The sequence below is a fragment of the Pseudomonas sp. genome, from assembly GCF_017744435.1.
In the GTDB taxonomy this organism is placed as follows: domain Bacteria; phylum Pseudomonadota; class Gammaproteobacteria; order Pseudomonadales; family Pseudomonadaceae; genus Aquipseudomonas.
The window spans coordinates 1-55386 of record NZ_JAGIBG010000014.1 but is presented as its reverse complement, the minus strand read 5'-3'; the positions used below and the strand labels follow the sequence as shown (position 1 = coordinate 55386).

Annotated in this window: 55 protein-coding genes, 1 pseudogene and 1 riboswitch (1 of these 57 only partly in view); of the genes and pseudogenes, 24 read left to right on the top strand and 32 right to left on the bottom strand. The window is 64.1% G+C overall.

From position 1 onward, the window contains the following. Together J7573_RS11830 and gspG are read right to left on the bottom strand one after the other, a co-directional pair. A protein-coding gene (locus J7573_RS11830) for a type II secretion system F family protein (RefSeq protein WP_294334880.1) crosses the window boundary here: on the bottom strand, positions 1–705 show its 5' portion. It extends 486 nt beyond the left edge of the window; only the first 705 of its 1191 coding nucleotides appear in the window; the start codon lies at positions 703–705; its stop codon lies off the left edge, out of view. An 11-nt stretch (positions 706–716) separates the two neighbouring features. Beyond that, entirely contained in the window at positions 717–1142 is a 426-nt protein-coding gene (gene gspG, locus J7573_RS11825; RefSeq protein ID WP_294334879.1) for a type II secretion system major pseudopilin GspG, read from the bottom strand. Between the two features lie 184 nt (positions 1143–1326). On the opposite strand from gspG, the gene J7573_RS11820 reads away from it, so the two are divergent. The 4 genes from J7573_RS11820 to J7573_RS11805 all read left to right on the top strand — a co-directional run bounded on the left by J7573_RS11820 (position 1327) and on the right by J7573_RS11805 (position 6680). Beyond that, on the top strand, positions 1327–1920 hold the full coding sequence (locus tag J7573_RS11820; RefSeq protein ID WP_294334878.1) for a transglycosylase SLT domain-containing protein: 594 nt from the start codon (positions 1327–1329) through the stop codon (positions 1918–1920). A gap of 106 nt (positions 1921–2026) precedes the next feature. Further along, entirely contained in the window at positions 2027–3484 is a 1458-nt protein-coding gene (locus tag J7573_RS11815) for a HAMP domain-containing sensor histidine kinase (RefSeq protein ID WP_294334877.1), read from the top strand. A 303-nt stretch (positions 3485–3787) separates the two neighbouring features. Beyond that, positions 3788–5278, top strand: a complete 1491-nt coding sequence (locus J7573_RS11810) for an ATP-binding protein (protein ID WP_294334876.1) — start codon at positions 3788–3790, stop codon at positions 5276–5278. After that, positions 5253–6680, top strand: a complete 1428-nt coding sequence (locus J7573_RS11805) for a sigma-54 dependent transcriptional regulator (RefSeq protein ID WP_294334875.1) — start codon at positions 5253–5255, stop codon at positions 6678–6680. Before J7573_RS11810 ends, J7573_RS11805 begins: the two co-directional genes overlap by 26 nt. A gap of 29 nt (positions 6681–6709) precedes the next feature. Here the strand turns inward: J7573_RS11805 and J7573_RS11800 are convergent, their stop codons facing one another. From J7573_RS11800 to J7573_RS11790, 3 genes are all read right to left on the bottom strand, one after another. Then, complete coding sequence (locus tag J7573_RS11800) at positions 6710–7012, bottom strand: hypothetical protein (RefSeq protein WP_294334873.1); 303 nt, start codon at positions 7010–7012, stop codon at positions 6710–6712. 83 nt (positions 7013–7095) lie between these two features. Further along, entirely contained in the window at positions 7096–8448 is a 1353-nt protein-coding gene (locus J7573_RS11795) for a GntP family permease (RefSeq protein ID WP_103447493.1), read from the bottom strand. Between the two features lie 111 nt (positions 8449–8559). Continuing rightward, positions 8560–9099, bottom strand: a complete 540-nt coding sequence (locus J7573_RS11790) for a gluconokinase (RefSeq protein WP_294334868.1) — start codon at positions 9097–9099, stop codon at positions 8560–8562. A 206-nt stretch (positions 9100–9305) separates the two neighbouring features. On the opposite strand from J7573_RS11790, the gene J7573_RS11785 reads away from it, so the two are divergent. Both J7573_RS11785 and J7573_RS11780 read left to right on the top strand, forming a co-directional pair. Beyond that, a complete protein-coding gene (locus J7573_RS11785) occupies positions 9306–10325 on the top strand; it encodes a LacI family DNA-binding transcriptional regulator (protein ID WP_294334865.1) in 1020 nt (339 codons plus the stop codon). A 114-nt stretch (positions 10326–10439) separates the two neighbouring features. Further along, a complete protein-coding gene (locus J7573_RS11780) occupies positions 10440–11759 on the top strand; it encodes a PAS domain-containing methyl-accepting chemotaxis protein (protein ID WP_294334864.1) in 1320 nt (439 codons plus the stop codon). On the opposite strand, the gene J7573_RS11775 is transcribed toward J7573_RS11780, so the two are convergent. The 7 genes from J7573_RS11775 to J7573_RS11745 all read right to left on the bottom strand — a co-directional run bounded on the left by J7573_RS11775 (position 11734) and on the right by J7573_RS11745 (position 18235). Beyond that, the gene (locus J7573_RS11775) at positions 11734–15009 is read right to left on the bottom strand and encodes a transporter substrate-binding domain-containing protein (protein ID WP_294334862.1); all 3276 of its coding nucleotides are present in this window, start codon (positions 15007–15009) and stop codon (positions 11734–11736) included. The two genes, J7573_RS11780 and J7573_RS11775, sit on opposite strands and share 26 nt — an antisense overlap. Positions 15010–15022: 13 nt before the next feature. Then, positions 15023–15637, bottom strand: coding sequence for a response regulator transcription factor (locus tag J7573_RS11770; protein WP_294334860.1), 615 nt, complete (start codon positions 15635–15637; stop codon positions 15023–15025). A 215-nt stretch (positions 15638–15852) separates the two neighbouring features. Then, positions 15853–16095: a DUF1272 domain-containing protein gene (locus J7573_RS11765; RefSeq protein ID WP_294334859.1), complete on the bottom strand. Its 243-nt coding sequence runs from the start codon at positions 16093–16095 to the stop codon at positions 15853–15855. 61 nt (positions 16096–16156) lie between these two features. Further along, entirely contained in the window at positions 16157–16909 is a 753-nt protein-coding gene (gene cobM, locus J7573_RS11760; RefSeq protein WP_294334857.1) for a precorrin-4 C(11)-methyltransferase, read from the bottom strand. Positions 16910–16939: 30 nt separating this feature from the next. Further along, positions 16940–17332 (bottom strand): cobalamin biosynthesis protein, encoded by a 393-nt coding sequence (locus J7573_RS11755; RefSeq protein WP_294334989.1) that lies wholly within the window; start codon positions 17330–17332, stop codon positions 16940–16942. 17 nt (positions 17333–17349) lie between these two features. Next, complete coding sequence (locus J7573_RS11750; protein WP_294334855.1) at positions 17350–18042, bottom strand: CbtA family protein; 693 nt, start codon at positions 18040–18042, stop codon at positions 17350–17352. Between the two features lie 7 nt (positions 18043–18049). Beyond that, complete coding sequence (locus tag J7573_RS11745) at positions 18050–18235, bottom strand: CbtB domain-containing protein (RefSeq protein WP_294334853.1); 186 nt, start codon at positions 18233–18235, stop codon at positions 18050–18052. Positions 18236–18342: 107 nt separating this feature from the next. After that, positions 18343–18567: riboswitch (cobalamin riboswitch) on the bottom strand. A gap of 450 nt (positions 18568–19017) precedes the next feature. On the opposite strand from J7573_RS11745, the gene J7573_RS11740 reads away from it, so the two are divergent. Continuing rightward, positions 19018–19179, top strand: a complete 162-nt coding sequence (locus J7573_RS11740) for a hypothetical protein (RefSeq protein WP_178120111.1) — start codon at positions 19018–19020, stop codon at positions 19177–19179. Between the two features lie 62 nt (positions 19180–19241). Here the strand turns inward: J7573_RS11740 and J7573_RS11735 are convergent, their stop codons facing one another. Then, positions 19242–19556, bottom strand: coding sequence for a hypothetical protein (locus tag J7573_RS11735; protein WP_294334849.1), 315 nt, complete (start codon positions 19554–19556; stop codon positions 19242–19244). A gap of 248 nt (positions 19557–19804) precedes the next feature. Here J7573_RS11735 and J7573_RS11730 point away from each other — a divergent pair, with 248 nt between their 5' ends. Next, positions 19805–20173, top strand: a complete 369-nt coding sequence (locus tag J7573_RS11730; RefSeq protein ID WP_294334847.1) for a hypothetical protein — start codon at positions 19805–19807, stop codon at positions 20171–20173. A 219-nt stretch (positions 20174–20392) separates the two neighbouring features. After that, the gene (locus J7573_RS11725; RefSeq protein ID WP_294334846.1) at positions 20393–20722 is read left to right on the top strand and encodes a hypothetical protein; all 330 of its coding nucleotides are present in this window, start codon (positions 20393–20395) and stop codon (positions 20720–20722) included. A 16-nt stretch (positions 20723–20738) separates the two neighbouring features. Here J7573_RS11725 and osmE read toward each other — a convergent pair whose 3' ends face one another. Together osmE and J7573_RS11715 are read right to left on the bottom strand one after the other, a co-directional pair. Continuing rightward, positions 20739–21104: an osmotically-inducible lipoprotein OsmE gene (gene osmE / locus J7573_RS11720; RefSeq protein WP_294334845.1), complete on the bottom strand. Its 366-nt coding sequence runs from the start codon at positions 21102–21104 to the stop codon at positions 20739–20741. 39 nt (positions 21105–21143) lie between these two features. Beyond that, a complete protein-coding gene (locus J7573_RS11715; protein WP_294334843.1) occupies positions 21144–22379 on the bottom strand; it encodes an NADH:flavin oxidoreductase/NADH oxidase family protein in 1236 nt (411 codons plus the stop codon). 100 nt (positions 22380–22479) lie between these two features. Between J7573_RS11715 and J7573_RS11710 the strand changes: the two genes are divergently transcribed. After that, on the top strand, positions 22480–22905 hold the full coding sequence (locus J7573_RS11710; protein ID WP_294334842.1) for a MerR family transcriptional regulator: 426 nt from the start codon (positions 22480–22482) through the stop codon (positions 22903–22905). 62 nt (positions 22906–22967) lie between these two features. Here the strand turns inward: J7573_RS11710 and J7573_RS11705 are convergent, their stop codons facing one another. Continuing rightward, the gene (locus J7573_RS11705; protein ID WP_294334840.1) at positions 22968–23174 is read right to left on the bottom strand and encodes a hypothetical protein; all 207 of its coding nucleotides are present in this window, start codon (positions 23172–23174) and stop codon (positions 22968–22970) included. A gap of 219 nt (positions 23175–23393) precedes the next feature. Between J7573_RS11705 and J7573_RS11700 the strand changes: the two genes are divergently transcribed. The 6 genes from J7573_RS11700 (at position 23394) to J7573_RS11675 (ending at position 30174) form a co-directional block, all read left to right on the top strand. Further along, positions 23394–24374: a quinone oxidoreductase gene (locus J7573_RS11700; RefSeq protein WP_294334838.1), complete on the top strand. Its 981-nt coding sequence runs from the start codon at positions 23394–23396 to the stop codon at positions 24372–24374. Positions 24375–24387: 13 nt separating this feature from the next. Then, entirely contained in the window at positions 24388–25236 is an 849-nt protein-coding gene (locus tag J7573_RS11695) for a TauD/TfdA family dioxygenase (protein ID WP_294334836.1), read from the top strand. 55 nt (positions 25237–25291) lie between these two features. Next, complete coding sequence (locus J7573_RS11690; RefSeq protein ID WP_294334835.1) at positions 25292–26344, top strand: 3-keto-5-aminohexanoate cleavage protein; 1053 nt, start codon at positions 25292–25294, stop codon at positions 26342–26344. A 121-nt stretch (positions 26345–26465) separates the two neighbouring features. Beyond that, positions 26466–27785, top strand: coding sequence for an MFS transporter (locus J7573_RS11685; protein WP_294334833.1), 1320 nt, complete (start codon positions 26466–26468; stop codon positions 27783–27785). A gap of 19 nt (positions 27786–27804) precedes the next feature. Continuing rightward, positions 27805–29574 (top strand): acyl-CoA dehydrogenase C-terminal domain-containing protein, encoded by a 1770-nt coding sequence (locus J7573_RS11680; RefSeq protein ID WP_294334831.1) that lies wholly within the window; start codon positions 27805–27807, stop codon positions 29572–29574. 99 nt (positions 29575–29673) lie between these two features. Next, positions 29674–30174 (top strand): methylated-DNA--[protein]-cysteine S-methyltransferase, encoded by a 501-nt coding sequence (locus J7573_RS11675; protein WP_294334830.1) that lies wholly within the window; start codon positions 29674–29676, stop codon positions 30172–30174. Between the two features lie 119 nt (positions 30175–30293). Here J7573_RS11675 and J7573_RS11670 read toward each other — a convergent pair whose 3' ends face one another. Together J7573_RS11670 and J7573_RS11665 are read right to left on the bottom strand one after the other, a co-directional pair. Then, positions 30294–31037, bottom strand: a complete 744-nt coding sequence (locus J7573_RS11670) for a carbon-nitrogen hydrolase family protein (protein WP_294334828.1) — start codon at positions 31035–31037, stop codon at positions 30294–30296. Between the two features lie 78 nt (positions 31038–31115). Then, entirely contained in the window at positions 31116–31631 is a 516-nt protein-coding gene (locus J7573_RS11665) for a DUF3016 domain-containing protein (protein ID WP_294334826.1), read from the bottom strand. Between the two features lie 74 nt (positions 31632–31705). Here J7573_RS11665 and J7573_RS11660 point away from each other — a divergent pair, with 74 nt between their 5' ends. Continuing rightward, positions 31706–32431, top strand: a complete 726-nt coding sequence (locus J7573_RS11660; RefSeq protein ID WP_294334825.1) for a metallophosphoesterase — start codon at positions 31706–31708, stop codon at positions 32429–32431. On the opposite strand, the gene J7573_RS11655 is transcribed toward J7573_RS11660, so the two are convergent. Next, on the bottom strand, positions 32379–32993 hold the full coding sequence (locus J7573_RS11655) for a LysE family translocator (protein WP_294334823.1): 615 nt from the start codon (positions 32991–32993) through the stop codon (positions 32379–32381). The two genes, J7573_RS11660 and J7573_RS11655, sit on opposite strands and share 53 nt — an antisense overlap. Before the next feature lie 61 nt (positions 32994–33054). Continuing rightward, on the bottom strand, positions 33055–33873 hold the full coding sequence (locus J7573_RS11650; RefSeq protein WP_294334821.1) for an AraC family transcriptional regulator: 819 nt from the start codon (positions 33871–33873) through the stop codon (positions 33055–33057). Between the two features lie 131 nt (positions 33874–34004). On the opposite strand from J7573_RS11650, the gene J7573_RS11645 reads away from it, so the two are divergent. After that, positions 34005–34628: a LysE family translocator gene (locus J7573_RS11645; RefSeq protein ID WP_103447468.1), complete on the top strand. Its 624-nt coding sequence runs from the start codon at positions 34005–34007 to the stop codon at positions 34626–34628. Here the strand turns inward: J7573_RS11645 and J7573_RS11640 are convergent. The 12 genes from J7573_RS11640 to J7573_RS11585 form a co-directional block, all read right to left on the bottom strand. Then, positions 34625–36958 (bottom strand): autotransporter outer membrane beta-barrel domain-containing protein, encoded by a 2334-nt coding sequence (locus tag J7573_RS11640; RefSeq protein ID WP_294334820.1) that lies wholly within the window; start codon positions 36956–36958, stop codon positions 34625–34627. The genes J7573_RS11645 and J7573_RS11640 overlap by 4 nt on opposite strands. A 133-nt stretch (positions 36959–37091) precedes the next feature. Next, entirely contained in the window at positions 37092–37367 is a 276-nt protein-coding gene (locus J7573_RS11635) for a peptidylprolyl isomerase (protein WP_008095636.1), read from the bottom strand. A gap of 36 nt (positions 37368–37403) precedes the next feature. After that, a complete protein-coding gene (locus tag J7573_RS11630; RefSeq protein ID WP_294334805.1) occupies positions 37404–39362 on the bottom strand; it encodes an acetoacetate--CoA ligase in 1959 nt (652 codons plus the stop codon). Positions 39363–39419: 57 nt separating this feature from the next. Further along, the gene (gene eco / locus J7573_RS11625) at positions 39420–39899 is read right to left on the bottom strand and encodes a serine protease inhibitor ecotin (RefSeq protein ID WP_294334803.1); all 480 of its coding nucleotides are present in this window, start codon (positions 39897–39899) and stop codon (positions 39420–39422) included. A gap of 55 nt (positions 39900–39954) precedes the next feature. Beyond that, positions 39955–40725, bottom strand: coding sequence for a 3-hydroxybutyrate dehydrogenase (hbdH, locus tag J7573_RS11620; RefSeq protein WP_294334802.1), 771 nt, complete (start codon positions 40723–40725; stop codon positions 39955–39957). A gap of 11 nt (positions 40726–40736) precedes the next feature. Next, positions 40737–42128 carry a GntP family permease gene (locus tag J7573_RS11615; RefSeq protein WP_294334800.1) on the bottom strand — a complete coding sequence of 464 codons (1392 nt, stop codon included), beginning with the start codon at positions 42126–42128 and terminating at the stop codon, positions 40737–40739. Positions 42129–42398: 270 nt separating this feature from the next. Continuing rightward, positions 42399–43781: a sigma 54-interacting transcriptional regulator gene (locus J7573_RS11610; RefSeq protein WP_294334798.1), complete on the bottom strand. Its 1383-nt coding sequence runs from the start codon at positions 43779–43781 to the stop codon at positions 42399–42401. A 132-nt stretch (positions 43782–43913) separates the two neighbouring features. Then, positions 43914–44930 (bottom strand): ABC transporter permease, encoded by a 1017-nt coding sequence (locus J7573_RS11605; protein ID WP_294334796.1) that lies wholly within the window; start codon positions 44928–44930, stop codon positions 43914–43916. Beyond that, positions 44930–45988, bottom strand: coding sequence for a microcin C ABC transporter permease YejB (locus J7573_RS11600; protein ID WP_294334794.1), 1059 nt, complete (start codon positions 45986–45988; stop codon positions 44930–44932). The genes J7573_RS11605 and J7573_RS11600 overlap by 1 nt, the downstream gene beginning before the upstream one ends. Then, entirely contained in the window at positions 45985–47913 is a 1929-nt protein-coding gene (locus tag J7573_RS11595; RefSeq protein WP_294334987.1) for an extracellular solute-binding protein, read from the bottom strand. The genes J7573_RS11600 and J7573_RS11595 overlap by 4 nt, the downstream gene beginning before the upstream one ends. Before the next feature lie 7 nt (positions 47914–47920). Beyond that, positions 47921–48202 (bottom strand): peptidylprolyl isomerase, encoded by a 282-nt coding sequence (locus J7573_RS11590; protein ID WP_054884552.1) that lies wholly within the window; start codon positions 48200–48202, stop codon positions 47921–47923. A gap of 82 nt (positions 48203–48284) precedes the next feature. Then, positions 48285–49346, bottom strand: coding sequence for a 3-deoxy-7-phosphoheptulonate synthase (locus J7573_RS11585; RefSeq protein ID WP_294334788.1), 1062 nt, complete (start codon positions 49344–49346; stop codon positions 48285–48287). Positions 49347–49978: 632 nt separating this feature from the next. Between J7573_RS11585 and benA the strand changes: the two genes are divergently transcribed. From benA to J7573_RS11555, 6 genes and pseudogenes are all read left to right on the top strand, one after another. Next, positions 49979–51337: a benzoate 1,2-dioxygenase large subunit gene (gene benA / locus J7573_RS11580; RefSeq protein ID WP_294334786.1), complete on the top strand. Its 1359-nt coding sequence runs from the start codon at positions 49979–49981 to the stop codon at positions 51335–51337. Next, the gene (gene benB, locus J7573_RS11575) at positions 51334–51819 is read left to right on the top strand and encodes a benzoate 1,2-dioxygenase small subunit (RefSeq protein ID WP_294334784.1); all 486 of its coding nucleotides are present in this window, start codon (positions 51334–51336) and stop codon (positions 51817–51819) included. Before benA ends, benB begins: the two co-directional genes overlap by 4 nt. A gap of 70 nt (positions 51820–51889) precedes the next feature. Then, complete coding sequence (gene benC / locus J7573_RS11570) at positions 51890–52903, top strand: benzoate 1,2-dioxygenase electron transfer component BenC (RefSeq protein WP_294334783.1); 1014 nt, start codon at positions 51890–51892, stop codon at positions 52901–52903. A 186-nt stretch (positions 52904–53089) separates the two neighbouring features. Continuing rightward, positions 53090–53851 carry a 1,6-dihydroxycyclohexa-2,4-diene-1-carboxylate dehydrogenase gene (locus J7573_RS11565; RefSeq protein WP_294334781.1) on the top strand — a complete coding sequence of 254 codons (762 nt, stop codon included), beginning with the start codon at positions 53090–53092 and terminating at the stop codon, positions 53849–53851. A gap of 49 nt (positions 53852–53900) precedes the next feature. Further along, positions 53901–55223 carry an aromatic acid/H+ symport family MFS transporter gene (locus J7573_RS11560; RefSeq protein WP_294334780.1) on the top strand — a complete coding sequence of 441 codons (1323 nt, stop codon included), beginning with the start codon at positions 53901–53903 and terminating at the stop codon, positions 55221–55223. Positions 55224–55252: 29 nt separating this feature from the next. Continuing rightward, positions 55253–55386: pseudogene (locus tag J7573_RS11555) on the top strand (muconate cycloisomerase); the annotation flags it as partial.

The window sequence follows — 55386 nt, the reverse complement described above, 5'->3', positions numbered from 1 at the left end:
GCGCATTACCACCAGCGTACCGATGCCGCCCGCAACGGCCAGTGCCAGCGGCAACTGCTGGGCATGCAGGAACAGGCCGATGTCCATCAGCACCCGGGACATCCAGGGCAGTTCGCTACCCATGCCCTCGAACACCAGGCTGAAGCGCGGCACCACATAGCCCAGCAGGAACAGCACCACGCCGCCGCCGACCAGCAACAGCAGCAACGGGTAGACCGAAGCGCCCACCAGTTTCTGCCGGACCAGGTCCAGGCGTTGGCGATAACCGATGTAGCGGGCCAGGGCATCGCCCAGGGTGCCGGTGCGCTCGCTGGACTGCACCAGCGCCACGTACAGCGGCGGGAACACCCGTGGCTGCTGCGCCAACGATTGGGAAAGCGAGTGGCCTTCGTAGAGCTGGCGCACTAGCTCGGTCAGGACTTTGCGCGAGGCACCGACGGGGGACTTTTCCGCCAGGCTTTCCAGGGCGTCGATCAGCGGCAGGCCGGCGTGCAGCAGGGTGGTCAGTTCCTGGCTGAACAGCACCAGGTCGAAGGTCGCCGCGCGGCGCCAGGCCAGGCCGCCCAGGGCTTTACCCTGGCCGCGCACGCTGACCACCCGCAGCCCCTGGTTCTCGGCCTGGCGACGCGCGTGTTCGGCATCCTCGGCGTCGATCTGCAACTGCACGATGCCCTGTCTGCCGAGGGCCTTGAGGCTATAGCGCATGGTCGTTCTCCTCATTGCCAGCTGGTGATTTCAGCGTTCTCGCCATCGCCGCCGGGCTGGCCGTCCTTGCCCATCGACAGTAGGTCGTACTCACCGCCGTTTTCGCCGGGCTGGCGGTAGATGTAAGCGCGGCCCCATGGGTCCTGCGGCACGGCCTTCTGCAGGTAGGGCCCCGACCAGTGCGACTCGCCACTGGGGGCGGTGACCAGTGCCTGCAGGCCCTGTTCGCTGGTGGGGTAATGGCCCACCTCCAGGCGGTACAGGTCCAGGGCCTTGCCCAGGCCTTCGATCTGTGCCTTCGCCACCTTGGCTTCCGAGCGACCGAGCTGGCTGAAGTACTTAGGCGCGACGATACCGGCCAACAAACCGAGCACCACCAGGACCACCAGGAGTTCAAGCAGGGTGAAGCCACGTTGGGGGTTGGATTTGCGCTGCATGGTGAAGCCCTCCGCTGCATGGGGACACGCGTTTTCAAGCCACATGCAACAGCCGTGCACGTCTGCCTCGGGGCCTTGTGCCATGCGCCATGGCAAGCGGCACGGTGCTTGCGTCGAAGCAGAAAAGCCCGGGTTTTCCGGGGCATTTCCCCCATATCGGGGGCACGGCGGGGAGGCGACCGACATGCGCGTGATGATCCTGGTAGTGACCTGGCTGGTGGCGGCAAGCGCCCAGGCCGACATGTACATTTCCATCGATGCCAAGGGTGGTTATGTACTGAGCAACGTCCACCGGCCAGGACGCCATTACGAACGGGTGATCAGCGAACCACTTGCCCAGGCGGGCCCGGCCGACGCGCAGATGATCACCGGGCGGCCCTATGCCGAACTGGTGGCGGCGGCGGCCCGTGATTACGACGTGCCGCTGGCGTTGCTGCATGCACTGATCAAGACCGAGTCAGGTTACAACCCGAAGGCCCGTTCGGCGGCCGGGGCGGTGGGGTTGATGCAATTGATGCCGGACACGGCCAAGGAGATGGGCGTGGAAGACATCCTTGACCCCGAAGACAACGTGCAGGGCGGGGCGCGCTACCTCAAACGCATGCTGACCCTGTTCGACAATGACATCACCCTGGCCGTGGCCGCTTACAACGCTGGCCCCGATGCCGTGCGGCGGCGTGGCGCGGTTCCGCAGTTTGCCGAGACCCGCCGCTATGTGCCAAACGTGTTGCGCGAGTACCGCAAGCTGCAGGGGCTGACCGACGACTCGCCACTCTGAACGGGCCTTGCGTCGCCAAAGTGGCGAAAATCGTCCCCAATCAATGCCATGGTTACCCAACTCTGGGCTATAACCTTTCAAAAGGTGCCCTGCAGTGGAGTCCGTCATGGACATCGCCCCCCGTTCCGAAGCACCCGAGGCGCCTGCGGGCAGCGAAGCCGCTACCCCGCGCAGGCCGTTCAACCTGCTGCGCTGGTACGCCTGGGTGAGCCTGGCGATCATCCTTTCGGTTGCCGCAGGGCTGGGGCTGATTTCCAGTCGTTTCATCATCGATGAGAGCATCGAGCGCGACGCCTTGCTCACCGCGCAGTTCATCACCTCGATTGCCGACGCCGAAGTGCGCCACGTGTCGATCCCCAATGTACGCACCATGGGCGAACTGCTCGACCCTCGCACCGATCTTACGGCCATGCCCGATGTCGACCCGGAAGCGCGGCGCAAGGCTCGCGGTGAATTCCTCGACCATATCGCCCACCTGCCGGACATGCTGCTGGCCAACATCTATGCCCCGGACCGCACGGTGATCTGGTCGACCAACCCCGCACTGGTGGGCAAACTGATCGATGGTGATGACGACCTGGATCGGGCTTTCGAGTACAAGATGCGGGTCTCTGCCAGCTATCACAATTTCGAGCAGGCACGCATCGAACAGAAGTTCGTGACCCCGCCGGAACAGCTGTTCATCGAAAACTACATCCCCTTGTTCGATGCCGATGGCGATAGCGTCACGGCGATGGTGGAAATCTACAAGGAGCCCCACGACCTGATCGTGCGCATCGAGCACGGGCTTATCCTGATCTGGCTGGCCATCACCGTCGGTGCTGCGCTGGTCTATATCGGGCTGTACGGCATCATGCGCCGCGCCGCGCGGGTGATGGCGGTGCAGCAGAAACGGCTGATCAACAGCGAGACCTACGTGGCCCTTGGCGAGGTGTCCTCGGCGGTGGCCCACAGCCTGCGCAACCCGCTGGCCAGCATCCGCTCCAGCGCCGAACTGGCCCAGGCCTTCGATGAAGGCCCGGCGCAACGCAACATCAATGACATCATCAGCCAGGTCGACCGCATGTCGCAGTGGATTCGCCAGCTGCTGCAGTCGCTGAGGCCGCTGAATGACGAAGCGGTGCCGGTCGACCTGCCCCAGGTCCTGCAGGAGAGCCTGCAGAGTTTCGCCGTGCCGCTGGCCCGCAGTGGGGTAACCCTGGACCTGCGACCGTTACCGCCGGTTCAGGTGCTCGGCCACCCGGCGCTGCTCGGGCAGATCTTCAACAGCCTGATCGCCAATGCCCTGGAAGCAATGGAGCAGGGTGGGCGCTTGCGTATCGAGGTGGTGAAGCGCGACCGGCGCAGCCTCACCTTGCGCATTGCCGATACCGGCAAGGGCATGAACGAACAGCAGCAGCGCCTGGCCTTCAGGCCATTTTTCAGCACTAAACAAGGTGGGCTGGGTGTGGGGCTGGTACTGGTCAAGCGCATCATGGAACGCTTTGGCGGTTCAGTCCGGCTGAGCAGCAGCCAGGGCCATGGCACGCGGGTCTCGCTGAGCTTTCGGTTGGTGTGTACCTAATTCAAAAATTCATAAACTCAATGTAAGTAATTGATAAATAGTAGTTTTATCGTTATTGGGTAAACACTACCCAAATGTGGGGAATAATTCGTGACTCAGGATCAAAAAAAACTCATAACGTACTGATTTATATAGATATGACGATTGGTTTAAGGGTCTGGCTGAGTTCTTGCAGTTCTCGCAGCAGGTAACGCGCGACACATGACGGCCGCCGCCGCCCTGGTGAGGTGGCATCAAATTGCTACTATCGGTAGCAGGGCGATGACCACCTTATGAACGGACTCCCTGCATGGGAACGACGCGATGCAGATGCTGGATGAAGAGGTTCCCGTAAGGCCCGCCACACTGCCCAGCAGCGGCCTGGCCGTGCCGCTACGCGAGTTCAACCTGCTGCGCTGGTTCTCGGTCATCAGCCTGCTCATCATCACTGCGGTGGCCGGCGGCCTGGGCTATGTGTCGACCCGCTTCGTGGTCCGTGACAGTGTCCAGCGCGATGCCATGCTTACCGCGCAGTTCATCCAGTCGCTGGCCTTGGCCGAAGTGCGTCATTCGCAGTTGCCGCCCGGTACCACCATGGGCGAACTGCTCAACCCGCGCCTGGATCAACAGCACCTGCAGGTCAGCCCGGCCCTGGCCGAGTCGACCCGGGTCGAGTTCCTCGACCACGTCGAGCATTTGCCGGATACCTTGCTGGCCAACGCCTATGCCCGCGACCGCACCATCGTCTGGTCCACCAACCCCGAGCTGATCGGCAAGCGCATCGAAGCCGACGGTGACCTGGACCGCGCCTTCCGCTCGCGCAAGGCGGTATCGGCCAGTTACCACAAGGCCGAGGACGACCGGGAAGAGCAGAAATTCCTGCGCGAGCCCAAGTACCTGTTCATCGAAAACTACATCCCCTTGTTCGACAGCCAGGGCGAGCAGGTCATGGCCATGGTCGAGATCTACAAGGAGCCGCAGGACCTGGTGCGGCGTATCCAGCGGGGTTACGTGCTGATCTGGGCATCGACCCTGGTGGGTGGCGCGCTGATCTACTTCGGCCTGTTCTGGATCGTGCGCCGCGCCGCGTACATGCTGCAGCAGCAACAGGACCGGCTGGTGGCCAGCGAAACCTATGTGGCACTGGGCGAGATGTCTTCCGCCGTCGCCCATAGCTTGCGCAACCCGCTGGCCAATATCCGCTCCAGCGCCGAGCTGGCCGAGGAAATCGCCAGCCCGCTGGCGCAGAAGAACATCAACGACATCATCAGCCAGGTCGACCGCATGTCGCGCTGGGTGCGCGAGCTGCTGGTATCGCTGCGCCCGGCCAGCGATACCGCCGAGGCGGTGGACCTGGTGGCGGCCATCGAGGACACCCGCCAGGCCTTTGCCCAGCAGATCGAGCGCAACGGCGTGCGCTTCAGCTTCGAAGGGCCGCAGGTGCAGTGGGTGGCCAGCCAGCCGCTGCAACTGACTCAGATACTCAACAGCTTGTTTTCCAACGCCCTGGAAGCCATGCCCAAGGGCGGGGTACTGCATGCGCAAGTCACCGCGGAGGACGGCCAGCGCGCGCAGCTGCTGCTCAGCGACACCGGCAAGGGCATGAGCCAACAGCAGGAAAGAATGGTGTTCAAGCCATTCTTCACGACCAAGCAGGGCGGCCTCGGTGTGGGCCTGGCCCTGGTCAAGCGGATCATGGAACGGTTTGGCGGCTCGGTCAGCCTGAGCAGCCGTGAAGAGGAAGGAACCCGCGTCAGCCTCACTTTCAATATCGCAGCGGGAGGGGACCATGGAGCACAGCATCCTGGTAGTTGAGGATGACGAAATCCTCGGCGACAACATTCGCACCTACCTCAGCCTCAAGGGCTTCGAGGTGACGCTCTGCCACAGTGCGGAGCTGGCGCTGGAACAGATCAAGCGGGCCCAGCCCGATGCGGTACTGACCGACAACTCGCTGCCGGGCATGAGCGGGCACGACCTGCTGCGTACCCTGGTGGAGCAGGCGCCGGACCTGAAGGTGATCATGATGACCGGTTACGGCAATGTCGAAGACGCCGTGCAGGCCATGAAGGAGGGCGCATTCCACTACCTGACCAAACCGGTGGTACTGGCCGAACTCAAGCTGACCCTGGAAAAGGCCCTGGCTGCCGAGCGCATGGAGCGTACCTTGTCGTTCTACCAGGAGCGCGAGGCGCAGAAGTCCGGGTTGCAGGCGCTGATCGGCGAGTCGCCGGCGATGCTCACCCTCAAGCACACCCTGCATCAGGTGCTCGACGCCGAGCGGCGCATGGCCAGTGACGATCTGCCGCCAGTGTTGATCGAGGGGGAGACCGGTACCGGCAAGGAACTGGTTGCCCGCGCGCTGCATTTCGATGGCTCGCGCAGCAAGGGGCCGTTCATCGAGTTCAACTGTGCTTCGATCCCCGCCAATCTGCTGGAGGCCGAGCTGTTCGGTCATGAGAAGGGCGCATTCACCGACGCCAAGGAGCGCCGCGTGGGCCTGGTGGAAGCGGCCGATGGTGGCACGCTGTTCCTCGACGAGATCGGCGAGATGGACCTGGTGTTGCAGGCCAAGCTGCTCAAGTTGCTGGAAGACCGCAGCATCCGCCGCATCGGTGCGGTCAAGGAGCGCAAGGTCGACCTGCGGGTGATCAGTGCCACCAACTGCAACCTCGAGCAGATGGTGCAGCAGGGCAAGTTCCGCCGTGACCTGTTCTTCCGCCTGCGCATCATTGCCCTGAAAGTGCCGCGGCTGTATGCCCGGGGCCAGGACGTGCTGCTGCTGGCCCGGCATTTCCTGGCGCACCACGGGCGCCGCTACGGCAAGCCGAACCTGCGTTTCAGTGCCGAGGCCGAAGCCTTGATGTTGAGTTACAGCTGGCCGGGCAATGTTCGCGAACTGCGCAACATGCTGGAGCAGACAGTCCTGCTCGCGCCCAATGAAGTAGTGCAGGCGCACCAGTTGAACCTGTGCATGACCTTGATCGACGAGCCGCTGGTGCCACAGCCGACGGCGACCGTGTACGAATTGCCGCGGCATGAGCCAGAGCCGGGCACCAGCCTGCCGGACATGGAGCGCGACCTGGTGTGCAAGACCCTGGATCGTACCGACTGGAATGTCACCAAGTCGGCGCGAATGCTGGGCCTGTCGCGGGACATGCTGCGTTACCGCATCGAGAAGCTGGGGCTTACCCGGCCTGACAAACGCCAGTGGTAAGGCCGGGGGCGCATGGCGCCCCTGGGGTTCTATTGCTGACTACCGCCTGAACTGTTCCCGCCTTCTCGGCCAGTGCCTTCCGAGCCGCTGCCATCCATCCCAGGCAAGTCGCGGTTGTCATTCTGCTTGGCCGGTGGGCTTTGCGGGTCATTGCCCTGGATACGCGGGTCGGTATCCCTGGGCATGGGTTTCTCGATCGGGTTCAGGGTGCTGTCGACACCTGGCTGAGGTGCCGGGTTATGCGGGTCATCGGGGTAGGTGGGGCCGGTGCCGACCGCCAGGGCCAGCGGCGAGGTCAGCAGGGCAAGCAGCAGCAAGGTTGAACGGGGCATGGCAGGCTCCTTTGTGTAGGGCAGGGCTCATACCTGTGTTGGGCCCACCCGCGATGCTCAGGTGCCATCACCCCGATCAGCGGTCACACCACCGTCGACAGCGCCATGATGAAGATGATGCCGACGATCGACAGGATCGTCTCCATCATGCTCCAGGTCTTGAAGGTTTCGGCCACGGTCATGTTGAAGTACTGCTTCACCAGCCAGAACCCGGCGTCGTTGACGTGGGACAGGATCAGCGAGCCGGCGCCGGTGGCCAGCACCAGCAGTTCGCGGTTGACCCCAGGCACCAGGTCGATCACCGGGGCGACGATGCCGGCGCCGGTAATGGTCGCCACGGTCGCCGAACCTGTGGCGATGCGGATCACCGCCGCCACCAGCCAGGCCAGCATGATGGGCGAAATTTCCGCCTGCACGGCCATCTGCCCGATCACGTTACCCACGCCGGTATCCACCAGCATCTGCTTGAAGCCGCCACCGGCACCGACGATCAGTACGATGGCCGCAGTCGGTGCCAGGCTCTGATCGAGCATCTTCATGATCTGCTGGCGGCTGAAGCCACGGGCCGAACCAAAGGTGTAGAAGGCCAGCAACAGGGCGGCGAGCAGGGCGGTGATCGGGTGGCCGATCAAGTCCATCCACTGGCGGATGATGTGCTCGGCCGGCAGAACCACATCGGCGAAGGTCTTGAGCAGCATCAGTGCCACCGGCAGCAGCACGGTGACCAGCGTGATGGTGAAGCTTGGCAGGTTGCTCTGGTCCGACTCCTTGGCAATCTGGTCCATCAGCTCCTGGGACGGGTTGCCGGGGATGTAGCGGGAAATGAAGTTACCGAACAGCGGGCCGGCGATGATTGCCGTGGGCAGCGCCACCAGCAGGCCATAGAAGATGGTCTTGCCGATGTCGGCGTGGAAGATGCCGATCGCCAGCAGCGGGCCCGGGTGGGGCGGTACCAGGCCATGCACCACCGAAAGGCCGGCCAGCAGCGGGATGCCGATCTTGACCAACGACACGCCCGAACGCCGGGCGACGATGAACACCAGCGGTATCAGCAGCACGAAGCCGATCTCGAAGAACAGCGGAATGCCGACCAGGAAGGCGGCGAACATCATCGCCCAGTGCACGTTCTTCTTGCCGAAGGCGCGGATCAGGGTTTGCGCGATCTGGTCGGCGCCGCCGGAGTCGGCCATCAGCTTGCCGAGCATCGTGCCCAGGGCGAGGACGATGCCGACGAAGCCGAGCACGCCACCGAAACCGTCCTGGAACGATTTCATCACCTTGGCCACCGGCATGCCGGAGGTCAGGCCGAGGAAACCGGCGGCCAGGGTCAGGGCGACGAAGGGGTGGACCTTGAAATGGGTGATCAGCAGGATCAGCCCGACGATGGTGACCAGCGCGTCGAGCAGCAGGTAGGTATCTGTAGCCAGTCCGAACATGGTTTTGATGCCTCGGTCTTATCGTTGTTTTGGGCGTAGCATTTATTGAACTTTCGCCGCCTTCAGGCGTCGAGACAGCGCTATCTTTGGTGAGCCGAAAAAACCGCCGGTTCAGGCAGTCCGCGCCAGGTTCCGCTCACCGCAGGGCTTTAGCCAGCTGTCGACCGCTTCGGCGAGCACCGCAATCGGTTGAGTGGCGTCCAGCGGCAGGGTCAGGGGTTCGCCCCTGGGTGACTCGAGGGCAGCGAACTGGCTGTCGATCAGGCTGGCCGGCATGAAATGGCCGGGGCGGGCGAGCACGCGTTTTTCCGCTTCTGCGGGGGTGAGTTCGAGGAACACGAACACCAGCTCCGGCATCGCCGCGCGCAGGGTGTCGCGGTACCGGCGCTTGAGCGCGGAGCAGGTGAGGATCGGCCGTTCGCCGGCCTGCACCGTCGCTTGCAGCTCCTGGCCCAGGCGCACCAGCCAACCGGCACGGTCATCGTCGTCCAGCGGGATACCGGCACTCATCTTGCGGATGTTTTCGGCAGGGTGGAACGCGTCGCCTTCGATCAGGCGACCGCCGCTTCGCTTGGCAATGGCATCACCGACGCAGCTTTTGCCGCAGCCGGCCACGCCCATCACCACGATGGCGGACAGGGGAGAATTCATCAGTACCTCCTGCGGGGTGAGATAGCGCTGTCTCGTCGCTGACGAAACGCCACCTCCCCGGTGTTATTGATCTTGTCCTTACGCAGTATGGACGCTTGGCAGCGTGCTGCAGTGGCCACTACCAAAGATTACATTGCCTGCGTCCTGAGACAGCGCTACCTTAGTGGCCGTTCCCCATTCCTGCAAGTAGTAAAATTACAACATCCATGTCCCGCACAGGCTCTCGCACCACAGGTCGTCCCACGCTGGCTGAAGTCGCCAGGCTTTCCGGGGTTTCCCCGATCACCGCTTCGCGCGCGTTGCGCGGGGTCAGCACGGTTGCCCCGGAACTGGTGGAAAAGGTCGTGGCCGCTGCCGCGTCCCTGGGCTATGTTGCCAACCCGGCGGCCCGGGCGCTGGCGTCGGCGCGCAGCCAGTCGGTGGTGGTGCTGATTCCGTCGCTGTCCAACCAGCTGTTCATCGACACCCTGGAGGCCATCCACGAGGTGATGCGCCCGCGTGGGCTGGAAGTGCTGATTGGCAACTATCACTACGACCTCGGCGAAGAAGAGAACCTGATCCGCAATTACCTGGCGTACCAGCCTTGCGGCATGCTGCTCACCGGCTTCGACCGCAGCGACGCTGCGCGGCAGATGCTGGCCGCCAGCGGCGTGCCCTGCGTGCACATGATGGAGCTGGGCGGTGAGGCCGGCGCGTTGTCGGTGGGCTTTTCCCAGCAGCAGGCCGGGCGTGCTGCGGCAACGCACCTGATCGAGCGGGGCCGGCGGCGCCTGGCATTCATTGCCGCGCAGCTCGACCCCCGGGTGATGCAGCGCGCCGAAGGCTTCCGCCAGGCCCTGGCCGACGCCGGCATGCAGGCCACCGAGCTGGAGATTCTGGCGCCGCAACCGTCGTCCATTGCGCTGGGCAGTGAACTGTTCAGCCAGCTGCTGGCGCAGGCTCCCGATGTGGATGGCATCTTCTTCTGTAACGACGACCTTGCCCAGGGCGCGGTGTTGCAGGCGTTGCGCCAAGGCATCGAGGTGCCACGCCAGGTGGCCATGGTCGGCTTCAACGACCTGCCCGCATCGGCGCACATGGTGCCGCGCCTCACCTCCATTCGCACCCCACGGGCGGCCGTTGGTCGGGGCGCCGCCCAGGCACTGCTGGCGCTGCTCGATGGCAAGCGGGTAGCGACCGAGCAGCAGGATCTGGGCTTTGAACTGATGGTGCGCGAGAGCTCATGAGGTTTTTCAGAAAGCGTCGCTAACTGGTTAATCACAAAGTGATATCAAGTGGCTTGCACGGTAACAAAGCCGATCTATGCTCAGAAAACCCTGGGCATCAAGGATCCTGGCGCCATGTTCGACTTCCACCGCAAGTCTGATTTGATCGAGATTCAGCGCACCCGCAAGGCCCTGGCCGAGACCCAGGCCAAGCTTGCCGCGATCAGCCGCTGCATGGCCATGATCGAGTTCGCTCCCGACGGTACCATTCTCGACGCCAATGCCCAGTTCTGCCAGGCCATGGGTTACAGCGTCGACGAGCTGCGCGGCAAGCACCACCGTCTGTTCTGTGACCCAGGCTACGCCAAGACCGCCGAATACCAGCAACTGTGGCACGAACTGGGGCAGGGCAAGGCCATCAGCGGCACCTTCGAACGCGTCGACAAGGCAGGCCGCGAGGTCTGGCTGGAGGCCAGCTACATGCCGGTGCTCGACGAGCAACAGCAGGTCACCAGCGTGATCAAGGTGGCAGCCGATATAAGCCAGCGGGTGAAGGACGAACACGAGAGCGAAAGCCTGCTCAAGGCCATTGGCCGGTCCATGGCCGTGGTCGAGTTCACGCCGCAGGGGCGGGTGATCAAGGCCAACCAGAACTTCCTCGCGACCATGGGCTATCGCCTGGAAGAAGTGGTGGGGCGTCACCATGGGCTGTTCTGCCTGCCCCATGAACGCGAATCCGGCGCATACCGCGAGTTCTGGGCTTCACTCAATCGCGGCGAATATCACTCGCACCGCTTCGAGCGGGTCAACAAGCAGGGCCAGACGGTTTACCTGGAGGCCTCGTACAACCCGATCTTCGACAGCAAAGGGCGCTTGTACAAGGTGGTCAAGTTCGCCAGCGACATCACCGCGCAGGTCAGCACCCAACAGAGCGCCGCCGATGCCGCCCATGCCAGTTCGGTACAGACCGATGCCTGCGCGCGCAAGGGGACCGAGGTGGTGCAGCAAACTGTGGCGGTCATCGAGCAGATTTCCCAGGAGCTCAATGACGCCGCGCGCAGTATCGATGCGGTGAGCAAACAGTCGGATGTGATCGGGCAGATCGTGCTGACCATCCGCGGCATCGCCGACCAGACCAACCTGTTGGCCTTGAACGCAGCCATCGAGGCGGCCCGGGCCGGCGAGCATGGCCGCGGCTTTGCCGTGGTGGCCGATGAAGTGCGCAGCCTGGCCGCGCGTACCAGCAAGGCGACGCTGGAAATCGTCGATGTGGTGCGCCAGAACCACGACCTGTCGCTGACCGCCGTGGCCAGCATGCAGTCGAGCCTGACACGCACCGGGCACGGCGTTGCCCTGGCCAACGAGGCAGGCACGGTGATCATGGAAATCCAGCAGGGTTCCCGTCACGTGGTCGATGCCATCAGCCAGATCAACTCGACGCTGCAATTGCACTGAGGGTGTCGCCCAGTTCCCGCAGCAAGGCCTGCAGGCTTGCTTCCAGCTGCAGGTGCAGCGTGTCTGTCGGTAACCCCTGGGCATGGGCCTGTTCAATGGCTTCGCAATCCTTGACCACCCCGCGCACCCGCAGCATCTTGGCGCCCCCTTTGATGCGATGGGCGAGGGCGCGCAGCGCCTCGCGGTCGCTGGTGGCATCCAGGGCTTGCAGGGCGGCAAGGTCTTCGTGGGCACTTTGCGTCAGTTGTTCGAGCAGGCGCCTGGTCAGTAGCTGGTCATTCTGGGTCAGGTGGTGCAGCTCGTTCAGGTTGAAACCACTGTCTCTAGGTGCGGGTGCACGGACGGCGGCAGGCGCGGGAGGCAGGTGCGCCTTCAGTGCCTGCAGCCCGATGGGCTTGAACAGGCAGTCATCCATGCCGCTCTCCAGGCAGCGTTGACGCTCTTCGGCCTGGGCATTGGCGGTCACGCCCAGAATGTTGCAGGCGGGCAGCCCACGTTCTTGCTCGAGTTGCCGAACTCTGCGGGCCAACTCATGGCCGTCCATCAGCGGCATGCTGCAGTCTGTGATGACCAGGTCAAAGTCGTGTGCTTGCCACAGGGCCAGTGCCGATTCACCATTCTCGGCCAGCGTCACCTGGTGACCGAGGCTGTGCAGCTGTTTTTCCAGCAGCAGCAGGTTGGCAGGGTAGTCATCGACCACCAGGACATTCAGTGGTCCGCTTTCGACTTCATTGGCGACCGCGTTGTGCTCCACGGGTGCGGGTGGTGCACTCAGCGGCAGCGGCAACTGGACGAGCACACGGGTGCCGACGCCTTCCACGCTTTGCAGGTCCAGCCTGCCCCCCATCAGTTCGGTCAGGGTCCGGCTGATGACCAGGCCCAGGCCCGCGCCTTGGCTGGCCCGTGGGCCTGAGGCCTGGGTAAAGGTGTTGAACAGCCGGGCCTGATCCTGGACGGCAATGCCGATACCGGTGTCGGTCACGCTCAGCTCGACGCGCATGGTGTCGCCTGCGGTCGAGGGTGTGAAGGTGAGGCGGGCCTGTACGTCGCCACGATCGGTGAACTTGATGGCATTGCTCAACAGGTTGGAGAGGATCTGCTTGACCCGTAACGGGTCAGCAAGCACCCAGAGCGGACCGCCTGGCAGCTCGCCTTGCAGGTGCAAGCCCTTTATCCGCGCGTTACCTTCGAACACGCGCAGGGTGCTGCGCAGCAGTTCGACCAGGTCGGTGGCAACCGGCTGCAGGCTCATGTGCCCGGATTCGATGCGGGAAATATCAAGGATGTCGCCGATCAGCCCGAGCAGGCCGATGGCGGAATCGTGGGCCGTCTGCAGGGTCTGGGTGTCGCAGTGACCAGAACGGTTGTCTTCCAGCGCCAGCTCCAGCAGACCTATCACTGCATTCATGGGGGTACGGATCTCGTGGCTCATGGTCGCCAGGAACGCGCTTTTGGTCTTGCTGGCCTGTTCTGCTTCATCCTTGGCCTGGCGCAGTTGCTCCAGCAGCCCGCGGCTGAAGGCCAGTTGCGCCTGCAGCGCACGCTGCGCTTCGGTGCGCTGGTGGATCAGCTTGCGCAAGTAGCTGTTCCAGAACACCACGCCCGCCAGCAGCAGGGCTGACAGCACCAACACTTGCAGGGCCAGCGTGCGGTAGTTGCGCCAGGGGCTGTCGCTGACCAAGGTGCTGGTGCGCCTGCGGTTTATCAGCTGTTCCAGCTCTTCGGGAGGAATGCTCATCAGCGCCTTGTCGAGGATGGCCTGCAATTGCGGCAGGCCAGGGGCGACGGCAAAGGCGGCGACGGCCAGCTCGTCCCCCAGGACACCGGCGATACGCAGGCGCCCCTTGAAGACCTGGTTGATGTAGTACGAGGCATTGATATAGCTGCTGTAGGCCGCGTCGGCATCGCCGTTCGCCACTGCTTCCATCAGGCCAAGGGGGTTGTTCACCTTGACCAGTTTCGCCCGCGGGAAGCGCTGCAGTACTTCGGCGCGAAGGTGGGAGCCCTGCAGCAGGGCAATGCGTTGCCCGTCCAGGTTCCTGGCGTACAGCGGCGAGGGCGCCTGGTCACGCGTCACCAGCACCCTGGGGCTGACCAGGTAGGGACGGGTGTAGCGCAGCTGCGCTGCGCGCTCCGTGCCATAGCCCAGTGCCCCGATCATCTGTGCCTCGCCGCGTGCGACCTTTTCAACCATCTGTTGCACGTTGCCCTGCTCGATGAACCTGAACTGCAAACCGGTGCGCAGGGTGATCTGCTTGAGCAGGTCGACGGTGATACCACTGACATGCTGCTCGGTGTCGTTGAAGGTCAGCGGGGCCAGGGCCGTGTCGACCAGCACGTTGACCGTCGGATGCCGGGCTATCCAGTCCTTTTCTTCCTCCGTCAGTACCGACAGGTGACGTTCCAGCAACAGGCTGGTATTGCCACTGCTCCAGCGGCGCAGGATGTTCAGACGCTCGCTTTCGGTGATCCTGGCCATGGCGCTGTCGACCAGACGGCGCAGCCGCGGGTTGTCATTGGCGAAAGCGAAGGCAAAGGCGCCGGGCGGCACCTGGCAGAAATGATCGATCTTCACCATGCCCTGGTAACTTTTACCTATCAGGTAATCGGTACTGATGGCATCGCCCAGATAGGCGTCGGCCTCACCCAGTTCGACCGCCGCAAGGCCCGCCAGGGTCGAGCGGTAGAGGCTCAGCTGTGCCTTGGGGTAGAGGGCGCGGACGGTTTCGCCCGGCAAGTAGTGGTCGACCATCGCCAGGCGCAAGCCGGCCAGGTCCTTGGCCTGTTTCAGGGGGGGAGCCTCGCGTGTCACGATCACCGGCAGGTCGTCGGCATAGGGCAGGCTGAGGCTGAGCTGGGCATCGGCAGCTTCGAAGCCATTGGAGCTGCCCAGCAGGTCGATGGTGCCGGAGCGCAATGCGGCGATCGCTTCATGACGGCTGGCAAAACGCCTGACTTCGATCGGTACGCCCAGCTGCTCGGCGATCAGCCCGGCATAGTCGGCGCTGAGGCCTTCGTAATCAGCCAGGCTGACGTTGATCTCGAAGGGTGGGTAATCCGGCCGCGAACTGCCCAGCAGCAACACGCCGCGTCGCTGTAGCCACTGGCGGTCGGCGTCATCCAGTTGCAGGGGTTGTGCAGCGCTGGTGGCGCGTGCCAGCAAATGCCTTGGTTCGCCCTCGGCAAGCGCCATGAACGGGTAGCAGAGCAGGGTGATGAACAGGGTCAGGCCGGCAAGGACAGGTTTCATGCTACCTGCACGCTCAGCTGACGTGGTTGCGTTTGGCCAGATCAACCATTTCCACCAGTGACTCGGTCTTGAGCTTTTCCATGATGCGGCCACGGTAGGTGCTGATGGTCTTGGCACTGAGGTTCATGCAGGCGCCGATGTTCTTGTTGTTTTCACCACGGCTCAGGCGCCGCAGCACTTCCATCTCGCGGTTGGACAGGCTGCCGAGGCGCTCTGGTTCGCTCTCCAGGGTATTGCTGTTCACCGACATCTGGGGGAAGGTGGAGTAGCCCTTGATCAGGGCCTTGAGGGCAAACACCACGGCCTCCAGGTCTTCGCCTTTGGTGACGAATGCACCGATGCCGGCATCCAGGCAGCGGCGCACGTAAAGGTCGGTGGCCTGCCCGGTCAGCACCATGATCTTGGGGGCCGGCTCCTGTTGTTGCAGGCGCTTGATGACTTCCATGCCATCCAGGCCGGGGAGCCCTATGTCCAGCAGCACTACATCCGGGCGCAATTCGCGCACCTTCTGTGCCACTTCACTGCCATTGTCGACTTCGCCGACGATGCGAAAGCGCTCACGCTCGAGCAGTATGCGCAAGGAAAAACGGACGATGGCATGATCATCAACGATCAGCACGGTTGTCATGTCACTTACTCCTGTCGGAATGTGGTCGGCTTCCTGAAGCAATCAGGAATTCGTCTGCAAGCTTTTTCTGCTGTGCGGCACGATACGACCATTCCGGATCCATGGTAATGGCGAGTATAGATGTGTTGAACAAGCGAGCCTGGTTTGTGGAAATTTCCTACAAGGCGGCCCTTACAGGCACCGTCAGAAGCGGCGGTGCCTGTGTTGGCGGAGGGTCAGGCGCAGGCCGGGTGAGGCTTGAGGACCCGTTGGGTCGAGGCGGGGTTGTTGCTCAAGGCCTGGCCCACCCGCGTCGGGCGGGCCAGCAACTGGCCGCCGCAATTCGGGCAACGCCCTTGCAGGCGGTGGTCAGCGCAGTTGCGGCAGAACGTGCATTCAAACGAGCAGATCAGGGCGTCAGGGCTATCACCCGGCAGATCGGCATCGCAGCATTCACAATTAGGGCGCAGCTCCAGCATGGGTATCCCTCCGGTGTGGTGGAATGCGCAGTCTGCTCCGCCCTTCGTCAGCTTGGCAATGCTAGTCGCCGGGGCGATAAAGGTGGGCGTGGCCGGCGCGGTACAGCGCCGACTCGGTGAACGGCGCATCGCCGAGCACATGGCCGACGAGAATCAGAGCGGTGCGCCGGAAACCCTTGCTGGCAACCTGCTCGACGATATCGGCCAGGGTGCTGCGCACCCAGTCCTGGTCTGGCCAGGTAGCACGATGAATCACTGCAACCGGGCAGTCGGGGCCGTAGTGCGGCAGCAGTTCTTCGACGATGCGCGGCAGGTGCTTGACCCCGAGATGAATGGCCAGGGTGCTGCCATGGCGGGCCAGATCACTGAGCTGCTCGCCTGCGGGCATCGGTGAGCTGTCACCGTAGCGGGTGAGGATGACCGTCTGCGCCACTTGCGGCAGGGTCAGTTCGCAGCCGAGCAGCGCCGCGCTGGCGGCGGTGGCGGTGACGCCGGGGATGATCTGGTAATCGATGCTCAGTTCGCGCAGGTGGCGGATCTGCTCGCCGATGGCGCCATACAGGCTGGGGTCGCCACTGTGCACCCTGGCCACGTCCTGGCCATTGGCATGTGCGGCGCGGATGGCGTCGATGATTTGCTCGAGGTGCAGCTCGGCACTGTTGATGACCGTCTCGGCCTGATGCCCTTCGAGCACCGCCGCGGGTACCAGCGAGCCGGCATAGATGATCACCGGGCACTGACGGATCAGGCGTTGGCCCTTGACCGTGATCAGTTCCGGGTCGCCGGGGCCGGCGCCGATGAAGTAGACCGTCATGGCAGATCCTTGATTTGATGAAAGAAGCGATTATCCGGCGCAGGCCAGTGCCAGGGTAGCGGGGCCGAGCACCTGGCGAGCCACCCTGAGTGTGGCGCTGGCGTGACTGAGGCTGGCCAGGGCCAGCGCCGTGCTCTCGGCGACGCCCCAGCAGCCGCTGTGGGTGTAGGCGACTGCGGAGCGGTGGCTGAGCTGTGGCTCGTACACGTGCAACTGCTCGGCAGCGAAAACCACCAGTGGCAGGGCGTGACGTGCGGCGAGTTGTTGCAACCCTGGCTCGTCGGCCTTGCCAGCAATGCTGGCAAAGCCGCGAAGTGCTGTGGCGGTCAGGCCGTGACGCTGCAGCACTTCATGCAGCAAGGCGTCGAGGACGTCCACCGGGCAACCCCGACGGCAGCCGAAGCCGGCGTACAGCGCCGGCAATGGCTGGTCGATGGCCATCAGGCGTGGCTGGAGCGGCGATACAGCCAGGCGCTGAGCAGGCCCAGGGCCACCCAGAAGGCCGCGTTGGTCAGCCAGGAGGCGATCTTGAACTGAGCCTCCAGGGCTTGCGGGGCCAGGCTTTCATGGACTTCCGGCTGCGGAGCGCCGATCACGTGCGGCACCACCAGCAAGACGGCGCCCAGTGCCTTGAGCACGCCATGGCGTGCGAACACCAACAGGGCCAGGCCCAGAGCGGTCGCGGCTGCGGTACCGATCCACCAGCTCTGGCGCTGACCGAGGTCGGCGGCGGCAGTGCCTGGCAGTTCCGGCGGCAAGCCCAGGGTCGGGGCCAGGCAGAACACGGCAAACCCGGCCAACCCCCACAGCGCGCCCGTGCTGGTACGGCCTGGTTCACGCAGGCTGTACAGGGCGGCGAGGATCAGGGCGAAGCCGACGGCAACCACCAGATTGCCGCCGGTGGTCGACAGGATGCGCTGCCAGCCATCTTCTGGCGACCAGGCTTCCTCGCTGTGGGTGTGGCCAGCGCTGGCCTCTTCGCCGTGGGTGTGGTGCTCGGCCACGGGGGCGGCCGATTCATAGGTTTCCGCCTCGAGGATCAGCGGTGCGACCCAGAAGCTTTGCAGCAGGGTCAGCAACAGGGCGGCGAGCAGGCCGCTGAACCCGGCAGTGCGGGCGATACGCTTGATCATGGCAGCCTCAGTGGCAAGGGAAGGCGGCGCTGTGGCGGGTGTCGTGCGCGGCGTTGTGCACGGCCTCGATGTGCGAGAACCCGGCAAAGTAGACCAGGCACAGGCCGAGCAGGCTGGCACCGACGGCGATGACCACACGCTGGCTGAGGGTGACGGGGGTGGTGATGCTGTGTTTGGCGCTGGTGATGGGCATGACGCGATCCTCTGCTTTGCTTTTGCTTTTTAGAAGGCAATGGGGACAAGCGCGGCAGCCCCGGGCACGGGGCGCCCGAGGGAATGCGACAGCGCCCGCCCACCGCGGGGTGTTCATGAACGCCAGGCCGGTCTCCGGGCTTGCGAGGAGGAGCAGGGCTCCTTGAAAAGCATCACCTTCCCATGCCGGACTGCGTGGCACAGTGGTCTGGACGCTTCGCTCGCTTACCGTTGCGGGGGCAGCACCGGATTTGCCCGACCCTGGCAAGGGCCTGCGACGCACCGATTTCCCGTTTCACCCCCGATGGGGGCACCTGACGCAAGGCGTAAGGAGAGCACGCGGCGAAGGTGGCGTCAAATGCAATGGCATTGAACCGGGGGGTAGGGGGCTTCATGAAACAAGATCAGTGGTTGGCGCCCGGCCCGAACCTCCCTTTTTTGCACAGTCCAACGTAAGCAAGGCCTTGCTTCGCCTGGCCGGAGGTACGCACATGAAACGCAAGACTGCATGGGTTGTCGTGTTGTCAGGGTTGTTGTTGCTCAGTGGCTGCTGGCCTTACTGGCACGACGGGGATCACCACCACCGCCATTACTACGATGAAGATCGTGGAGGTCACCAGGACTATCGTCGTTACTGATGCAAGGCAGCATTGACTTCTATCCCTTCCGCTTGCGGCCAGGCCTGTGCCACGCAACTGTAAAGAAATGGAAAAGCTCGCCCAGGCTGGCCGGTCTGGAAATTACACTTGCAGCGCTGTCCGTTTTGCCTTTTGGAGCGTTGTAATGAAGTTGAAGCATGTATTGCGTGCCGCCGTGGTGGCTGCACTGGTATCCACGCTGGCAGGTTGCTGGATGTTCATGCCGCCAGGTGGCGGTGGTGGGCATGGTGGTGGGCATGGCGGCCCAGGCATGATGGGCGGTGGACACGGTGGCGGACCACGCTGACAGTATTGAACAGACGGCTGTTCGCTCAGTTGCCAAGGGCGGGGCGTAGAGCACGGCAGCCGTCATGCTTCATCGAGCAACCGCCCAGGATTGAAAAAGAACGATGCAATCATCACCGCGCTGATCACACCCGACGCGTCCGCGACCAGCAACAGGAATTCGCTGCCAGCCCCCAGCAACGCCTGTTGGCTGATGGCGAAGCTCGCCCCATGGGGAAACGCGGCGATGCCCAGCAAGGCCACCGCCAAGGCGGCTGACAGCAGTTTGCTGTAGGTCTTGCCGAACGCCAGCGTGTAGGCCCAGAACACAAAGATGCTGAACACGGCAAGGCCTGTGGAAATCATGAACTGGGCGAGTACTTCCAGCCACCACACCATGGGTCTCTCCTGAACGTTGCACCTGGTCGATACGCATGAGAATCATGGCTGATTGAAATCGTTCCACTCGGCTAAAGAAATAATGCGAAAGCCGGAGAGTTGCCAGTAATGGGCCATTGCCCATATAGCAAACAAGCATATTGTGCTGTGCACTTTGCGCAGTACCATAGGCACACGAAAACCAAAAAAGGGCGTTGGGTTTGGCCACTCTTTTCTAAGTTCTCGATGGGGCAGCAGGAGCGTGTCGCGTGAAGAGCTCAAGATCGGTCGCAGGTGCAATACTGTTAACCACTTTCGCCACGCTGTTGATGGTCGGGTGCGCACAGAATCGGGATGTGCGGGATGGCCATGATTATACGTCCGGCACTACCGATAGAAGCACGCCCGCTTATCTGGGGTGTGTCAAAGGCGAACTTCAAGGTAACGTGAAAACCTATGAAGTCGATGGCGACAACTCAGTGAAACTGTACGTCGAAAGTACCGACCCCACCCAGGCTGAAGGTTTGGTAGAACTGCACGGCACGGGAACCCAGCGTCAGTTCACGGCCTACCAGCGCGACGCCTGGTATGACCATGGCAGGCTGCTCGATGCGGCATTGATGTGTAAAAAAGCCTGAACCGTTGATCCGCAAGAGCAAAAAGCCCGCACATGAGAGCGGGCTTTTTGCGATGGGTGCTGATCCATCAGCGTGGTGCATTCTAGGGGATAGCGCCGTCTTGCCCATACGACGGAAGTCTTGCGCGGTCGCAATCAAGCCTGTGCACGACCTTGGTGGATTACCCCTGCGGCTCGATCCCGGCTAGAATAGCCCACGTTCCAGCCAGGTTAATCGCAAATGCCAACCGTTCGTATCCTATTCTGCGCCGCACTCGCTGCGAGTCTCGTTGCGTGCGCCAACCCAGGCAAACCCACTGCCAGCAAGCTCACTGCAAAATCCCCGGACGTGTACGCCGCCTGCGTACTGCCAAAGTGGCAGGCACTGTCCCCGCAGACCACGCAAAAGTCCATCAGCCATGGTTATCGGCTGACCGCACCGAGCGCCGTGACGTCGGACGAGGTGCTGGAAGTTGTCGAGTATCACGACGGCAGCCGGGCAACTTTCTATAAGGGCAGCTTCCTGTCGAGCGACAAGCTGCGCCTGGCCGCCAGAGAGTGCCTCGATTGACCGGCTGCCGGTTGCATCAATAGCCTGATCCTCCCATTCCGCCCATGCTGGGCAATGCCTGCCGGGACTTCTGCTGGGCATTGCTCCATTCGGCGCAGGTCATGAAGCTGGTCTTGTCGACCTTCCCGGCCTGATCGAAGCTGACCATGTAAGGCTGTTGCTTCTGCCCCGGTTTGGTCAGCATGTAGTCAAAGCACGTTCCAGGCACTACCGTGCGGTCGGACTGGGCGCCCGGTTTGCCGCCTATCTGCAGCACTTGCTCTTTGCTCATGCCGTTATCGACTTTGGCTACCAACGGCTGGTCATGGTAAGTGGATGAGTTAGTCGAACAGCCCGCGAGCGCCGACAACGTCAGTATCAGCGCACAAGTTGATTTGTTCATGGCAGTGCTCCCGTCAGAGAACGCCGTTACGGAACAGCATCAATCCAGTCGGCTATTCATCATACGCTTGTATTGCTTGACCCGACGCAACGTGCACCACTGCTCCAACAGCAGGGCGCGCAGGGGTGAGGCCTTGGCCTTGGGTTTGCTGCCGGCGGCGAGCCGCCGCATCTGCAACTTCACCAGCGCCATGTAGGCCAGGGCGGCAAATGCCTTGCGCTTCCAGCGGATCGGCGGCAACTCGGCCAGGGCCTTGGTTTCGCCGGCTTGCCAGCGTCGGGGCAGGTTGGGGTCGACTGCCAGTGCAGTGGCGATGCCAGCCATGGCCACACCGCTGGCGAGCACCTGTTCGACCACCGGCAGGCGACGGATGCCACCGGTGACCATCACTGGCATGCGGGCAATCGCGGCAATCTCGCGGGCGAATTCGAGGAAGTAGGCCTCCCGCGCCAAGGTCCGGCCATCCCGGGCATCGCCTTGCATGGCCGGTGCTTCGTAGCTGCCGCCAGACAGCTCCACCAGGTCCACCGGCAGTTCGTTCAGCCACAGCACGACCTGGCGCGCATCTGCAGGCTCGAAGCCGCCGCGCTGGAAGTCGGCCGAGTTGAGCTTGACTGCCACGCTGAAGCCGGGAGTCACCACCTCGCGCACCGCCTTGACCACTTCGAGCAACAGCCGCGCACGGTTTTCCAGGCTGCCGCCCCAGCGGTCCTGGCGTCGGTTGGTCAGCGGCGAGAGGAACTGGCTGAGCAGGTAGCCGTGGGCGGCGTGGATCTGTACGCCGCTGAAGCCGGCTTGTTCGGCCAGTGCCGCAGTGCGGGCGAAGCGCTGGATCAACGCGCTAATTTCGCTTTCGTCCAGGGGCTTGGGCTGCGGGAACAGTTTCGACAAGCCACCCATGTCCAGCGCCACTGCCGAGGGTGCCACGGTCGGCTGGCCAAGGTTGGCCTGCATCTGCCGCCCGGGGTGGTTGATCTGCATCCAGAACTGCGCGCCCTGGGCGCGGCCGGCTGCGGCCCATTGCCGAAACCGTTGCAACGGCTGGCTGTCATCGAGCATCACGCCTCCTGGGCCGGTCATGGCGCTGGGGTCGACCATCACGTTACCGGTCAGCAGCAAACCGGCGCCGCCTTCGGCCCAGGCCTGATACAGGCGCAGCAACCGATCGGAAGGGGTCTGGTCCTGATTGGCGAGGTTTTCTTCCATGGCCGCCTTGGCAATGCGATTGGGGATGACACTGCCATTGGGCAGGTGCAGGGGCTGGAACGGGGTCATGTGGTGTTCTCCAAGGTAGCGCCGGGCGTCGGGCGGGTTGGGTTTTGGAGAAGGCTAAGGTTAAAGTAAACCTTAAGGTCAACAGAGAATTTCACCCAGCATGAAAATTGGCGAACTGGCCCGACGCACGGGCCTCAGCGCATCGCGCATCCGTTTCTATGAAGCCAGCGGGCTGATCGAGGCCCGGCGTTTGGGTAACGGTTATCGGGATTACCCGGAGCAGGTGGTGAGGTCGCTGGAAATCATCACCTGCGGGCAGCAGGCGGGGTTCAGCCTTGAGGAAATGCGCAAACTGACCAGCGCAGCGGGTGACGGCGCGGCGCGGCACGATCTGCTGCTGGCAAGCCTCAAGCGCAAGGTGGCCGAGATCGAAGCGATGCAGCTGCGCCTGGCGCAGAACCGCGCGCAATTGCTGGCGGTGATTGCCGGCATGGAGAGCAAGCCTCAGGGCATGGATTGCGACGAAAATGCCCAGCGTCTGATGGCCGGGTGGCAGGAAGGCGAGGCCGGCAAGGCGCATCGTTGATGATCGGGTTTTCCGCGAGAGCCGGCTTTGCGGCCCTCACGCATGGCGGGCAAGGTAGCTGACTACCTGACGTCCTTTGCCATGTTCATGTTTCGGCACTGTACTTCGGCATCCGTCTTGCTCGGGTAACTGGGCTTGAGCCGCTCCTTTTCCTGATTGTCGTAGATATCGAAACCACCGCATACGGTCGCCGCGTAGTAACGGGTGCCGATGCGGAACGACTGCTTTTCGATGGGCACAGCCGGAACGATAACGAATCTTGGTTGCATGTTTCGTGCCTCCCCAGGCAGAGACCTAAGTATTAGTCGGGCCTTTGTTAACCATCAAGGCGGCTCATGAAGAAAAGATTGCAGCCCCAGGGCCGACGTCTGTCATCAAATGAAAACCCACTGTCGCCCGATGCGAAGCACCCCGGCACCCCGAGCGCTTACATTCCAGTCACCCAGAACTGACGCCCTGCGTCCAGATCGATGATTGGAGTGACAAGCATGTCCAAAGTCGTACGTTTCCATCAGACCGGTGGCCCCGAAGTGCTGCGCTACGAGGACGCCGAGGTCGGCGATCCCGGCCCGGGGCAGGTACGCCTGCGTCAGGTGGCGGTTGGCCTGAACTATGCCGACACCTATTTCCGCAATGGCACCTACCCGATCCCGCTGCCCAACGGCATCGGCGTAGAAGCCTCCGGCGTGGTGCAGGCGGTAGGCGAAGGCGTGACCCAGGTGGCGGTGGGTGACCGGGTGACCTACACCGGCTTTCTCAACACCCTCGGCGCGTATTGCACCGAGCGATTGATTCCCGCTGCGGCGCTGATCAAGCTGCCTGAAACCATTGCCTTCGAAACCGCCGCCGCCATGACCATGCGCGGCCTGACGGCGGCCTACCTGATGCGCCGGCTGTACGCCTTCAAACCCGGCGACACCGTGCTGCTGCATGCCGCGGCGGGTGGTGTCGGCCTGATCGTCGCGCAGTGGGCGCGGCTGCTGGGGTTGAACGTGATCGGTACGGTGTCCACCGAGGCCAAGGCCGAGGTCGCCCGCGCCCATGGCTGCAACCAGATCATCAACTACAGCGTCGAGGATGTGGCCAGCCGCGTGCGTGAGCTCACCGATGGCGTCGGCGTCAACGTGGTGTTCGACAGCGTTGGCAAGAACACCTTCATGGGCTCGCTCGATTCGCTCAAGCGCCGTGGCCTGATGGTCTGCGTCGGTACCGCCTCCGGCACCATCCCGCCGTTCGACCCACAGTTGCTGGCAATCAAGGGTTCGCTGCAGCTGACCCGCCCGGCACTGGCCGACTTCATTGCCGACCCTGCAGAAAAGGCCGACCTGGCCGGCGAACTGTTCGACCACGTCAGCAGCGGCCGCATCCGCATCGAAATCAACCAGCACTATGCCCTGCAGGACGCCGTCCAGGCCCATCGCGACCTGGAAGCACGCAGGACCACCGGCTCGTCGATCTTTGTCATCTGAAGAGGCCAACAGCATGCACATCGAACAACTGAGCTGTGCGATTGGCGCCGAGGTCAGCGGCGTCAGCCTGGCTGACGCGATCCACGATGACGACCTGTTCGAGCAGCTGCGTGCGCAGTTGCTCAAGCACCGTGTGCTGTTCCTGCGCGACCAGCACTTCAGCCGTGCCGAACACGTGGCCTTTGCCCGGCGTTTTGGTGAGCTCGAAGACCACCCGGTGGCCGGCAGCGATCCGCAGCACCCTGGCCTGGTGCAGATCTACAAGCGCCCCGACCAGCCCAACGACCGTTACGAAAACGCCTGGCACACCGACGCCACCTGGCGCGAGGCACCGCCCATGGGCTGCGTGCTGCGCTGCGTCGAGTGCCCACCGGTGGGCGGCGACACGATGTGGGCGAACATGGTGCTGGCCTATGAAAACCTGCCAAGTGACGTGAAGGCGAAGATCGAAGGCCTGCGGGCACGCCACAGCATCGAAGCCAGCTTCGGCGCGGCCATGCCGATCGACAAGCGCCTGGCGCTCAAGGCGCAGTTCCCGGATGCCGAACACCCGGTGGTGCGCACCCACCCGGAAACCGGCGAACAGGTGCTGTTCGTCAACGCCTTCACGACCCACTTCACCAACTACCACACGCCCCAGCGCGTGCGGGTCGGCCAGGACGCCAACCCCGGCGCCGGCGACCTGCTGCGCTACCTGGTCAGCCAGGCCTACCTGCCCGAGTACCAGGTGCGCTGGCGCTGGAAGCCCAACAGCGTGGCCATCTGGGACAACCGCAGCACCCAGCATTACGCGGTCATGGACTACCTGCCGTGCCATCGCAAGATGGAGCGCGCGGGGATCAAGGGCAGCCGCACCTTCTGAGTCACCCGCCGCCAGCGGCGGCACACAGCACAATAACAATAGCGAGGACTACTGCATGCAATTCTTCGATGATTCGTTGCACCCGGAAAACATGGAAAAGGTGGTGATCACCGTCGCCCCGTACGGCCCGGAATGGATGCCCGAGGACTTCCCCGAAGACATCCCGCTGACCATGGACGAGCAGGTGCAGAAGGCAGTCGATTGCTATGAAGCCGGCGCCACCGTGCTGCACCTGCATGTGCGCGAACTGGACGGCAAGGGTTCCAAGCGCCTGTCCAAGTTCAACGAACTGATCGCCGGTGTGCGTGAAGCCGTACCGGACATGATCATCCAGGTTGGCGGCTCGATTTCCTTTGCCCCCGAGGGCGAAGGCGAGGCGGCCAAGTGGCTGTCGGACGACACCCGGCACATGCTCGCAGAGCTGACCCCGCGCCCGGACCAGGTGACCGTGGCGATCAACACCACGCAGATGAACATCATGGAGCTGCTGTATCCGGAGTATCTGGAAGGCACCTCCCTGGCTCACCCGGCGATCCACGCCGCCTACAGCGAGATGACCGTGCCTGCTGGCCCGGCCTGGGTCCGCGAGCACCTGCGCCGCTTGCAGGCCAGCGGCATCCAGCCGCACTTCCAGCTGACTGGCATGCATGCCCTGGAAACCCTCGAGCGCATCGTCCGCCGTGGTGACTACATGGGCCCGCTGAACCTGACCTGGATCGGCATCGGTGGCGGTTTCGACGGCCCCAATCCGTTCAACTTCTTCAACTTCATCCACCGCGCACCGGATGGCTGCACGCTCACTGCCGAATCGCTGCTGAAAAACGTGCTGCCGTTCAACACCATGGCCCTGGCCATGGGCCTGCACCCGCGCTGCGGCAACGAAGACACCATCATCGACCAGCACGGCAAGCGCTTCGGCTCGGTGCAGCAGATCCAGCAGACCGTACGCGTGGCCCATGAACTGGGCCGTGAAGTGGCCAACGGCAAAGAGGCCCGGGCCATCTACCGCATTGGCCAGCAGTACACCAGCATCGAGCAGACCCTCAAGGCCAACGGCATGGCGCCGAACCGCCAGCCGGGGCAGAAGGGCGTGCCGCAGCGGGCCTGACTAGCAGGACCGGCCTCTTCGCAGGCGAGCCCGCGAAGGGGCCAGAACCAGCAGTAAAGATTTTGGCTGTTATCCATAACAACAAGAACACCACCCACGCCAGATACCCCGAGGAGGCACCATGGCCACCTATCTCGCCAGTGCCGAAGCGCCCGGCACCGACACCGTGCACAGCGTCCCGCGGCGTTATGCCTGGGTCGTCTTCGCCCTGACCTTCGGCCTGTTGATCTCCGACTACATGTCGCGCCAGGTGCTCAATGCGGTGTTCCCGCTGCTCAAGGGCGAATGGGCCCTGAGTGACAGCCAGCTCGGCCTGCTCAGCGGCATCGTCGCGTTGATGGTCGGCCTGCTGACCTTCCCGTTGTCTTTGCTGGCCGACCGCTTCGGCCGCGTGCGCAGCCTGGTGCTGATGGCTGTGCTGTGGAGCCTGGCGACCCTGGGCTGCGCCCTGGCGGAAAATTACCCGCAGATGTTCATTGCCCGCTTCCTGGTGGGCGTCGGCGAGGCGGCCTACGGCAGCGTCGGCATCGCCGTGGTGGTGGCGGTGTTCCCCCGAGACATGCGCTCGACCCTGGCCGGCGCCTTCATGGCCGGCGGCATGTTCGGCTCGGTGCTGGGCATGGCCCTGGGTGGCGTGCTGGCCCAGCATCTGGGCTGGCGCTGGGCGTTCGCCGGTATGGCGCTGTTCGGCCTGGTGCTGGCGCTGCTGTACCCGCTGATCGTCAAGGAAGCCCGAATCACCCCCCGATGCGCCGAACAGGCCCAGGTGAAGGCGAGCCATCCGCTGCGTACCCTGTATGGTTCGCGCTCGGTGATTGCCGCGTACATCGGCAGTGGCCTGCAACTGTTCGTCGGCGGTACGGTGATCGTCTGGATGCCCAGTTACCTGAACCGTTACTACGCCATGGGCACCGATCGCGCCGGGGCCATCGCTGCCGTGATCGTGTTGTGCAGCGGCATCGGCACGATCCTCTGCGCGATGCTGTGTGACCGCCTGGGCCGTCAGCGCCCGGACCGCAAGATCAGCCTGGCCATCGGCTATTGCCTGGGCAGTTGCCTGCTGCTGTCGGTGGCCTTCGCGCTGCCGGTGGGTAGCGCGCAACTGGTGTTGATCTGCCTGGGGATGATGATCGCTGTCGGCACCAACGGCCCGTCCAGCGCCATGGTCGCCAACCTGACCCACGCCGCCGTGCACGGCACTGCGTTCGCCACCCTGACCCTGGCCAACAACCTGCTGGGCCTGGCGACCGGCCCACTGATTACCGGCCGGGTTTCCGACCTGATCGGCTTGCACGCCGCGTTCCAGCTGGTACCGCTGGTCAGCATCGCTGCCGCCGCCGTGTTCTTCATTGCCAAACGCCATTACCACCGCGACATGGAGCGTCTGCAAGCATCGGTCAGCCATGCCGGTGCCCGTGTCGCGTCACGTTCGTCAACCTAAGCAAGCGAGTGTTTGCCTCATGTCTGATTACCTTCCGCCACTGCGCGACATGGATTTCCTGTTCAACGAAGTGTTTGATATCCCGGCCTGGTGGGCGCAGACCCCGGCCCTGATCGAGCAAGTCGACGCCGACACTGCACGGGCCGTGCTCGAGCAGGCCGGCAAGCTGATTGCCGAAGTGGTGGCGCCGCTCAATCGCAGCGGTGACGAACAGGGTTGCCGCTGGGAAAACGGTCGCGTGATCACCCCCGACGGTTTCGCCGATGCCTACCGGGCGTTCGCCGAAGATGGCTGGGTGGGTGTGGCCGGCGCGCCGGAATACGGCGGCATGGGCATGCCGAAAGTGATCGGCGCCCAGCTCGAAGAGATGCTCAACGCGGCCAACCTGTCGTTCGGCCTGTACCCGATGCTTACTGCGGGCGCCTGCCTGTCCTTGCTCAACCACGCCAGCGAGCCGCTCAAGGCCCGTTACCTGCCACCGATGTATGAAGGCCGCTGGACCGGCTCGATGTGCCTGACCGAGCCGCACTGCGGCACCGACCTGGGCTTGCTGCGCACCCGTGCCGAACCTGCGGCCGATGGCCGTTACCGGGTCAGCGGCACCAAGATCTTCATCACCGGCGGTGAGCAGGACCTGACCGAAAACATCATCCACCTGGTGCTGGCCCGTTTGCCCGATGCCCCCGCGGGTGCAAAAGGTATTTCCCTGTTCCTGGTGCCAAAGCTGCTGGTCGATGACGATGGCGCGCTGGGCGAGGCCAATGCGGTCAGCTGCGGCTCCATCGAGCACAAGATGGGTATCAAGGCCTCGGCCACCTGCGTGATGAACTTCGACGGCGCCATCGGCTACCTGGTCGGCGAGCCGAACAAGGGCCTGAACGCCATGTTCACCATGATGAACTACGAGCGCCTGGGAGTGGGTATCCAGGGCTTGGCCCTGGGCGAACGCTCCTACCAGAACGCCATCGCCTATGCCCGCGACCGCCAGCAGGGCCGCGCCCCGACCGGCGCCGAGGTGCCTGGGCAAGCCGCCGACCCGATCGTCGTGCACCCGGATGTGCGGCGCATGCTGCTGACCATGAAGGCCTTGAACGAAGGCGGGCGGGCATTCTCCACCTACGTGGCGTTGCAGCTGGACCTGGCGAAGTACAGCGAGGACGCCGGCGCGCGCCGCCTGGCCGAAGCCAAGGTGGCCTTGCTGACACCGGTGGCCAAGGCCTTCCTCACCGACATGGGCCTGGAAACCACGGTGCATGGCCAGCAGGTGTTCGGCGGCCACGGTTACATCCGTGAATGGGGCCAGGAACAGCTGATCCGCGATTGCCGCATCACCCAGATCTACGAAGGTGCCAACGGCATCCAGGCCCTCGACCTGGTGGGACGCAAGCTGCTGGGCGATGGTGGCCAGGCGTATCGCCTGCTGTCGACAGAGATCCGCACGTTCGCCGAGACGTTGACAGCCGAGTTCGGTACGCCGTTGCTGGCGGCGGTGAGCGAACTCGACGCACTGACCGCCTGGGTCCTCGACCGCGCCCAGGGCAATCCTCAGGAGGTCGGTGCTGCATCGGTGGAATACCTGCATGCGTTGGGTTACACGCTCTATGCCTACCTGTGGGCACGCATGGCCGAAGTCGCCCTGAACACGGTGCACCCGGAGCCGTTCCACCAGAGCAAGCTGGCCACCGCGCGGTTCTACTTCTCGCGTCTGCTGCCGCGCACCCTCTCGCTGAGTGCCAGCGTCAAGGCGGGTAGCCAGAGCCTGTACCTGCTCGATGCCGACCTGCTGTAAAGGATGCTGTTCGCGGAATAACCTGCGCAAGAAAGCGGATGCAGTGGGGGGCGAGCGACGTTAAAGTGCGCTGAAACTGGTTTGCCGTAGGGAACTCAGATGTCCAGCGCCTTTACTTTGATGTCGTCTCCGGTCGGCACCCTGACCCTGGTGGCACGCGGCGAGCGACTCGCCGCCGTGCTGTGGGAGGCGGAGCGCGAGAACCGCGTGCGGCTTGGCGAGCTGCACCGCGATGATCGCCACCCGACGCTGCGCGAAACGGCCCGTCAGTTGGGCGAGTATTTCGCCGGCACGCGCCAGCGCTTCGAACTGGCACTGGACTTTGCCGGTACCGAGTTCCAGCGCCAGGTGTGGGCGGCCTTGCTGACCATTCCCTTTGGTGAGACCCGCAGCTATAGCGACATCGCCCGGCAGATCGGCAACCCCAGTGCCGTGCGGGCAGTGGGGGCAGCCAACGGGCGCAACCCGATCTCGATCATTGCCCCGTGCCACCGGGTGATCGGCGCGTCCGGTAACTTGACCGGATTTGCCGGGGGCCTGCCAGCCAAGCAGTATCTACTGGCATTGGAAGGGCGGCAGAGCCTGGCCCTGGACCTGTAACAACTTGTACTGTGCTCTTCGCGGGCACGCCCGCTCTCACAGGAGTACCACATGTTTGACCGGGTAGAGATCCTGTGGGAGCGGGCGTGCCCGCGAAGAGGCCGGTACAGGCAATCACTTCATGTAGCAGAGGCAGTCAGCGGTACGTCGAGCGCGATGTTGCTGGCAGTATCCAGCAAGATCAGGCCTTCAGCCTTGTCGTCCAGTGCTGCCAGCAGGTTGCCGTGGCTGTCCCAGGCTGCGGAACCGCCGGCTCCGATGAAGTTGTCTGCCGGCCCGACGCAGTTGGCCAGCAGCACCGGAATGCCCAAGGTGCGTGCCACCTCCGGGTAATGCTCGTTGCCTTCGCGCATGCCTTTGGCAGTCTTGGCCACGCTGACCAGATACAGCTCGGCACCCAGCCCATGGGCCTGGGCGGCATGTGCGATGAACATCGATTCATAGCAGATGGCCGGGGCGATCTGCAGCGCTCCCGATTCGAACACCAGTGGTTGATCTCCAGGCGTGAAAAACGGCCGTTCATCGTCATGCAGACGCTGCTTGGCATACACCAGTGGCGGCAGCCCTGGGCGCAGGATGGGCATGCCGATGCGAATGCCCTCGGCGGTCGGCAGCGGCAGCCCCACGGCCACGCTGATTGCCAGCTGGTCACATAGCGCCTGCAAGGGTTCGAGGCGGGCAGAGGTCACCGGCAGGGCTACCTGGCGCGCCAAGGTCGGTTCGTAACCGGTCAACGACAGTTCCGGGAACACCACCAACTCGGCGCCCAGTGCCGCGGCTTGCTCGATGCAGCTCAGGTGGCGGGCGAGGTTGCCCGCCAGGTCGCCTTTGCGCGAGGCCAGTTGTACGGCACAGAGTTTCATGGTGCGTCCCTTCCCTGGTACAGGTCGAAGGGCCGAGCATACCCCCGACACACTCGCCTGTACCAGCAAAGGGTCGCGTCAGGACGTCGAATGCGGCCCGAACCGCTGGCGGAACCAGTCATCGAGCATGGCCTTTTCCGCGTACAGACGGTCACTGCCGTGGGAGGCACGGCCTGGGCGGCTCAGGTACATCTTGTCGCTGACCCGTTCCTGGGCCTGCTGGTCGGGCTTGCCGGGCTGGTGCAAGGTGTAGCTCAGGTCGATGGTCGGCCAGGTGATGTCGCGCATGTAGCGCACATCGTAGGCCTGGCTGTGCCACGGCTCGTAACGGCCGGCCAGGTCGATGTCGCGTATGTCGATGACCAATTGCTGGTCGGGTTTCAGGTAGCGCTGGCCGAGTTTCTGCAGGTATTCAGTCAGGCTCTTCATCACGTAGGGGTCGGCGCCGCGTTCATAGCCAGGGCCATCGAGGCTGGCGTCGCGAAATTTTTCCGGGTGGTCGAAACGCACCTCGACCTGCGCAGGCGGGGTGCCTTGTGCCATGCTGTTGAATGACAGCGCCATGAGCACGGCACACACAAGAGCGTTACGCATGATGCACCTCCGGGGCGGGCTGCGTGTCGCTCCATTTTACGCCGGCCGCCGCGCGCCAGCAGAGGAACATTGTAATGAGCCGGTTTCGGCGGGTAGCCGCCAACAGCAAAGGACGCGACCTGGCCGTGGGCGATATCCACGGGCATTTTCGGCGGCTTGAGCAGTGCCTGGACGCCGCAGGTTTCGACCCGGCAGTGGACCGCCTGTTCAGCGTCGGCGACCTGGTCGACCGCGGGCCGCACAGTGAAGAGTGCCTGGATTGGTTGGATCAGCCCTGGTTCCACGCCGTGCAGGGCAATCACGAGTCGCTGGCGATCACTTGCCTGCATGGCGGGCGCCTGGACCTGGACATGTACCGTGCCGCAGGGGGGGCCTGGTTCATCGATATGCCCAGGGACAGGCAGGCGCTCTTTGTCGATCGATTCCTGCAGCTGCCGATCGCCCTGGAGGTGCAGACCGATGCCGGCCTGATCGGCGTGCTGCATGCCGACAGCCCTTTCAACGACTGGAACGTGCTGCGTGATAGCTTGCGCTTCGACGACGACGCGGGCGTTCGTGAGGTTTGCCAGTGGTCGCGCCAACGCCTGAAGGACGGCAACACTGAGGTTGTGGCAGGGCTGCGTGCCTTGCTGGTAGGGCATACGCCAGTGTTGCGAGCCAAGCAGCTGGGCAACGTCTGGCACCTGGATACCGGTGGCTGGGCCAGTGGTCATTTCAGCCTGATGGACCTCGCCAGCCTGCGCCTGGTCAGCCCGGCAGCAGATGAATCAACAGCGCCACGGCCAGCACCATCAGCATGACCCCGGAAGCCCGTTCCAGCCACGGCAGGGCACGGGCGAAACGCCGCAGCAGGCGTTGATTGCCGATGGCTGCGGCCACCAGCAGGTCCCACAACAGCACGATGCTGAACATCCAGGTGCTGTACAGCCATTTCCAGCCGGCGCTGCTGCCGGCCACCATGCCGGCAAGGCTGGCGTAGAACAGCGCGTTCTTCGGGTTCAGTGCCCCAGACATAAAACCCATGCCCAGGCCGCGCCACCAACCCTTGATCGCGCCTTGCCCAGCAACGGCTGTCAGCTCGCTTTTACCGGCATGGCGCAGGAACAGCAGGCCGATGTACAGCAGGTAGCCGGCACCGGCCAGTTGCAGGGTGAGGAACAGCGCACTGCCTTCGCGCAGGATGGCCAGGCCGGCGAAGGCCATGGCAATGAACAGGCCGTTGGCCAGGGCGATGCCCAGGCAGGCGCCACTGGCAACGCGCCATCCTGCCGCTACCGAGGTGCGGGCCACCAGGAAAAAGTCCGGGCCAGGTGACAGCAGGGCAAGGAAGTGGGCGAGGGCGACGATCAGGAACTGCTCCATGGTGGGCTGTCTCGGGAGGAAAGCCGCAGTCTGGGGGCTGCCCTGGCGCCGGTATTGAAGATTATTGCGCGTGCCGGTACTGCCCCGGCGTCACCCCGACATGGGCTTTGAATACCCGCTGGAAGTGGCTCTGGTCGGCAAACCCCAGCTGGTAGGCAACCTCGGCCAACGCCAGCCCGTCACGCAGCAGCAGCCGGCCACGGTTGACCCGCGCGTTGAGCAGGTAGGCATGGGGTGTCAGCCCGGTGGCGGCGCGAAACGCGCGGATCAACTGATAGCGGCCAAGACCCGCTTGCCCGGCCAGGCGTTCGAGGCTCAGCTGCGCCAGGTCTTGTGCTTCGATGTGTTCGATCAGCCCACGCAAGGTCGGCATTCCCAACACGGGTGCGGGGGCTGCAAGCGATGCCGGTTGCGCCGAAAAGTCGTGATCGCCCAAGAACGCCAGCAGTGCAGCTTCCTTCTCGCCGACGCCCGCGGCCGAGAAGAGCAGGTCGTTCAGCGCACAGAACTCACGGTATAGCGCCGGCTCCCGGCTGATCCGCGCAGGGGCACCGGACCTGGCTGCGGCGAGCCCGGACTCCAGCCGCCACTGAGCCAGCCAGGCGCCATCCACATGCAGCATCTGGTAGCTCCAGGCTTGGCCGGGTGCGGGGTTGCAGGCATGTACCCGCTGCGCCGGCACCAGCACCAGGGTACCCGGTGTCAGGTGTTCTTGACCGTCGCCAGCGCCCGTGAAGCAGCTACTGCCAGCATCCACTGCACCGATGGAGAAGGTCGGGTGACTGTGCGCCTTGTAGCAGGCGCGACTATGGCAGGCGCGGCGGCTTTCCACCCAGGGCAGTGCCGGGTCGCGCCAGAGCTGGGAGCGGGCAGTGGGCATGACAGGGTCCTCGATCAGCTGGGCAGCTTAGCAGCGCCGGGCGAGTGACCGTACAGTTTTTGCCGCTGGCTGTACCTTGACCCAGCCCCCGCCCGGCATCGACAGTAGCGGCTGATTGCCTGGAGAACAAAATGGACCTGTCGAGCCTGTTGCTATTCATCCCTGCCTGCTTCGCATTGAACATGGCGCCGGGGCCGAACAACCTGTTGTCGCTGCATAACGCCAGCCGCTACGGCCTGCGCACCGCCTGCGTTGCCGGTGGCGGGCGGATTCTCGCCTTCAGCGGCATGATCGCCCTGGCCGCCATGGGCCTGGCGGTGGTGCTGCACACCAGCGAGTACCTGTTCCTGGCGATCAAGGTGGTCGGTGCGGCGTACCTGTTCTACATCGCCTGGCAGCTGTGGCGCGCCCCGGTCGGCGAGGCCGTGGTGGCCAGCGATCACCCCCGTGGCACGTGGCGCCTGGCGCGCCAGGAATTCTGGGTGGCGGCGGGCAACCCGAAAGCCATTCTGATCTTCACCGCTTTCCTGCCGCAGTTCGTCTCGGTTGGCAGCGCCACGCCGGTGAGCGAGCAGTTCCTCTGGCTCGGCGTGCTGTTCCTGCTTCTGGAGTGGGCGGCGATTGCCATCTACTCGGGCCTGGGTGCTTACATGCAGCGCTGGTTCAGCCAACCCGGGCCACGCCGGCTGTTCAACCGGGTCAGCGCCTCGCTGCTAGGATGCGCAGGCCTTGGCCTGCTGGCGGCGCGGCGCTAGAACTGCCAGCGCACACCCAGGTTCACCCCGCTGGCTTCCTGCTGGCGGCTGTCGAGGTTGCTTGAGTACTGCACGCCGCCGTGCAGGCTCAGCGCCTCGCTGACCTGGGCGACCAGGCCGGTTTCGAGCTGCACCGAGGTGTAGCGGTAGTCGGTCTTGATCTTGTCCACGCCATCGAAGGTCAAGGTGTCGCGACCGCCGTCGCCGTGCCACAGGTTGAGCTGCGCATAGGGTTGCAGCAGGCGAGCGCTGGTGCCGCTGTAGGCACCTTCCAGGCGCACACCGAGTCGGCCGGTCAGCTCGACCTGGGCATCATGGCTGACGTGCGAGACGCTGTCGTTGGCGCTGTCGAGCGAGACTTTCTGGGCAATCAGCTGGGCCTGTGGTTCCAGGGTCCACCGTTCGGACACGCTGATTGGATAGCCGGACTCCAGCGATGCGGTCCAGGCGTGGCCGTCGATGTTCAGTTTGTCGCCCCGGTCGGAGCGGGCGCGGCCATCGAGCTTGCTGTATTGCAGCACGCTGTCGAGGTACCAGCCTTGTGGACCCACCAGCGTCCAGTAGCCACCGACACTGTCGCCATCGAGCTTGAGGTCACCTACGCGGCGGTCCTCCACGGCCAGGGCAAAGCCTTTGACGTCGGCGTCCAGGCGGCTGTGGCTGACATACAGGCCCAGATGCTGGCGATAGCCGTCATCGCTGATCTTGGCATACAGGTCCTGGCCCACCTTGAAACCATACAGGTCACCGTCCAGGCTCGGGCTGACGGTACCGCTCCACTGCTGGCGCAGCGCGCCGCCGTAGGCCTGGCCCCAACTGGCGGGCAGGGCGCCTTCGCCCTGCAGCAACTGCTGATCACCTTGACGCTGATGGAACGTGCCCAGCGCCTGACGGGCGATGATGGCGGCGCCCCTCGGTGCTGCGGCATAGACCGGCACTTCCGGGCGATACAGTGGCAGGCTTTCGCCTTGCACCGGCGCTGGCAGGTCGGGCTGGCCGGGCGCTGGCGCAGCGACAGGCGGGGTTGCGGCCGAGGCAATCACGGGTGGTTCGCCTGGCTCCGTTGGTTGAGACGGATTTTCCGGCTGTGTTACGGGGGGCGGCGCGACCAGCGTTGAGCGCAGGTACCAGCTGTTTTCACTTCCCGCAGTCACCCCACCTTTGAACAGCCGGTAGTCGAAAGCGCCGACCGACAGCGTTTGAGTCTGGACAAAGGCCGTGGCGGTGCTGGTGGCGCCATTGCGAGCTTCTACGACCTGAATACCATTCAGGTTCGTGGCGGCACCCGCGCCACCCAGATTGTTCACCTCCAGTCGCGTGCTGCCGCCGATGCTGCCCTGGCTGACCACCAGGCGATCCGAGGCTGCATCGTCGCCCGCGAGCACGCTGTTCACGCGCAACAGGCCATTGTCACCCTGGTAGTTGCCGTTGATGGTCAGGCGGCCCTGGGCGTCATTGCCCGTGCTCAGGTCGATCGTGCCGGCATTGCGCACACTGGCAAGTTGCCCCGTGGTAAAGGGCGAAATCGTTCCCTGGCGAGCAGCCAGCGTGCTGCTGGCGTCGATAGCCAGAGTGCCGCTGCCGGTATCTGCATCGCCAAGCGCAAGCGTATCGTTCAGCGTCAGGTGGCTGTTCTGGTTCAGGTCGATCGTTTCGAAGTTCAGGTAGCGGGCGCCGCAATCAATCTCGCTGTTGATGAACTGCAGGCGGTCGTTGCCGGCACCGCCATCGATATTGATGTTAAGGGTTTGTGGGTTGAGGTTGCTGATGGCGACCTGATCGTCGCCAACGCCCATGTCGACCCGCCCACCGATGGTGCCCCCCGACCAGTTCAAAATATCATTGCCCGTGCTGGCCAGCACGCTGCCTTTCAAGGTGCCACCGCTGATGGTGATGCTGTCGTCGCCACCGCTGGTGCTGATGTTGCCGCCGATGGTGCCGCCGCGAAGGATGATGGTGTCGTTGCCGAAGCCGCTGACCAGGTTGCCATCGATGAGAGTTTCGATACCCAGGTCCTGGGACATTTCAAAGTAGTTGTCGGCCAGCTTGAGGTCGACCCGGCCAATACGCCCGCCCGCGAAGATTGCCCGGTCGCCGTCCTCGAAGGCGCCGACGATCCGCCCGCCGGACATGTAGAACGTGTCGTAGCCTTGCCCTTGATTGAGCGATTGCACGGTCCCGCCGGTCATCCTGAAGTCGTCGATGGCCGAGGTCTGCACCACGGCGCCCAGGTTGTCGCCAGGCGAAACGACCAGGTTTTGGGCATGGACCAGTAGCGGCAGGGTCAGGAGGGGGAAAGCGGCGGACGAAAGCAGGCGAGGGCAACGCATCGGCAGGTCTCCGTGTCCACTAGAGGGACCACTACCTGACGCGGCATTTCAAGCGCCGCTTCGGCCCTGCCTGAGTTGTAAGTAATGCACGAACACGGGACAACTGGCAAAAATGCTAGGTGGCCCGTGGCTATCAGTCGCGGTAGAAGGTCTGCACCAGGTGGTAACCGAACTTGCTCTTGATCGGCCCGTGAACCACGCGCAGGGGCTTCTTGAAGATCACCTGGTCGATCGCGCCCACCAGCTGGCCCGGGCGTACTTCGCCCAGGTCACCACCGCGCTTGCCCGACGGGCAGGTGGAGAACTTCTTCGCCAGCACGTCGAAGGCCTCGCCGTTGGCGATGCGCTGCTTGAGCTTTTCGGCTTCGTCAGCGGTCTTGACCAGGATGTGGCGGGCTTGAGCTTTCATGGGTACACCTGTGCTTCGGGGCAAAAAAGGGCGCCATTATGCCTGATCGCGCAGCTCCGTGCGGTCTCGAAACTGCTCCAGCGCCTGCGGGTTGGCCAGGGCATCGGTATTTTTCACCGGCAGCCCGTGCACCACGTTGCGGATGGCCAGTTCCACCAGCTTGCCGCTGATGGTGCGGGGGATGTCGGTAACCTGGGCGATCACCGCCGGCACATGGCGCGGCGTGGTGTACTGGCGGATCACCTGGCGAATACGCTGGCGCAGGGCGTCGTCCAGTTGCAGGCCATCGCGCAGGCGCACGAACAGCACCACGCGCACATCGCCGTGCCAGGCTTGGCCGATGGCCACACTTTCCAGCACCTCTTCAACTTTTTCCACCTGGCGGTAGATCTCTGCCGTGCCGATGCGCACGCCGCCCGGATTGAGCACGGCGTCGGAGCGGCCATGGATCAGCCAGCCGCCGCTGCTGCGCTGTTCGGCATAGTCGCCCTGCGCCCAGACCCCGGGGAACTGGCTGAAATAGGCGTCATGGTAGCGGCTGCCGTCGCTGTCGTTCCAGAAGCCCAGGGGCATTGACGGGAAGTTGCGGGTGCAGACCAGCTCGCCTTTTTCATCGAGCACCGGCTGGCCCTGTTCGTTCCACACCTCCACGGCCATGCCCAGGCCCTTGCAGGCCATCTCGCCACGGCGCACCGGCAGGGTCGGGTTGCCGAGCACGAAGCACGAGACGATATCGGTGCCACCGGACATCGACGCCAGGCACAGGTCGGCCTTGATCTTGCCGTATACGTAGTCGTAGCTGTGTGGTGACAAAGGCGAACCGGTGGACAGGATCAGCCGCAGGCTGTCCAGCCGATGGCTGCGGGCCGGTTCCAGGCCTTCCTGTTCCAGCGCAGCCAGGTACTTGGCACTGGTACCGAAGGCCTGGATGTGCTCGGTGTCGATCAGGTCGAGCAGGCGCTCGGGGCCGGGGTGGAACGGTGAGCCGTCGTACAGCACCAGGGTGGCACCGACGGCCAGGCCGCTGGCCAGCCAGTTCCACATCATCCAGCCACAGGTGGTGTAGTAGAACAGCACGTCGTCGGCCTTCAGGTCGTTGTGCAGGCCGTGTTCCTTGAGGTGTTGCAGCAGCAGGCCACCGGCACGGTGGACGATGCACTTGGGCACGCCCGTGGTGCCGCTGGAATAGAGAATGTACAACGGGTGGTCGAACGGCAGCGAGGCAAACACAGGTTCGCCGCCTGGCTGGTAGAAGTCATCCCACAGGCTGACCTTGGCGGCGGTGAACTCACACGCTTGGGTGTGGGGGCGGGTATAGGGCACCACGATCAACTGCTGCAGCCCTGGCAACTGGGCGCAGACCTGGTTGACTTTCTCGACCTGATCGATCGACTTGCCGGCATATTGATAACCGGCGCAGACCAGCAGCAGTTTCGGTTCGATCTGGCCAAAGCGGTCGATGATGCCGTGCAGGCCGAACTCCGGCGAAGATGTCGACCAGACTGCACCCAGACTGGTGCAGGCAAGCATCGCCACCAGGGTTTGCCAGGTATTGGGCATGACCGCCGCGATACGGTCACCGGGCTCGATGCCGGCTGCCTTGAACGCTTTCTGCAGGCCCGCGACTTCGGCGGCCAGTTGGGCATGGGTGAAGACCACGCGTTGGCCATCTTCGCGCACGGAAACCACCGCAGGCCGGTCGTCACGACGACGCAGCAGGTGTTCGGCGAAATTCAGGGTGGCCCCACTGAACCAGCGGGCGTCTGGCATCTGCGCGCCTTCGCTGAGGACCTGGTTGGCAGGGGTATGCCAGGCGACATGGAAATAGTCGGCAAGGGTTTGCCAGAAGGCCGGGCGCTGCTCGATGCTCCAGCGGTGCAGGGCCGCGTAGTCATTGAGCTGCAGGTTGTAACGCAGGTTCACCCGGCGGCGGAAGGCATCCATCCGGCTGGCGTCGATCTGCGCCGTGGAGGGGCGCCAGAGCACATCGTTCATGCCGAACCTCCCGAAACTGCTTGAGGTTGAGGGCCCCTGAAGGGCCCTCGGGGTGACTTACTCCACTTTAGCCGTTTGCACGTCGGCCGATGCCGACCACACGCGATAACGCACTTCGACACCCTTGGGCACGTACACCACGACTGGCAGCTTGCTGTTGTAGCGCAACATGAAGCCTTCACCGACCACCGGCACGAAGGCCTGGGTCTTCTTGCCATCCGGGCAGGCCATCAGGGTGCTGGCTGGGCCACCGACCTTGTCCAGGCGGTAGTAGCTGTAGCCCCAGCCTTCAAGGGTGTGCTCCTCCAGGCTGCCGGCCAGGCGCTGGCGGTTGCAGTCCACTTCCAGGGTCTTGCCGGCCAGGATTTCCAGCTTGTGGGCCGATTCATCGGGTTGCGCCGGCAGGTGGATGACCTGCCGGGTGAAGCCTTTTTCCGCCTCGGGATAAGGCGCGACGTCCTTGAGGCTGGCGGCCATCGCCGGAGCGGCGGCGGCCAGGGTCAGGGCAAAGATCGCGGTCATTGGGGTTGGGCGCATAGGGCCTCCTTGCAGGTAAACGAGTGCAAGACCGTTGCCAGGCCCAGGCCGCCCGTCACTGGGCCAACCAGCCACCATCGACGTTCCAGGCGGCGCCGCGAACCTGGCTACCGGCCTCGCTGCACAGGAATAGTACCAGCTCACCGAGGTGTTCGGGGGTGACGAAGGCCAGTGAAGGCTGCTTCTCGGCCAGCAGATCGTGCTGCGCTTGCTGCGGATCGACGCCGTTGGCGGCACGATCGTCGATCTGTTTCTGCACCAGCGGGGTCAGCACCCACCCCGGGCAGATGGCGTTGCAGGTGACGTTGCTGGTAGCGGTTTCCAGCCCCACCACCTTGGTCAACCCGACCACGCCGTGCTTGGCCGCCACGTAGGCCGCCTTGCCGGTGGAACCGACCAGCCCGTGCACCGAGGCGATGTTGATGATCCGCCCCCAGTTGCGCGCGCGCATGCCGGGCAGGGCCAGGCGGGTGCCGTGGAACACGGCCGAGAGGTTGAGGGCGATGATCTTGTCCCAGCTGTCCAGCGGGAACCGCTCCACCGGTGCCACGTGCTGGATGCCGGCGTTGCTGACCAGGATGTCGACGCCGCCGAATTCGCGCTCGGCCATTGCGAACAGCGCTTCGATCTGCGCCACATCGGACAGGTCCGCCGGGTGGTGGACCACCTTGACGCCGCGGCTGGCGATTTCTGCCACTGCCGGCGACGGGTCGCCGAAACCGTTGAGCACAATGTTCGCCCCGGCGCGGGCCAGAACCTGGGCGATGCCCAGGCCGATGCCGCTGGTGGAGCCAGTGACGAGTGCCGTCTTGCCTTTCAAAGTCATGCAGAAACTCCTTAGACGATGCCGGTGGCGTAGAACGTGGCAATGACCACGAATACCGCCAGGGTCTTGATCAGGGTAATACCGAAAATGTCCCTGTAGGCTTCGCGGTGGGTCAGCCCGGTCACGGCCAGCAAGGTGATCACCGCGCCGTTGTGCGGCAGGGTGTCCATGCCGCCACTGGCCATCGCGGCCACCCGGTGCAGCACTTCGAGGGGAATGTTGGCGGCATGGGCCGCCGCGATGAAGCTGTCGCTCATGGCCGCCAGGGCAATGCTCATGCCGCCCGAGGCGGAGCCGGTGATACCGGCCAGCAAGGTCACGGTGATCGCCTCGTTGACCAGCGGGTTGGGAATCCCGCGCAGCGCATCGGCCAGCACCAGAAAGCCCGGCAGCGAAGCGATCACGGCACCGAAGCCATACTCGGAGGCGGTGTTCATGGCCGCCAGCAGGGCGCCACCGACTGCACTCTTGGTGCCCTCGGCCAGGCGCTCGCGGATGACCCCGAAGGCACACACCAGCACCATCAGGATGCCCACCAGCAGGGCAGCCTGCACCGCCCAGATTGCCGTGAGCTTGGCTACGTCGCTGTTGACCGGCGCGCTCATGCCCGGCAATTGGAGGGTGTGGCTGGGGCCGTACCACTGTGGGATCCAGTGAGTGAACAGCAGGTTCATCACCCCCACCAGCACCAGCGGCGACAGTGCCAGCCAGGGGTTGGGCAGGGCCAGGTCGGCGGCGGTCTCAGGCTCGTTGCGCAGGTTGCTGCCGTAGCCTTCGCCGGCACGCTGGGCCTTGTTACGCTGACGCTGCAGGTAGAGCATGCCAGTGCAGAACACGAACAGCGTGCCTATCAGCCCCAGCCACGGTGCGGCCCAGGCGGTGGTGTTGAAGAAGGTGCTGGGGATGATGTTCTGGATCTGCGGCGTGCCGGGCAGGGCATCCATGGTGAACGAGAACGCGCCCAGGGCGATGGTTGCCGGGATCAGGCGCTTGGGGATGTCGCTCTGGCGGAACATCTCGGCGGCGAACGGATACACCGCGAACACCACCACGAACAGCGACACGCCGCCGTAGGTGAGCAGGGCACAGACCAGCACGATCACCAGCATCGCCTGGCGGGTGCCGAGCAGGCGGATGGCGGCGGCGACGATCGAGCGCGAGAAGCCGGACAGCTCGATGAGCTTGCCGAACACGGCGCCGAGCAGGAACACCGGGAAGTACAGCTTGATGAAGCCGACCATCTTCTCCATGAACACCCCGGTGAACGCGGGGGCCACGGCGGCGGGGTCGGTGAGCAGGACGGCGCCGAGGGCGGCGATGGGGGCGAAGAGGATCACGCTGTAACCGCGGTAGGCGGCCAGCATCAGCAGGGCCAGAGCGGCGAGGGCGATGAGCACGGTCATCGGGATGGATCTCCTGGGTGAGTCTTGTTGTTATGGGTGACCGGGAGATAGCGGGAATCGTGCCAAGTGCGTAACTATATGAAGTTAAAGGTTTTTTTGTTATTGATTAATGGCTGTGTCTCCATTTTGAGATTGCAGGGGCCGCTGTGCGGCCCATCGCCGGCAAGCGCGGCTCCTACAGGGCTCCGCGTCTCCCTGTGGGCGCTGGCTTGCCTGCGATCGAGGGCGAAGCCCTCGCAACAATCTCAGGTTAGAAACGCAAGTCTCTAATCAGAGACTGAGCGAAACCATTTTCTTGTACAAGGTCGAGCGTCCCAACCCCAGCGCCTTGGCAGCCTCGGGCACATTCCCTGCATGCTCGGCCAACGCCCCGGCAATCAGCCTGCGCTCGAACTGTTCGCACGCCTCACGATAGCTCATCCGCTGTTCCTGACCTGCGACCGGGCTCAATGGCCCCAGCGCCGCCGCCAGGTCGGCGACACCAAGGCGCGGTTGGTCGGCCAGCAACGTCGCCCGCTCCAGCACGTTGCGCAGTTCGCGAATATTCCCCGGCCAGCCATGCCGCGCCAGCAATGCCTGGGCGTCCTGCTCCAGCTCGTACTGGCTGCCCAGCTCGGCCAGGATCGCTTCGCACAGTGCCGGCAAGTCCTCGACCCGCTCGCGCAGCGGCGGCACTTCGATCGGCAGCACATTCAGCCGGTAGTAAAGATCGGCACGAAATGCCCCGCGGGCCATGGCCGCCTGCAGGTCGATGGAGGTGGCGGCGATGATGCGCACGTCGCTGCGCAGCATCTGGTTCGAGCCGACCGGTTCGTATTCCTTCTCCTGCAGTACGCGCAGCAGCTTGCTCTGTAGTGCCAGGGGCATGTCACCAATTTCGTCGAGGAACAGCGTGCCACCCTCGGCCAGTTGCAGCTTGCCGCTGCGGCCCTTGCGGTCGGCACCGGTAAAGGCGCCAGGCGCGGTGCCGAAGAACTCGGCTTCCAGCAGGGTTTCGGGGATTGCCGCACTGTTGATGCTGACAAAGGCCTTGTGCGCCCGCGCCGAAGCCGCATGGATGGCATGGGCCAGCAACTCTTTGCCGGTGCCGGTTTCGCCCAGCAGCAACACCGGCGAATCGCTGCCCGCACCGCGCCGTGCGCGACGCTTGGCTTCGAGGCTGGCGGGGCTGCTGCCGACGAACTGGGCGAAGCTGTACTTGGCCTGGCGTGCGCGCAATTGCGAGCGGGTGCTGGCCAGCTCCTGCTGCATGTTTGCAAAGCGCTTGAGCAAGGGCGACAGGCTGCGCAGCTCTTCGAACAGGGCAAAGCCGATGGCGCCGATCAGGGCGCCCTGGGCATCGTGGATCGGCAGGCGCATCACTACCAGCGGCTCGTTGGGAGTATCGAGCATGTCCAGCAGGATCGGCCGGCCATCGCTCACCACCTGGCGCATCAGGCTGCCCGGGATGACTGCCTCGCAGGCCTGGCCGATGGCGCTGGCCGCGTCGGCCAGGCCGAAGCGCCGGGCATAGCGTTCGTTCATCCAGACAATGCGTGCATCACGGTCGACGATCACCGTGCCTTCGCTGGACTGCTCGATGATCTCGAACAGCGAGCGGATCGCCAGTTGCCGTACCTGGGGGTAGTCCTTGAGGCTGTCGCTGTCGTGCATCTTGCTGAGTCCTGTTCTTGCATTGTCGGCTTCTTCGCGGGCACGCCCGCTCCCACAGGTACTGCACAAGACCTAGGTTTGTAGAGATCCTGTGGGAGCGGGCGTGCCCGCGAAGAGGCCGGACCTGAAAACCTATCCTCTGGGGTCGAACGCCTCGCGCAGGGCATCCCCGATAAACACCAGCAGCGACAAGATCACCGCCAGGGCAAAGAATGCGGTAAAGCCTAGCCACGGCGCCTCCAGGTGCTGCTTGCCCTGGGTCACCAGCTCACCCAGCGAAGCACTGCCGGCGGGCATGCCGAAACCGAGGAAATCCAGCGCCGTCAGCGTGGTGATCGCCCCGGTGAGCATGAAGGGTACATAGGTAAACGTCGCGTTCATCGCATTGGGCAGCACATGGCGCAGCATCACCAGGGTGTCTGACAGCCCTAAGGCGCGCGCCGCCTTCACGTACTCGAGGTTGCGCCCACGCAGGAATTCGGCGCGCACCACATCGACCAGGGCTAGCCACGAAAACAGCGCCATGATCCCCAGCAACCACCAGAAATCCGGCTCGACAAAACCACTGAGGATGATCAGCAGGTACAGCACCGGCAGCCCCGACCACACCTCCAGCAAACGCTGCCCGAGCAGGTCCACCCAGCCGCCGTAATAGCCCTGCAGCGCGCCGGCACCGACCCCTATGAGCACGCTGATCACCGTCAGGGCAAAGGCGAACAGCAGCGAGGTACGCGTGCCATACAGCACCCGCGCCAGCACGTCGCGGCCCTGGTCGTCGGTGCCCAGCCAATTGCTCGCGCTCGGCGGGCTGGGGGTCGGCACCTGCAGATCATAATTGGGCGTGTCAGCGCTGAACGGGATAGGCGCGAACAGCATCCAGCCGCCCTGGCCCTCGATCAGCTGGCGCACATACGCGCTGCGGTAGTCCGGCTGGAACGGCAGCTGGCCGCCAAACTGCTGCTCGCTGTAACGCTTGAGCGCCGGCATGTACCAATCGCCTTTGTAGCTCAGCAGCAGCGGTTTGTCGTTGGCCACCAGCTCGGCGCACAGGCTCAGCACCAGCAGCGCGGCGAACAGCCACAGCGACACCCAGCCCAGGCGGTTGCGGCGAAAACGCTGCAGGCGACGACGCGAAACCGGCGACAACATCAGTGCGCCCTCGTGTCGAAGTCGATGCGCGGGTCGAGCACGGTGAAGGCCAGGTCGCCAATCAGGCGGAACAGCAGACCGGCCAGGGTGAAGATGAACAGCGTGCCGAACACCACAGGGTAGTCGCGTGATACGGCGGCTTCGTAGCTCATGCGGCCAAGGCCGTCGAGGGAGAAGATCACCTCGATCAGCAACGAGCCGGCGAAGAACACCGTGATCAGCGCCTGGGGCAGGCCAGCCAGCACCAGCAGCATGGCGTTGCGCAACACGTGCCCATAAAGTACGCGGCGTTCGCTCAGGCCTTTGGCGCGGGCAGTGACCACGTACTGGCGGGAAATTTCATCGAGAAAGGCGTTCTTGGTCAGCAAGGTGAGGGTGGCAAAGCCACCGATCACCAGGGCGCCGACCGGCAGCACCAGGTGCCAGAAGTAATCGGCGACCTTGCCCAGCAGGCTGAGCTGGTCGAAATCATCCGAGACCAGGCCACGGACCGGGAACCAGTTCAGCGAGGTGCCGCCCGCGAACAGCACGATCAGCAGCAGCGCGAACAGGAACGAGGGCAGGGCATAGCCGACCACGATCAGCGCGCTGCTCCAGGCATCGAAGCGGCTGCCATGGCGTACCGCCTTGCGGATGCCCAGCGGGATCGACACCAGGTAGGTAATCAGCGTGGCCCAGAAGCCCAGTGACAAGGTTACGGGTAGTTTGTCGAGGATCAGGTCGGTGACCTTGGCGCCGCGGAAGAAGCTCTGGCCGAAGTCCAGCCGGGCGTACTGGCCGAGCATCAGCCACAGGCGCTGCGGGGCGGTCTTGTCGAAACCGTACTGGCGCTTGATCTCCTCGATCAGCTTCGGGTCCAGGCCACGGGTGGCCCGGGATTCGCCGTGAACAACCTCGGCCCGCGAGCCGGGCGCACCGCCGCCCAGGCCCTGCAGCCGCGCCACCGCCTGCTCGACCGGGCCACCGGGCGCGGCCTGGACGATGGCGAAGTTGACCAGCAGGATCGCCAGCAAGGTCGGGATGATCAGCAGCAGGCGCCGCAGAATGTAGCTGGTCATGGCTGGGCCTTCTGCCGTTCGGCCATCTGCGCGTTGGTCAGTACGGTCGGGCTGATTTCCCACCAGCTGTCCAGGCCTTCGTCATAGGCGGGCTGGATTTTCGGCAGGCCGAAGCGGTTCCACCACACCGTCGAGCTGCCGGGCGGGTAATAGTTGGGGATCCAGTAGTAGTTCCATTGCAGCACCCGGTCCAGGGCATGGGCGTGGTGCAGCATGTCGGCCTGGGTATCGGCGCGCACCAGGCCGTCGATCAACTCATCGACCACCGGGTCCTTGAGCACCATCAGGTTGTTCGAGCCTGGGTCGTTGGCGGCGGCCGAGCCAAAGTAGTTGTACAGCTCGGCGCCTGGTGACAGGGTCACCGAATAGCCGGTGACGATCATGTCGTAGTCGCGGGCCATCAGCCGGTTCACGTACTGCGCCGAATCGACGTTGCGGATGTTCAGGGTGATGCCAATCTGTGCCAGGTTGCGCTTCCACGGCAGCAGCAGGCGTTCCATGCCGGATTGGCCGTTGAGGAAGGTGAATTCCAGCGGCTCGTCCTGGGCGTTGACCAGCCGATCGCCGTCGGGGCGCCATCCGGCCTGTTGCAGCAAGGCCAGCGCCTGCAATTGTTGCGGGCGAATGATCCCCGAGCCATCGGTGACCGGCGCCGTGAACACCTGGTTGAAGACTTCGTCCGGCACCCGGCCGCGCAGTGGTTCGAGCAGCTTGAGCTCGCCCGCATCCGGCAATTCGCGGGCCGCCAGCGGGGTATTGGAGAACGCGCTCTGCTGGCGGATGTACATGTTGCGCATCATCTGCCGGTTGCTCCACTCGAAGTCCCAGAGCATGGCCAGTGCCTGGCGCACGCGGCGGTCCTTGAACTGTGGCTTGTCCAGGTTGAACACGAAGCCCTGGGCCGCCTGCGGCTTGGCCGGGCCCAGGTGTGCCCGTTGCAGGCGGCCATCGTCCAGCTGCGCGCCGTTGTAGCCCAGGGTGTAGGCGGTGGCGGAAAACTCGCGGTTGTAGTCGTAGCCACCGCCCTTGAGCACCTGCCGCGCCACTTCGGTATCGCCGAAATACTCGATGCGGATGTGTTCGAAATTGTAGCGCCCACGGTTGACCGGCAAGTCCTTGGCCCACCAGTTCGGGTCGCGTTCGAAAGTGATGCTGCGGCCGTTGTCGATGCGCCCGATACGGTACGGGCCGCTGCCGACCGGCTTGTCGAAACCGGCGCCGTTGGCGAAGTCGCGGTTGGCCCAGTCGTGCTCGGGCAGTACCGGCAGGCTGGCCAGGTCCAGGGCCAGGGTGCGGCCGTGGGGCTGCTTGAAGTCGAAGCGCACCTGCAACCGGCCTTCGACCGTGACCCCCGCGACTTCGGCGAACTGGGTGCGGTACTTGAGGCTGCCTTCGGCCATGAGTTTGTTGAAGGTGAAACGCACATCCTCGGCGCGCACCGGTTTGCCATCGGCGAAGGTCGCCTTGGGGTCAATCTCGAAGCGCAGCCAGGCGTCGTCCGGGCCACGTTCCATGCGCCGGGCAATCAGACCGTAAACGGTATAGGGTTCGTCGAACGAGCGTTGCGCCAGGGGCGCATACAGCCAGCCATCGACCTCGCTGACGCCGATGCCTTTGTCGATGTAGGGCAGGATATGGTCGAACTGGCCGATCTCGATGGCCGAGCGGCGCATCAGACCACCCTTGGGGGCGTCGGGGTTGGCGTATTCGAAGTGGCGGAAGGTTTCGCTGTAGCGGGGGGCTTCGCCGTAGACGGTCAACGCGTGGGTGGGTGCGGCTTGGGCCATCCAGCCCATGCACAAAAGCACGACCCCAAGTATGACCTGTGGGAGCGGGTTTACCCGCGAAGAGGCCAAGCCAGACAACCCAATTGTCTGCTCGGGCCTCTTCGCGGGTGAACCCGCTCCCACAAGGGACACGATGATCAGTCGATCAGTCCTGGCGGCTGGTCACTTCCAGCAGGTGGTAGCCGAACTGGGTCTTCACCGGGCCCTGTACGGTGTTGACCGGGGCACTGAATACTACGGTGTCGAATTCCTTGACCATCTGGCCTGGGCCGAACGAGCCCAGGTCACCGCCCTGGCGGCTGGACGGGCAGGTGGAGTTGGCCTTGGCGATTTCAGCGAAGTCGGCACCGGCTTCGATCTGGGCTTTCAGTTCGTTGCACTTGTCTTCAGTGGCGACGAGGATGTGACGTGCGGTGGCGCGTGCCATGGGTACTGCTCCTTGGGGGGTGAAAACGGCAAGCCTAGCGCACTTGATCGGGTCATGTCTCGCCAGGCTTGCTGCGGTCACTTCACAGACGGGCTGCGGCCTCGCGCAGCAGGGTTTCGGTCGCGCTCCAGCCCAGGCAGCCATCGGTGATCGACACGCCGTACTTCAGCGCGCCCTTGCCCAGGGCCTGGCAGCCATCGAACAGGTGGCCCTCGAGCATCACGCCGACCAGCGAGCGGTCACCGGCCAGGCGCTGAGCCAGCACGTCCTCGAACACGGCGGGCTGGCGGGCAGGGTCCTTGCCGCTGTTGGCATGGCTGCAGTCGACCATGATGCGGGCCTGCAAGCCGGCCTTGGCCAGCCCTTGGCGGGCCTGGGCGATGCTGGCGGCATCGTAGTTCGGGCCCTTGTGGCCGCCGCGCAGTACCAGGTGGGTATCCGGGTTGCCCAGGGTTTCGATGATTGCCGGGTAGCCCTGCGCATCCATGCCGAAGTGGCGGTGCGGGGCCGCCGCACTGCGCATGGCGTCACAGGCGATGCCGACGCCGCCGTCGGTGCCGTTCTTGAAACCGACCGGCAGCTCCAGGCCGCTGACCATCTCCCGGTGAATCTGCGATTCGGTGGTGCGTGCGCCAATCGCCGCCCAGCCCAGCAGGTCATCGAAGTAGCCAGCGGCCATCGGTTGCAGTAGCTCGGTGGCGATCGGCAGGCCACGTTCGATCATGCTCAGCATCAAGCCACGGGACAGGGCGATGCCGGCATGCATGTCGTCGCTGCCATCCAGGTGCGGGTCGTAGGCCAGGCCTTTCCAGCCCACCGTGGTGCGGGGTTTTTCCACGTAGGCGCGCATCACCAGCAACAGCTTGTCATCGACTTCGCGGCCCAACGCCGCCAGGCGGTCGGCGTATTCCAGGGCCGAGCGGGGGTCGTGGATCGAGCACGGGCCGACGATCACCAGCAGGCGCTGATCGCGGCCTTCGAGAATGGCGCGGATGGCCTGGCGATGGCTGTGGACTTGCTGGGCGAGTTCGGTAGACAGCGGCATCTGCTGCTTGAGCAGGTGCGGGCTGGGCAGGCGCTGGCTGACGGTGGTGTTGGCAGCGTGCGGTTGGGTCAGGGGTAGAGCGAGGTTCGAGGCTTGCATGGCGTATGTTCCCTGGGCGGACGGCGGGTTCTGGCCCGCGCGGTCGGCCCTATCGAAGTGTTCGACTATTCGTTGACTGATTGTCTGCTGCATTGCCACCCGTGATGGACCGATCGGAGGCGGCAGGCTGGCCCGAACGGGATTGGCTAAATCGCCAGGCATAGGTGCTTGCGTAGTAATAAGTGGCGTAGTTCATGAATCTGTCCTCGGTTCGAATCGGTAAAAGTGCAATGGCCTGAAAAGCAAAACCCCCGGTCGGGGAGCCGACCGGGGGTTTGAGTATTCTCATGTTCGGCGGCCCCTCGAAGGTGGGCGCCGGGTGGGTATCGGCGCCTAGTGGCTAAACCAATACCCAAAGTAATAGCTTGCAGCAGCCTGGCAGCCGGCAACGGCCAGCACAGGGCGCAGGGTGCGACCGGTGTGGTTGGCGTGGTTGCGGGTGTGTTTCGGCATGTTGCTCTCCAGTGAATGAGCCCGAGCTTACTTCAGGCGATGCGCACTGTTCAATGGATAAATGCTATCGCGCCGATAATTGCACAAAACGGATAGCACTCTGCACACGATGGATATTGCCGCCCCAGGGCAAACCCTAACCTGACCCGGTCTGAACAATAACAATGGAGACCCTGGCCATGTCCCTGGGATTCGACTACCTCAATGCCATGCTTGAGGACGACCGTGAAACCGGCGTCTATCGCTGCAAACGCGAGATGTTCACCGACCCGCGCCTGTTCGACCTGGAGATGAAGCACATCTTCGAGGGCAACTGGATCTACCTGGCCCATGAAAGCCAGATCCCCGAGAAAAATGACTTCCTCACCCTGACCATGGGGCGCCAGCCGATCTTCATTGCGCGCAACAAGGACGGTGAGCTCAACGCCTTCCTCAACGCCTGCAGCCACCGCGGCGCCATGCTCTGCCGGCACAAGCGCGGCAACCGCTCCAGCTACACCTGCCCGTTCCACGGCTGGACCTTCAACAACAGCGGCAAGCTGCTCAAGGTCAAAGACCCGAGCAACGCCGGCTACCCCGACAGCTTCAACTGCGACGGCTCCCACGACCTGACCAAGGTTGCCCGCTTCGAGTCGTACCGTGGCTTCCTGTTCGGCAGCCTGAATGCCGACGTCAAGCCGCTGGTCGAGCACCTCGGCGAGTCCGCCAAGATCATCGACATGATCGTCGACCAGTCCCCGGAAGGCCTGGAAGTGCTGCGCGGTGCCAGCTCGTACATCTACGAGGGCAACTGGAAACTCACTGCCGAGAATGGTGCCGACGGTTACCACGTCAGCTCCGTGCACTGGAACTACGCCGCCACCCAGAACCAGCGCAAGCAACGCGAAGCGGGCGACGAGATCAAGACCATGAGCGCCGGCGCCTGGGCCAAGCAGGGCGGTGGCTTCTATTCTTTCGACCACGGCCACCTGCTGCTGTGGACCCGCTGGGCCAACCCCGAAGACCGCCCGGCCTTCGAGCGCCGCGATCAGCTGGCCGCCGATTTCGGCCAGGCCCGCGCCGACTGGATGATCGAGAATTCGCGCAACCTGTGCCTGTACCCGAACGTCTACCTGATGGACCAGTTCAGTTCGCAGATCCGCATCGCCCGGCCGATTTCGGTGAACAAGACCGAAATCACCATCTACTGCATCGCGCCGAAAGGCGAGAGCGCCGATGCCCGCGCCAAGCGCATCCGCCAGTACGAAGACTTCTTCAACGTCAGCGGCATGGCCACCCCGGACGACCTGGAAGAGTTCCGCTCCTGCCAGACCGGCTACGGCGGCGGCACCGGCTGGAACGACATGTCCCGTGGTGCGCAGCACTGGGTCGAAGGTGCCGATGAGGCCGCCAGGGAGATCGAACTCAAGCCGCTGCTGTCGGGTGTGCGCACCGAGGACGAAGGCCTGTTCGTGCTGCAGCACAAGTACTGGCAGGACACCATGATCAAAGCCCTCGAACAGGAACAGCAACTGATCCCCGTGGAGGCCGTGCAATGAGCCTGCATGACACCGTGCGCGACTTCCTCTACCGCGAAGCGCGCTACCTGGACGATGCCCAGTGGGAGCAGTGGCTGGAACTGTACGCCAGCGATGCGACCTTCTGGATGCCGTCCTGGGACGATGACGACACCCTGACCATCGATCCGCAGAGCGAGATCTCGCTGATCTGGTACGGCAACCGTGGCGGCCTCGAAGACCGCGTATTCCGCATCAAGACCGAGCGTTCCAGTGCGACCGTGCCGGACACCCGCACCTCGCACAACATCAGCAACATCGAGATCGTCGAGCAAAGCGAAGGCAGCTGCCTGGTGCGCTTCAACTGGCACACCCTGAGCTTCCGCTACAAGACCACCGACAGCTATTTCGGCACCAGCTTCTACACCCTCGACCTGCGCGGCGAGCAGCCGCTGATCAAGGCCAAGAAGGTGGTGCTGAAGAACGACTACGTGCGTCAGGTCATCGACATCTATCACATCTGATCCGAGGTAACGCGAGCCGCTCGGTGTGCCCTTTGGCGCGCTGCGGCCAGGCTCGCTCGCGAGGTGCAACATGAGCTTCCAGATCGCGCTTAATTTCGAAGACGGGGTGACCCGCTTCATCGAGGCCAGCGGCCATGAAACCGTGGCCGACGCCGCCTACCGCCAGGGCATCAACATTCCGCTGGACTGCCGCGACGGCGCCTGCGGTACCTGCAAGTGCAAGGCCGAATCCGGGCGTTACGACCTGGGTGACAACTTCATCGAAGACGCCCTGAGCGAAGACGAAATCGCCGAGGGCTACGTGCTGACCTGCCAGATGCGCGCCGAAAGCGACTGCGTGGTGCGCATCCCGGCGTCGTCGCAGCTCTGCAAGACCGAACAGGCCAGTTTCGAGGCCGCCATCAGCGATGTGCGCCAACTGTCGGCCAGCACCATTGCCTTGTCGATCAAGGGCGAGGCACTGAGCCGCCTGGCGTTCCTGCCGGGGCAGTACGTCAACCTCAAGGTACCGGGCAGCGACCAGAGCCGCGCTTATTCATTCAGCTCGCTGCAAAAGGATGGCGAGGTCAGCTTCCTGATCCGCAACGTGCCGGGTGGCCTGATGAGCAGCTTCCTCACCAGCCTGGCCAAGGCCGGCGACAGCATGAGCCTGGCCGGCCCGCTGGGCAGCTTCTATCTGCGGCCGATCCAGCGCCCGCTGTTGCTGCTGGCCGGTGGTACGGGCCTGGCGCCGTTCACGGCGATGCTGGAGAAGATTGCCGAGCAGGGCAGCGAACACCCGCTGCACCTGATCTACGGGGTGACCAACGATTTCGACCTGGTCGAGCTGGACCGTCTGCAGGCGCTGGCCGCGCGCATTGCCAACTTCACCTTCAGCGCCTGCGTGGCCAACCCTGACAGCCAATACCCGCAGAAGGGCTACGTGACCCAGCACATCGCGCCGCAGCACCTCAATGACGGTGACGTCGATGTGTACCTGTGCGGCCCGCCACCGATGGTCGAGGCGGTGAGCCAGTACCTGCGCGATCAGGACATCAACCCGGCGAACTTCTACTACGAGAAGTTCGCGGCGGCCGCGGCCTGAGTTTCCTTGGGGCCGCCGCCATCGTGCGGGTGACGGTGGCCTCCTTTTATTCCGAAGCAAAACACCGCCCCTGTGGGAGCGGGCATGCCCGCGAAGAGGCCCGCAGGTTCAACAACTGTGTCTGGTCGGGCGCATTCGCGGGCATGCCCGCTCCCACAGGGACTGCGGTGAATTGGAGAGATGCAGATGAATGCAAGATTCCAAGGCAAGGTCGCACTGGTCACCGGCGCCGCCCAGGGCATTGGCCGTGGCGTGTGCTGGCGGCTCAAGGCCGAAGGCGCGCAGGTGGTGGCGGTGGACCGTTCCGAGCTGGTCCACGAATTGGCCGGGGAGGGCATGCTGACCCTCACCGCCGACCTCGAACTGCATGCCGATTGCGCCCGGGTCATGGCCACGGCGGTGGAAACCTTCGGCCGCCTCGACATCCTGGTCAACAACGTCGGCGGCACCATCTGGGCCAAGCCCTTCGAGCACTATGAAGTGGAGCAGATCGAGGCCGAAGTACGCCGCTCGCTGTTCCCGACCCTGTGGTGCTGCCACGCGGCGCTGCCGTACATGCTCGAACGCGGCAGCGGCGCCATCGTCAACGTCTCGTCGATCGCCACCCGTGGGGTCAACCGCGTGCCGTACGGCGCGGCCAAGGGCGGCGTCAACGCGCTCACCGCGTGCCTGGCCTTCGAAACCGCCGGCCGCGGCATCCGCGTCAACGCCACCGCGCCCGGCGGTACCGAGGCGCCCCCGCGCCGGGTGCCGCGCAACAACAGCGCGCAGAGCGAGCAGGACAAGGCCTGGTACCAGCAGATCGTCGACCAGACCCTCGACAGCAGCCTGATGCACCGCTACGGCAGCATCGACGAGCAAGTCGGCGCGATCCTCTTCCTGGCCTCCGACGAGGCTTCCTACATCACCGGCGTGACCCTGCCGGTGGGGGGCGGTGACCTCGGCTGATCCCCCGGCAAAGCGTTGCTCCAAAACAACAACAAGAGAGACAGATGCCATGCGAACCCTTGACGTACACCCGATCATCGATAACGCCCGCTTCACACCGTTCCACTGGATGGTCATGGCCCTGTGCGGCCTGCTGCTGATCTTCGACGGCTACGACCTGTTCATCTACGGCGTGGTACTGCCGGTGATCATGAAAGAGTGGGGCCTGACGCCATTGCAGGCCGGTGCACTGGGCAGCTACGCGCTGTTTGGCATGATGTTCGGCGCCCTGGCGTTCGGCAGCCTGGCCGACCGCATTGGGCGCAAGAAAGGGATCGCCATCTGTTTTGCCTTGTTTTCCGGGGCGACCATCCTCAACGGCTTTGCCAGCAGCCCCAGCGAGTTCGGCATCTATCGCTTCATCGCGGGCCTCGGCTGCGGCGGCCTGATGCCCAATGCCGTGGCGCTGATGAACGAATACGCGCCCAAGCGCGTGCGCAGCACCCTGGTGGCGATCATGTTCAGTGGTTATTCGCTAGGCGGCATGCTCTCGGCAGGTGTCGGTATCTTCATGCTGCCGCGCTTTGGCTGGGAGTCGATGTTCTTTGCCGCTGCGGTACCGCTGCTGCTATTGCCGGTGATTCTCTATTACTTGCCGGAGTCCATCGGCTTCCTGGTGCGCCAGGGGCGTACCGATGAAGCGCGCAAACTGCTCAAGCGCCTGGACCCGGATTGCGATGTGCAGGCGGATGACGCGCTGCAGGCGGCAGACCGCAAAGGTGGCGGCAGCTCGGTGCTGGAACTGTTCCGCAACGGCCTGGCCATCCGCACCCTGGCCCTGTGGCTGGCGTTCTTCTGCTGCCTGCTGATGGTCTACGCGCTGAGCTCGTGGCTGCCGAAACTGATGGCCAACGCCGGCTACAGCCTGGGCTCGAGCCTGTCGTTCCTGTTGGCGCTGAACTTTGGCGGCATGGCCGGGGCGATTCTCGGCGGCTGGCTGGGCGACCGCTACAACCTGGTCAAGGTCAAGGTGGCCTTCTTCATCGCGGCGGCGCTGTCGATCAGCCTGCTCGGCGTGAACAGCCCGATGCCCGTACTTTACCTGCTGATCTTCATCGCCGGCGCCACCACCATCGGCACGCAAATCTTGCTGTACGCCGGCGCCGCCCAGCTCTACGGCCTGTCGGTGCGCTCCACCGGCCTTGGCTGGGCATCGGGCATCGGCCGCAACGGTGCCATCGTCGGCCCGCTGCTCGGCGGTGCGCTGATGGGCATCAACCTGCCGCTGCAACTCAATTTCATCGCCTTCGCCATCCCTGGCGCAATCGCTGCGCTGGCCATGGCCGTGCACCTGGCCAGCGGCCGGCGCCAGGCCCATCTGGCGACGGCCTGATTATCCACTGACTGAACTGGAGCTTTTGCATGACAAGCCCGACCATCGAGCGCATCGACGCGATCATCGTCGACCTGCCGACCATCCGCCCGCACAAGCTGGCGATGCACACGATGCAGCAGCAGACCCTGGTGGTGCTGCGCCTGCGCTGCAGCGACGGCGT

What these genes read in the sequence shown, in the direction of transcription:
- eco (WP_294334803.1), bottom strand. Translation starts at nt 39,899, where the DNA reads ATGCGCCCAACCCCAATGACCGCGATCTTTGCCCTGACCCTGGCCGCC.
- J7573_RS11680 (WP_294334831.1), top strand. Translation starts at nt 27,805, where the DNA reads ATGTCTGATTACCTTCCGCCACTGCGCGACATGGATTTCCTGTTCAAC.
- benB (WP_294334784.1), top strand. Translation starts at nt 51,334, where the DNA reads ATGAGCCTGCATGACACCGTGCGCGACTTCCTCTACCGCGAAGCGCGC.
- J7573_RS11780 (WP_294334864.1), top strand. Translation starts at nt 10,440, where the DNA reads ATGTTCGACTTCCACCGCAAGTCTGATTTGATCGAGATTCAGCGCACC.
- J7573_RS11670 (WP_294334828.1), bottom strand. Translation starts at nt 31,037, where the DNA reads ATGAAACTCTGTGCCGTACAACTGGCCTCGCGCAAAGGCGACCTGGCG.
- osmE (WP_294334845.1), bottom strand. Translation starts at nt 21,104, where the DNA reads ATGAACAAATCAACTTGTGCGCTGATACTGACGTTGTCGGCGCTCGCG.
- J7573_RS11820 (WP_294334878.1), top strand. Translation starts at nt 1,327, where the DNA reads ATGCGCGTGATGATCCTGGTAGTGACCTGGCTGGTGGCGGCAAGCGCC.
- cobM (WP_294334857.1), bottom strand. Translation starts at nt 16,909, where the DNA reads ATGACGGTCTACTTCATCGGCGCCGGCCCCGGCGACCCGGAACTGATC.
- J7573_RS11630 (WP_294334805.1), bottom strand. Translation starts at nt 39,362, where the DNA reads ATGAACGATGTGCTCTGGCGCCCCTCCACGGCGCAGATCGACGCCAGC.
- J7573_RS11715 (WP_294334843.1), bottom strand. Translation starts at nt 22,379, where the DNA reads ATGACCCCGTTCCAGCCCCTGCACCTGCCCAATGGCAGTGTCATCCCC.
- J7573_RS11790 (WP_294334868.1), bottom strand. Translation starts at nt 9,099, where the DNA reads ATGAATTCTCCCCTGTCCGCCATCGTGGTGATGGGCGTGGCCGGCTGC.
- J7573_RS11740 (WP_178120111.1), top strand. Translation starts at nt 19,018, where the DNA reads ATGAAGTTGAAGCATGTATTGCGTGCCGCCGTGGTGGCTGCACTGGTA.
- J7573_RS11705 (WP_294334840.1), bottom strand. Translation starts at nt 23,174, where the DNA reads ATGCAACCAAGATTCGTTATCGTTCCGGCTGTGCCCATCGAAAAGCAG.
- J7573_RS11660 (WP_294334825.1), top strand. Translation starts at nt 31,706, where the DNA reads ATGAGCCGGTTTCGGCGGGTAGCCGCCAACAGCAAAGGACGCGACCTG.
- J7573_RS11810 (WP_294334876.1), top strand. Translation starts at nt 3,788, where the DNA reads ATGCAGATGCTGGATGAAGAGGTTCCCGTAAGGCCCGCCACACTGCCC.
- J7573_RS11615 (WP_294334800.1), bottom strand. Translation starts at nt 42,128, where the DNA reads ATGACCGTGCTCATCGCCCTCGCCGCTCTGGCCCTGCTGATGCTGGCC.
- J7573_RS11650 (WP_294334821.1), bottom strand. Translation starts at nt 33,873, where the DNA reads ATGCCCACTGCCCGCTCCCAGCTCTGGCGCGACCCGGCACTGCCCTGG.
- J7573_RS11745 (WP_294334853.1), bottom strand. Translation starts at nt 18,235, where the DNA reads ATGCCCATCACCAGCGCCAAACACAGCATCACCACCCCCGTCACCCTC.
- J7573_RS11590 (WP_054884552.1), bottom strand. Translation starts at nt 48,202, where the DNA reads ATGGCACGCGCCACCGCACGTCACATCCTCGTCGCCACTGAAGACAAG.
- J7573_RS11585 (WP_294334788.1), bottom strand. Translation starts at nt 49,346, where the DNA reads ATGCAAGCCTCGAACCTCGCTCTACCCCTGACCCAACCGCACGCTGCC.
- J7573_RS11750 (WP_294334855.1), bottom strand. Translation starts at nt 18,042, where the DNA reads ATGATCAAGCGTATCGCCCGCACTGCCGGGTTCAGCGGCCTGCTCGCC.
- J7573_RS11560 (WP_294334780.1), top strand. Translation starts at nt 53,901, where the DNA reads ATGCGAACCCTTGACGTACACCCGATCATCGATAACGCCCGCTTCACA.
- J7573_RS11610 (WP_294334798.1), bottom strand. Translation starts at nt 43,781, where the DNA reads ATGCACGACAGCGACAGCCTCAAGGACTACCCCCAGGTACGGCAACTG.
- J7573_RS11655 (WP_294334823.1), bottom strand. Translation starts at nt 32,993, where the DNA reads ATGGAGCAGTTCCTGATCGTCGCCCTCGCCCACTTCCTTGCCCTGCTG.
- J7573_RS11710 (WP_294334842.1), top strand. Translation starts at nt 22,480, where the DNA reads ATGAAAATTGGCGAACTGGCCCGACGCACGGGCCTCAGCGCATCGCGC.
- J7573_RS11665 (WP_294334826.1), bottom strand. Translation starts at nt 31,631, where the DNA reads ATGCGTAACGCTCTTGTGTGTGCCGTGCTCATGGCGCTGTCATTCAAC.
- benA (WP_294334786.1), top strand. Translation starts at nt 49,979, where the DNA reads ATGTCCCTGGGATTCGACTACCTCAATGCCATGCTTGAGGACGACCGT.
- J7573_RS11725 (WP_294334846.1), top strand. Translation starts at nt 20,393, where the DNA reads ATGCCAACCGTTCGTATCCTATTCTGCGCCGCACTCGCTGCGAGTCTC.
- J7573_RS11795 (WP_103447493.1), bottom strand. Translation starts at nt 8,448, where the DNA reads ATGTTCGGACTGGCTACAGATACCTACCTGCTGCTCGACGCGCTGGTC.
- J7573_RS11690 (WP_294334835.1), top strand. Translation starts at nt 25,292, where the DNA reads ATGCAATTCTTCGATGATTCGTTGCACCCGGAAAACATGGAAAAGGTG.
- gspG (WP_294334879.1), bottom strand. Translation starts at nt 1,142, where the DNA reads ATGCAGCGCAAATCCAACCCCCAACGTGGCTTCACCCTGCTTGAACTC.
- J7573_RS11765 (WP_294334859.1), bottom strand. Translation starts at nt 16,095, where the DNA reads ATGCTGGAGCTGCGCCCTAATTGTGAATGCTGCGATGCCGATCTGCCG.
- J7573_RS11640 (WP_294334820.1), bottom strand. Translation starts at nt 36,958, where the DNA reads ATGCGTTGCCCTCGCCTGCTTTCGTCCGCCGCTTTCCCCCTCCTGACC.
- J7573_RS11805 (WP_294334875.1), top strand. Translation starts at nt 5,253, where the DNA reads ATGGAGCACAGCATCCTGGTAGTTGAGGATGACGAAATCCTCGGCGAC.
- hbdH (WP_294334802.1), bottom strand. Translation starts at nt 40,725, where the DNA reads ATGACTTTGAAAGGCAAGACGGCACTCGTCACTGGCTCCACCAGCGGC.
- J7573_RS11785 (WP_294334865.1), top strand. Translation starts at nt 9,306, where the DNA reads ATGTCCCGCACAGGCTCTCGCACCACAGGTCGTCCCACGCTGGCTGAA.
- J7573_RS11815 (WP_294334877.1), top strand. Translation starts at nt 2,027, where the DNA reads ATGGACATCGCCCCCCGTTCCGAAGCACCCGAGGCGCCTGCGGGCAGC.
- J7573_RS11770 (WP_294334860.1), bottom strand. Translation starts at nt 15,637, where the DNA reads ATGACAACCGTGCTGATCGTTGATGATCATGCCATCGTCCGTTTTTCC.
- J7573_RS11800 (WP_294334873.1), bottom strand. Translation starts at nt 7,012, where the DNA reads ATGCCCCGTTCAACCTTGCTGCTGCTTGCCCTGCTGACCTCGCCGCTG.
- J7573_RS11685 (WP_294334833.1), top strand. Translation starts at nt 26,466, where the DNA reads ATGGCCACCTATCTCGCCAGTGCCGAAGCGCCCGGCACCGACACCGTG.
- J7573_RS11735 (WP_294334849.1), bottom strand. Translation starts at nt 19,556, where the DNA reads ATGGTGTGGTGGCTGGAAGTACTCGCCCAGTTCATGATTTCCACAGGC.
- J7573_RS11635 (WP_008095636.1), bottom strand. Translation starts at nt 37,367, where the DNA reads ATGAAAGCTCAAGCCCGCCACATCCTGGTCAAGACCGCTGACGAAGCC.
- J7573_RS11565 (WP_294334781.1), top strand. Translation starts at nt 53,090, where the DNA reads ATGAATGCAAGATTCCAAGGCAAGGTCGCACTGGTCACCGGCGCCGCC.
- J7573_RS11645 (WP_103447468.1), top strand. Translation starts at nt 34,005, where the DNA reads ATGGACCTGTCGAGCCTGTTGCTATTCATCCCTGCCTGCTTCGCATTG.
- J7573_RS11775 (WP_294334862.1), bottom strand. Translation starts at nt 15,009, where the DNA reads ATGAAACCTGTCCTTGCCGGCCTGACCCTGTTCATCACCCTGCTCTGC.
- J7573_RS11600 (WP_294334794.1), bottom strand. Translation starts at nt 45,988, where the DNA reads ATGACCAGCTACATTCTGCGGCGCCTGCTGCTGATCATCCCGACCTTG.
- J7573_RS11700 (WP_294334838.1), top strand. Translation starts at nt 23,394, where the DNA reads ATGTCCAAAGTCGTACGTTTCCATCAGACCGGTGGCCCCGAAGTGCTG.
- J7573_RS11605 (WP_294334796.1), bottom strand. Translation starts at nt 44,930, where the DNA reads ATGTTGTCGCCGGTTTCGCGTCGTCGCCTGCAGCGTTTTCGCCGCAAC.
- J7573_RS11675 (WP_294334830.1), top strand. Translation starts at nt 29,674, where the DNA reads ATGTCCAGCGCCTTTACTTTGATGTCGTCTCCGGTCGGCACCCTGACC.
- benC (WP_294334783.1), top strand. Translation starts at nt 51,890, where the DNA reads ATGAGCTTCCAGATCGCGCTTAATTTCGAAGACGGGGTGACCCGCTTC.
- J7573_RS11695 (WP_294334836.1), top strand. Translation starts at nt 24,388, where the DNA reads ATGCACATCGAACAACTGAGCTGTGCGATTGGCGCCGAGGTCAGCGGC.